Annotated in this window: 49 protein-coding genes (2 of these 49 running past the window's edge); 23 read left to right on the top strand and 26 right to left on the bottom strand. The window is 59.5% G+C overall.

From position 1 onward, the window contains the following. Positions 1-1,048 carry the 3' portion of an MFS transporter gene (locus tag ACOTXF_RS10445; protein WP_048963010.1) on the top strand. 368 nt of this gene lie to the left of the window's left edge, so 1,048 of the gene's 1,416 nt are visible here — the last part of the coding sequence; the start codon falls outside the window, past its left edge; the stop codon is at positions 1,046-1,048. A gap of 46 nt (positions 1,049-1,094) precedes the next feature. Here the strand turns inward: ACOTXF_RS10445 and ACOTXF_RS10440 are convergent, their stop codons facing one another. The 3 genes from ACOTXF_RS10440 to ACOTXF_RS10430 are packed head-to-tail and all read right to left on the bottom strand — an operon-like array spanning position 1,095 to position 3,805. After that, positions 1,095-2,090, bottom strand: coding sequence for a DUF2891 domain-containing protein (locus ACOTXF_RS10440; protein ID WP_047745678.1), 996 nt, complete (start codon positions 2,088-2,090; stop codon positions 1,095-1,097). Positions 2,091-2,099: 9 nt separating this feature from the next. Continuing rightward, positions 2,100-3,086: a DUF979 domain-containing protein gene (locus tag ACOTXF_RS10435; RefSeq protein ID WP_048963011.1), complete on the bottom strand. Its 987-nt coding sequence runs from the start codon at positions 3,084-3,086 to the stop codon at positions 2,100-2,102. Further along, complete coding sequence (locus ACOTXF_RS10430) at positions 3,083-3,805, bottom strand: DUF969 domain-containing protein (protein ID WP_021240145.1); 723 nt, start codon at positions 3,803-3,805, stop codon at positions 3,083-3,085. The genes ACOTXF_RS10435 and ACOTXF_RS10430 overlap by 4 nt, the downstream gene beginning before the upstream one ends. Positions 3,806-4,005: 200 nt before the next feature. Here ACOTXF_RS10430 and ACOTXF_RS10425 point away from each other — a divergent pair, with 200 nt between their 5' ends. Continuing rightward, the gene (locus tag ACOTXF_RS10425; protein ID WP_047745673.1) at positions 4,006-4,551 is read left to right on the top strand and encodes a winged helix DNA-binding protein; all 546 of its coding nucleotides are present in this window, start codon (positions 4,006-4,008) and stop codon (positions 4,549-4,551) included. On the opposite strand, the gene glgX is transcribed toward ACOTXF_RS10425, so the two are convergent. From glgX to treZ, 3 genes are read right to left on the bottom strand one after another with little or no spacing between them, the layout of a single operon-like run. Beyond that, the gene (gene glgX / locus ACOTXF_RS10420; protein ID WP_025911082.1) at positions 4,552-6,627 is read right to left on the bottom strand and encodes a glycogen debranching protein GlgX; all 2,076 of its coding nucleotides are present in this window, start codon (positions 6,625-6,627) and stop codon (positions 4,552-4,554) included. It lies immediately after the preceding gene. Between the two features lie 15 nt (positions 6,628-6,642). Then, positions 6,643-9,111 (bottom strand): malto-oligosyltrehalose synthase, encoded by a 2,469-nt coding sequence (gene treY / locus ACOTXF_RS10415; RefSeq protein WP_232926897.1) that lies wholly within the window; start codon positions 9,109-9,111, stop codon positions 6,643-6,645. Beyond that, positions 9,108-10,895, bottom strand: coding sequence for a malto-oligosyltrehalose trehalohydrolase (gene treZ, locus ACOTXF_RS10410; RefSeq protein ID WP_039025333.1), 1,788 nt, complete (start codon positions 10,893-10,895; stop codon positions 9,108-9,110). The genes treY and treZ overlap by 4 nt, the downstream gene beginning before the upstream one ends. A 132-nt stretch (positions 10,896-11,027) precedes the next feature. On the opposite strand from treZ, the gene ACOTXF_RS10405 reads away from it, so the two are divergent. The 4 genes from ACOTXF_RS10405 (at position 11,028) to ACOTXF_RS10390 (ending at position 14,446) form a co-directional block, all read left to right on the top strand. Further along, complete coding sequence (locus ACOTXF_RS10405; protein WP_021240150.1) at positions 11,028-11,555, top strand: GNAT family N-acetyltransferase; 528 nt, start codon at positions 11,028-11,030, stop codon at positions 11,553-11,555. A 99-nt stretch (positions 11,556-11,654) separates the two neighbouring features. Continuing rightward, entirely contained in the window at positions 11,655-12,404 is a 750-nt protein-coding gene (locus ACOTXF_RS10400; RefSeq protein WP_198921528.1) for a 5'-nucleotidase, lipoprotein e(P4) family, read from the top strand. Positions 12,405-12,546: 142 nt separating this feature from the next. Then, positions 12,547-13,533 carry an MBL fold metallo-hydrolase gene (locus tag ACOTXF_RS10395; RefSeq protein WP_008501663.1) on the top strand — a complete coding sequence of 329 codons (987 nt, stop codon included), beginning with the start codon at positions 12,547-12,549 and terminating at the stop codon, positions 13,531-13,533. A 1-nt stretch (position 13,534) separates the two neighbouring features. After that, complete coding sequence (locus ACOTXF_RS10390; protein WP_232926898.1) at positions 13,535-14,446, top strand: LysR family transcriptional regulator; 912 nt, start codon at positions 13,535-13,537, stop codon at positions 14,444-14,446. Here the strand turns inward: ACOTXF_RS10390 and ACOTXF_RS10385 are convergent. Then, on the bottom strand, positions 14,437-15,321 hold the full coding sequence (locus ACOTXF_RS10385) for a LysR substrate-binding domain-containing protein (RefSeq protein WP_048963013.1): 885 nt from the start codon (positions 15,319-15,321) through the stop codon (positions 14,437-14,439). The genes ACOTXF_RS10390 and ACOTXF_RS10385 overlap by 10 nt on opposite strands. Positions 15,322-15,434: 113 nt before the next feature. Here ACOTXF_RS10385 and ACOTXF_RS10380 point away from each other — a divergent pair, with 113 nt between their 5' ends. Next, complete coding sequence (locus tag ACOTXF_RS10380; protein ID WP_048963014.1) at positions 15,435-16,922, top strand: UbiD family decarboxylase; 1,488 nt, start codon at positions 15,435-15,437, stop codon at positions 16,920-16,922. Between the two features lie 24 nt (positions 16,923-16,946). Here ACOTXF_RS10380 and ACOTXF_RS10375 read toward each other — a convergent pair whose 3' ends face one another. Genes ACOTXF_RS10375 through opgC form a run of 5 tightly spaced genes read right to left on the bottom strand, consistent with a single transcriptional unit; the run spans position 16,947 to position 21,053 of the window. After that, positions 16,947-17,372 carry an ATP-binding protein gene (locus tag ACOTXF_RS10375; RefSeq protein WP_021240154.1) on the bottom strand — a complete coding sequence of 142 codons (426 nt, stop codon included), beginning with the start codon at positions 17,370-17,372 and terminating at the stop codon, positions 16,947-16,949. Then, the gene (locus tag ACOTXF_RS10370) at positions 17,373-17,711 is read right to left on the bottom strand and encodes an STAS domain-containing protein (RefSeq protein ID WP_232926900.1); all 339 of its coding nucleotides are present in this window, start codon (positions 17,709-17,711) and stop codon (positions 17,373-17,375) included. Further along, the gene (locus ACOTXF_RS10365; protein WP_048963016.1) at positions 17,701-18,915 is read right to left on the bottom strand and encodes a PP2C family protein-serine/threonine phosphatase; all 1,215 of its coding nucleotides are present in this window, start codon (positions 18,913-18,915) and stop codon (positions 17,701-17,703) included. Before ACOTXF_RS10365 ends, ACOTXF_RS10370 begins: the two co-directional genes overlap by 11 nt. A gap of 9 nt (positions 18,916-18,924) precedes the next feature. Next, on the bottom strand, positions 18,925-19,824 hold the full coding sequence (locus ACOTXF_RS10360; RefSeq protein ID WP_008501670.1) for a hypothetical protein: 900 nt from the start codon (positions 19,822-19,824) through the stop codon (positions 18,925-18,927). 11 nt (positions 19,825-19,835) lie between these two features. Further along, complete coding sequence (gene opgC, locus ACOTXF_RS10355) at positions 19,836-21,053, bottom strand: OpgC domain-containing protein (protein WP_232926902.1); 1,218 nt, start codon at positions 21,051-21,053, stop codon at positions 19,836-19,838. Positions 21,054-21,334: 281 nt separating this feature from the next. Between opgC and ACOTXF_RS10350 the strand changes: the two genes are divergently transcribed. The 9 genes from ACOTXF_RS10350 to ACOTXF_RS10310 all read left to right on the top strand — a co-directional run bounded on the left by ACOTXF_RS10350 (position 21,335) and on the right by ACOTXF_RS10310 (position 34,343). After that, positions 21,335-23,152, top strand: a complete 1,818-nt coding sequence (locus tag ACOTXF_RS10350; RefSeq protein ID WP_021240158.1) for a glycosyltransferase family 2 protein — start codon at positions 21,335-21,337, stop codon at positions 23,150-23,152. Further along, positions 23,149-24,468 (top strand): DUF3131 domain-containing protein, encoded by a 1,320-nt coding sequence (locus tag ACOTXF_RS10345; protein ID WP_234115243.1) that lies wholly within the window; start codon positions 23,149-23,151, stop codon positions 24,466-24,468. The genes ACOTXF_RS10350 and ACOTXF_RS10345 overlap by 4 nt, the downstream gene beginning before the upstream one ends. Next, positions 24,465-26,012, top strand: a complete 1,548-nt coding sequence (locus ACOTXF_RS10340) for a DUF3131 domain-containing protein (RefSeq protein WP_032651878.1) — start codon at positions 24,465-24,467, stop codon at positions 26,010-26,012. The genes ACOTXF_RS10345 and ACOTXF_RS10340 overlap by 4 nt, the downstream gene beginning before the upstream one ends. After that, complete coding sequence (locus ACOTXF_RS10335) at positions 25,997-27,391, top strand: DUF3131 domain-containing protein (protein WP_232926905.1); 1,395 nt, start codon at positions 25,997-25,999, stop codon at positions 27,389-27,391. Before ACOTXF_RS10340 ends, ACOTXF_RS10335 begins: the two co-directional genes overlap by 16 nt. After that, the gene (locus ACOTXF_RS10330; RefSeq protein ID WP_008501676.1) at positions 27,388-27,813 is read left to right on the top strand and encodes a globin; all 426 of its coding nucleotides are present in this window, start codon (positions 27,388-27,390) and stop codon (positions 27,811-27,813) included. The genes ACOTXF_RS10335 and ACOTXF_RS10330 overlap by 4 nt, the downstream gene beginning before the upstream one ends. A gap of 10 nt (positions 27,814-27,823) precedes the next feature. Next, on the top strand, positions 27,824-30,490 hold the full coding sequence (locus ACOTXF_RS10325; RefSeq protein WP_234115242.1) for a hybrid sensor histidine kinase/response regulator: 2,667 nt from the start codon (positions 27,824-27,826) through the stop codon (positions 30,488-30,490). Further along, entirely contained in the window at positions 30,487-32,661 is a 2,175-nt protein-coding gene (locus ACOTXF_RS10320; protein ID WP_150319486.1) for a glycoside hydrolase family 2 protein, read from the top strand. The genes ACOTXF_RS10325 and ACOTXF_RS10320 overlap by 4 nt, the downstream gene beginning before the upstream one ends. Before the next feature lie 94 nt (positions 32,662-32,755). Further along, a complete protein-coding gene (locus ACOTXF_RS10315; RefSeq protein WP_045415848.1) occupies positions 32,756-33,043 on the top strand; it encodes a VF530 family DNA-binding protein in 288 nt (95 codons plus the stop codon). A 7-nt stretch (positions 33,044-33,050) separates the two neighbouring features. Then, entirely contained in the window at positions 33,051-34,343 is a 1,293-nt protein-coding gene (locus tag ACOTXF_RS10310; protein ID WP_045415845.1) for a glycoside hydrolase family 10 protein, read from the top strand. Positions 34,344-34,381: 38 nt separating this feature from the next. On the opposite strand, the gene dsbG is transcribed toward ACOTXF_RS10310, so the two are convergent. The 14 genes from dsbG to ACOTXF_RS10240 form a co-directional block, all read right to left on the bottom strand. Continuing rightward, on the bottom strand, positions 34,382-35,140 hold the full coding sequence (gene dsbG / locus ACOTXF_RS10305) for a thiol:disulfide interchange protein DsbG (protein ID WP_150319484.1): 759 nt from the start codon (positions 35,138-35,140) through the stop codon (positions 34,382-34,384). A gap of 41 nt (positions 35,141-35,181) precedes the next feature. Then, a complete protein-coding gene (locus ACOTXF_RS10300; RefSeq protein WP_232926910.1) occupies positions 35,182-35,793 on the bottom strand; it encodes a DsbA family protein in 612 nt (203 codons plus the stop codon). A gap of 7 nt (positions 35,794-35,800) precedes the next feature. Continuing rightward, positions 35,801-37,825 carry a protein-disulfide reductase DsbD family protein gene (locus tag ACOTXF_RS10295; RefSeq protein ID WP_316937437.1) on the bottom strand — a complete coding sequence of 675 codons (2,025 nt, stop codon included), beginning with the start codon at positions 37,823-37,825 and terminating at the stop codon, positions 35,801-35,803. 48 nt (positions 37,826-37,873) lie between these two features. Then, complete coding sequence (locus ACOTXF_RS10290) at positions 37,874-38,245, bottom strand: hypothetical protein (RefSeq protein WP_048963023.1); 372 nt, start codon at positions 38,243-38,245, stop codon at positions 37,874-37,876. A gap of 87 nt (positions 38,246-38,332) precedes the next feature. Further along, on the bottom strand, positions 38,333-38,893 hold the full coding sequence (locus ACOTXF_RS10285) for an RNA polymerase sigma factor (protein ID WP_045354144.1): 561 nt from the start codon (positions 38,891-38,893) through the stop codon (positions 38,333-38,335). A gap of 5 nt (positions 38,894-38,898) precedes the next feature. Continuing rightward, entirely contained in the window at positions 38,899-39,318 is a 420-nt protein-coding gene (locus ACOTXF_RS10280; protein WP_032674830.1) for a hypothetical protein, read from the bottom strand. A gap of 720 nt (positions 39,319-40,038) precedes the next feature. Next, entirely contained in the window at positions 40,039-41,589 is a 1,551-nt protein-coding gene (locus ACOTXF_RS10275; RefSeq protein ID WP_021240172.1) for a methyl-accepting chemotaxis protein, read from the bottom strand. An 89-nt stretch (positions 41,590-41,678) separates the two neighbouring features. Continuing rightward, positions 41,679-42,695 carry a LacI family DNA-binding transcriptional regulator gene (locus ACOTXF_RS10270; protein ID WP_047745640.1) on the bottom strand — a complete coding sequence of 339 codons (1,017 nt, stop codon included), beginning with the start codon at positions 42,693-42,695 and terminating at the stop codon, positions 41,679-41,681. Between the two features lie 28 nt (positions 42,696-42,723). Beyond that, positions 42,724-44,130, bottom strand: a complete 1,407-nt coding sequence (locus tag ACOTXF_RS10265) for a sucrose-6-phosphate hydrolase (protein ID WP_047745638.1) — start codon at positions 44,128-44,130, stop codon at positions 42,724-42,726. After that, a complete protein-coding gene (locus tag ACOTXF_RS10260) occupies positions 44,130-45,500 on the bottom strand; it encodes a sucrose-specific PTS transporter subunit IIBC (RefSeq protein WP_047745636.1) in 1,371 nt (456 codons plus the stop codon). The genes ACOTXF_RS10265 and ACOTXF_RS10260 overlap by 1 nt, the downstream gene beginning before the upstream one ends. Positions 45,501-45,566: 66 nt before the next feature. Beyond that, on the bottom strand, positions 45,567-47,084 hold the full coding sequence (locus tag ACOTXF_RS10255; RefSeq protein ID WP_021240175.1) for a carbohydrate porin: 1,518 nt from the start codon (positions 47,082-47,084) through the stop codon (positions 45,567-45,569). 172 nt (positions 47,085-47,256) lie between these two features. Beyond that, the gene (locus tag ACOTXF_RS10250; RefSeq protein ID WP_032674834.1) at positions 47,257-48,147 is read right to left on the bottom strand and encodes an aminoimidazole riboside kinase; all 891 of its coding nucleotides are present in this window, start codon (positions 48,145-48,147) and stop codon (positions 47,257-47,259) included. Positions 48,148-48,235: 88 nt separating this feature from the next. After that, positions 48,236-49,447 (bottom strand): diguanylate phosphodiesterase, encoded by a 1,212-nt coding sequence (locus tag ACOTXF_RS10245; RefSeq protein ID WP_047745634.1) that lies wholly within the window; start codon positions 49,445-49,447, stop codon positions 48,236-48,238. Between the two features lie 95 nt (positions 49,448-49,542). After that, positions 49,543-51,024 carry an alpha/beta hydrolase gene (locus tag ACOTXF_RS10240; RefSeq protein ID WP_047745631.1) on the bottom strand — a complete coding sequence of 494 codons (1,482 nt, stop codon included), beginning with the start codon at positions 51,022-51,024 and terminating at the stop codon, positions 49,543-49,545. 266 nt (positions 51,025-51,290) lie between these two features. Between ACOTXF_RS10240 and ACOTXF_RS10235 the strand changes: the two genes are divergently transcribed. The 7 genes in view from ACOTXF_RS10235 to ACOTXF_RS10205 are tightly spaced (at most 22 nt apart) and all read left to right on the top strand, a layout consistent with a single transcriptional unit that may run on beyond the window. Then, positions 51,291-52,145 (top strand): MurR/RpiR family transcriptional regulator, encoded by an 855-nt coding sequence (locus ACOTXF_RS10235; protein WP_047745629.1) that lies wholly within the window; start codon positions 51,291-51,293, stop codon positions 52,143-52,145. A 12-nt stretch (positions 52,146-52,157) separates the two neighbouring features. Next, positions 52,158-52,733: a D-alanyl-D-alanine dipeptidase gene (gene ddpX, locus ACOTXF_RS10230; RefSeq protein ID WP_047745628.1), complete on the top strand. Its 576-nt coding sequence runs from the start codon at positions 52,158-52,160 to the stop codon at positions 52,731-52,733. A 15-nt stretch (positions 52,734-52,748) separates the two neighbouring features. Then, positions 52,749-54,281, top strand: a complete 1,533-nt coding sequence (locus ACOTXF_RS10225) for an ABC transporter substrate-binding protein (RefSeq protein ID WP_048963024.1) — start codon at positions 52,749-52,751, stop codon at positions 54,279-54,281. A 22-nt stretch (positions 54,282-54,303) separates the two neighbouring features. Then, on the top strand, positions 54,304-55,326 hold the full coding sequence (locus ACOTXF_RS10220) for an ABC transporter permease (protein ID WP_008501701.1): 1,023 nt from the start codon (positions 54,304-54,306) through the stop codon (positions 55,324-55,326). Continuing rightward, positions 55,323-56,216 carry a D,D-dipeptide ABC transporter permease gene (gene ddpC, locus ACOTXF_RS10215; protein WP_046092167.1) on the top strand — a complete coding sequence of 298 codons (894 nt, stop codon included), beginning with the start codon at positions 55,323-55,325 and terminating at the stop codon, positions 56,214-56,216. Before ACOTXF_RS10220 ends, ddpC begins: the two co-directional genes overlap by 4 nt. Beyond that, on the top strand, positions 56,216-57,202 hold the full coding sequence (locus ACOTXF_RS10210) for an ABC transporter ATP-binding protein (RefSeq protein WP_048963025.1): 987 nt from the start codon (positions 56,216-56,218) through the stop codon (positions 57,200-57,202). Before ddpC ends, ACOTXF_RS10210 begins: the two co-directional genes overlap by 1 nt. Continuing rightward, positions 57,195-57,671, top strand: the 5' portion of a protein-coding gene (locus ACOTXF_RS10205; protein WP_008501705.1) for an oligopeptide/dipeptide ABC transporter ATP-binding protein. 453 nt of this gene lie beyond the right edge of the window; the window shows 477 of its 930 coding nt (coding positions 1-477); the start codon lies at positions 57,195-57,197; the stop codon falls past the right edge of the window. The genes ACOTXF_RS10210 and ACOTXF_RS10205 overlap by 8 nt, the downstream gene beginning before the upstream one ends.

The following is a 57,671-nucleotide window of genomic DNA, read 5'->3' as shown; positions in this document are numbered from 1 at the left end:
GGCGACCCTGAGTATCGCTCCGGCGATCCTGCGGTCCGTTTTTCCGGGCCGACTGCTGGGCCGTATTCTGGGGCTGCACGCCCTGCTTATCGCCTCCAGCACGGCGATTGCTCCGGTACTCGGTGGAACAATACTGGACGCCCTGAGCTGGCAGTGGCTGTTCGCCATTAACCTCATTCCGGGCAGCATCGCCCTGCTGCTGGCATGGCGGGCCTTGCCGCGGGAATCGGTTGCTGACAGACCGCCCTTTGATGCGCCGGGCGCCGTGCTCTCCGCCGTCCTGTTAGGTTCCGCGATCATGCTGGCCGACAGCCTTCAGCACGTGGCGCAACACATTAGTCTTCAGGCCGTCTGCTGGAGCGTTCTCACGCTGGTTAGCGCCCTCGCCTTTACCTGGCGGATTCGGCGCGCGCAACATCCGTTACTGCCGCCGGTGATGTTCAGAAACGGGCGCTTCACCCTCGCCGCGCTGACCTCGCTGGCCTCGTTTGTCAGCCAGGGGATCACGTTTGTCGCGCTGCCGTTCCTGTTTCAGAGCGTGTATGGCTACAGCCCGGTGGTGTCGGCGCTGCTGTTTACCCCATGGCCGATTGGCATCGTGCTGATCGCGCCGCACGCGGGTCGCTGGGCGGATACGATCTCCGCGCCGCTCATCTCGACCCTCGGGCTTATCGTCTTTGTCGGTGGGCTGGTCCTGCTGGCCACGTTGCCGGTGAATCCTTCCGTGTGGAATATCTGTCTGCGCAGTCTGGTCTGCGGGATGGGGTTTGGCTGCTTCCAGAGTCCCAATAATCGGGAAATGCTCGCAAACGTGGCGCGGGAACATGCCAGCTATGCCTCCGGCGTGTTGTCGATCGTCAGAACATTCGGCCAGTGTCTCGGCGCCGCCGTGGTGGGGGTTCTGCTGGGAGCGGCGGCAGGATGGGACCATCAACATGCTATCCAGGTTGCACTGTGGTTAGCCGTCATCGCCTCGACGGGTTCGGTGGTATTTAGCCTGAGCAGGCTGCGCCCTGCGCGGTCTACAGGCAAGCGTTGCACAATGTAGGCCGGGTAAGCGCAGCGCCACCCGGCAAGAAAGACGGCGCGTTTGTTTACTCCAGCGCCAGCAGCGCAAAGCTCGCCAGCCAGTGTCCGCCGCTGTAGTGGCTGCCAACCACATGCCCGACGCTGGCGGCCAGATGTTTCGTCACCGCCTCGCGCAATGCCGGTTGCGCCGGGTGGCTGGCAGGAAGCGCTTTCGCTATGTGCTTCATACACCACGCGCGGCTAAGGTTTAACCCGTCCAGATGGGCAATTTTCGGGTCGGTACGATCGCTCACTTCCGCCGGGTTCATCAGTGCCGTAACGGCGCCCACCTCCGGCAGAAACGCGTCAAACCAGGCCGGGAAGCCCTCCGACACCTTGCTCATCAGCAGTGCCTCCGTCAGCGCGCCGGAAATATACTCGTCTCCGCCGGGCTCATAATGAGCCGGATAGCGCGTGTCGGCGAGATAAAACCGCTCAGCCGCCGCCAGAATTGCCTGCTCAAGCGCCTTGTCGCCCACTGCGCGACCATAATCCAGCGCCAGCGCGAGGGAAAACGCGGTGTTGTAGTGCGTCCCGACGCGGATCGGATAGGTGAGCTTGCCGAGGTAATCCACCAGCCGGTTGCGAATGTCCTGGGTTAACGGCTCCAGCGTCTGGTACCAGCCTGCGGCCTGCGGCAGCGACGACTGTTTCAGCTCCTGGGCCAGCGCCAGCAGCCAGCCGTAGCCATACGGCCGCTCAAACGAGGCGCGGAACGGCGCGGTAAAATAGGCCAGCTCCTTCGCCACGTTCTCTTCGGTCAGGTGCTCGTCAAAAAGCGCGACGATCGCGTCCCGGCACGGTAATTCTGGATAGAGGCGCACGCAGCGCAGCAGCAGCCAATAACCGTGAACCGCCGAGTGCCAGTCAAAACAGCCGTAGAAAATAGGATGCAGCTCGCGCGGCGGCAGCACGTCACCATCATCATTCAGCAGGTGCATGATGTGGTTCGGGTATTCCTGGCGCAAATAGGTCAAAGGCATGCGGGCAAACGCGTCGGCCTGATGTTGCGTTAATTCCATGACAGCTCCTTAGCGAAACACGAGGAAATACATTAAGAACACGTTCACCACCAGCAGGGTTAACGCGGTCGGGATCTGGATCTTGATCACCTGATATTTGTCTTTCAGCTCCAGCAGCGCGGCGGGAACGATATTGAAGTTCGCGGCCATCGGCGTCATCAGCGTGCCGCAGTAGCCTGCGTACATGCCAATCGCCAGCAGCGGCGCCGGGTTGCCGTGATGCACGTTGATCAGAAACGGCAAGGCGATCCCCGCGCTAAGCACCGGGAAGGCCGCAAACGCATTCCCCATAATCATGGTAAACAGCGCCATGCCCACGCAGTAAATCACCACCAGCATGAAGCGGTTATCCGGGTTCACAAACAGGCTCACCACCTTCTGCACCGAGTCACCCGTGTTGGCCACCACGAACACGCCGCCAAGCATGGCCAGCATCTGCGGCAGGATCACCGCCCAGCCGATGGTATCGACAAGACGACGGGACTGACGAACGGCATGGAGCGGCGTGCCTTTGGTTAGCCACCAGCCGGTGAGGATCGCCGCGACGCAGGCCACACACAGCGCCGCCAGGGTGAGCTGTTTCTGATCGAGCAGAAACACGCCGCCGATCGAAACGCCCTTCAGGAATAACGTGCCCAGCACCGTCACCACCGGGATCATCAGCGCGGGCAGGAACAGCCAGTTTTTAAGCCGGTTTGACGACGTGACGCGCTCCTCCTCGGTGGACATTTTATAGTGCCCTTTCCCGACGAGACCAAAACCCGCCAGCAGCGCGATAACGATAACGCCGCCGCCGATAATCCGGTAAGCCAGCGATTTACCCAGCTCCTGGACCATCAGATCGCCAAACAGGAAGATCCCGCCAAACAAGAACCAGAACAGCGCGGTGGTAAAACGCTTCGGGTTGGCGCGATCGCGCAGGGTCATCACAACCAGCAGCATCACGACAAAGCCAATCAGGTAATACACGCGGTTAATGGTGATAAGCGTCATCATTGCGCGGCCTCCTGCGTACCCTGCTCTGCCCGCCAGGCCATCACGTCGCGACGGATACTCGCATCGAGGCGCAGGAGGCGCGTCATATGAATAATCAATGCCGCAATGGCGGTCGGAATGGCCCACAGGCCGATATGCAGCGGTTCAATGCCCGGAATACCGTTCTCTTTCAGGAACGCGTCGATCAGCAGCACCGCCCCGAAGGCAATAAAGATATCTTCCCCAAAGAAGACCGCGATGTTGTCGCACGCGGCGGCGTGGGCTTTGATTTTGTCGCGGATGTGCTGCGGCAGTTCGCCGTATTCGTTCAGCGCCGCCCCTTCGGCCATCGGCGCCAGCAGCGGGCGCACCGTCTGGGCATGGCCGCCCAGCGACATCAGTCCCAGCGCGGCGGTGCCTTCACGGGCGACAAAGTAAAGCATCAGAATACGCGCCGAGGTGGCGCTGGCGATCTTCGCCACCCAGGCCTGGGCGCGCTCCTTAAGCCCGTAATATTCCAGTAGACCAATCACGGGCAGGATCAGGATGAAGGTGGCCAGCGATCGGCTATTGACGAACTTCTCGCCAAAGGTCTCCAGCAGCATCCCGAAATCCATGCCGACCAGCAGACCCGTCGCCAGCCCCGCCACCACGACCACCAGCAGCGGGTTGAAGCGCAGTGCAAAACCAATAACCACGATCGGTATCCCGATCAGCGGCAGCAGCGTAGTACCGTCCATAACGTTTACCCTATCGAAAGTGAGCGTTGCGCGCCGACGGCTATTTTTTTAATTTGCGGCGAGCGATGTTGTGTTTTGTTGGCAGGCTTCGCAAAACCTGCGCTAAAAAGCTATATCTGAACCTCAAAAACATGTAAACAAATTATCAATAAAATGTTCTTATTTTATCGATGAGTTTACATTTCTGGCTAAGGAACGTTATGACCTCAGAAAAGAGTGCTTCACCCGATCGCGACGATATCAACGAGGGCCGGATCGTCTCTTCCCGCCATCTGGTATCCGAGCGCTGCGCGGAGTTATCAGAGCTGGAATATGCGCTGATCATGACCGGCAACGCCTTTAACAAATGGATGGTGCGCTGCATGACGGCTGCCGGCGAGCCCGATATGGGCGCCTTTGACGTTTCGCTGCTGCATCACGTGAACCACCGCGACCGCAAGAAAAAGCTGGCCGATATCTGCTTCGTCCTCAACGTGGAAGACACCCACGTGGTGACCTATGCGCTGAAAAAGCTGGTCAAAGCAGGCTACGTGACGAGCGAGAAAGCGGGTAAAGAGCTCTTTTTCTCTACAACGGAGGAAGGGAAAGCGCTGTGCATGAAATACCGGGAGGTGCGGGAGGCGTGTCTGATTGCGATCCACGCGGAGAGCGGCATTGCCGGAAAGTCGATTGGCGAGACCGCGCAGCTGTTACGCACGATCTCCTCCCTGTATGACACCGCCGCCCGGGCGGCGGCGTCACTGTAACTAAGGACGGCGGAACAGCGTAATGCTCCGTCCGGCAAGCGCGTACTCAACGGTTTCGGTGATCGCTGTTCCGGTGGCGGCATCATCCGCCGTAGACAGCTCCAGCACCCATCCCCCTTCGCCAAACTGCGGGATCTGGAACGGCACGGTGCCTTCAAACGGATTGAACAGCATCAGCACGTCGTGCCAGATGCCGTCCTCCTGCTGAAGATCCGGCCTGCTGATGGAGACCCCGAGCGTTGAGCCTTCATCCCACTGCTCGGCCTGCTGCGGACCGCCTCCGGCATTGAACCAGCGGATCTCCAGCCCGTCACGCCAGCTTTCACGGCGCAGCAGCGGCTGTTGCGCGCGAAGGGCAATGAGACGACGGGTAAACTCGCGCAGCGCGGCGTCGTTTTCGGAGAGCCCCTTCCAGTCGATCCACGAGATCTCACTGTCCTGGCAGTAGCCGTTATTGTTCCCCTTCTGCGTGCGGCCAAACTCGTCCCCCGCCAGCAGCATCGGCGTGCCGTGGGAAAACAGCAGCGTGGTCAGGAAATTACGCTTTTGCCGCTCCCGGGTCGCGATGATGTCCGGGTTCTCGGTTGGCCCTTCCTCGCCGTAGTTGTACGAGCGGTTATCGTTATGCCCGTCGTTATTGTCCTCGCCGTTGTCGGCGTTGTGCTTCTCGTTGTACGACACCAGGTCATTCAGCGTAAAGCCGTCGTGGGCGGTGATAAAGTTGACGCTGGCCCACGGGCGACGCCCACGCAGATCGTACAGATCGCCGGAGCCCAGCAGCCGCGCGGCAAAGTCCGTGGAGACGTTGTCCCCCTTCCAGTACTCGCGAACGGTGTCGCGGTATTTGTCGTTCCACTCCCCCCAGCCCGGCGGGAATCCGCCCACCTGATAGCCGCCGGGGCCGATATCCCAGGGTTCACCAATCAGCTTTAGTCGGGATAAGACCGGATCCTGGGTCATGGCGTCGAAGAAACCGCCGCGCGGATCAAACCCTTCGGGCTCGCGGCCCAGGATTGTGCCGAGGTCGAAACGAAAACCGTCAATGTGCATTGATTCCGCCCAGTAGCGCAGGGAATCCATCACCATCTGCAACACGCGCGGGTGCGAGGTGTTGACCGTGTTTCCCGTCCCGGTGTCGTTGATGTAGTACCGGTGCTGGTCGGGCAGCGTGCGGTAATAGCTGTAGTTATCAATCCCCTTAAACGAGAGCGTCGGGCCAAGCTCGTTCCCTTCCGCCGTGTGGTTGTATACCACGTCCAGAATGACCTCGATGCCCGCGTCATGATAGGCGCGCACCATATCGCGAAAGCCCTGGATCCCCGCCGGGCCGTAGTAGCGCGACGCCGGAGCAAAAAAGCCCAGCGTGTTATAGCCCCAGAAGTTCTTCAGGCCGCGGTCGAGCAGGTGCTGGTCGTCCGGGAACCAGTGAACCGGCAGCAGCTCCACCGAGGTAATGCCCAGGCTTTTGATGTAGTCGACCGAGGCTTTGTGCCCCATCCCCTCAAACGTCCCGCGCAGCTCGGGCGGAATGGCCGGGTTCATCTGGGTAAAGCCCTTCACGTGGCTCTCATAGACAACGGTATGCGGCCAGGGGACGTTCGGCCGGTTGTTGTCCTGCCAGTCAAAGGCGTTCGGGTCGATAACCCTGCATTTCGGCGTAAACGGCGCGCTGTCGCGGGTATCAAAGCTCAAATCCAGCTCGTCATGCCCCAGCTCATAGCCGAAATGGGCGTCGTTCCAGTCGATGTCACCCACCAGTTCGCGAGCGTAAGGGTCGATGAGCAGCTTATGCGGGTTAAAGCGATGACCATTTTCCGGGTCGTAGGGGCCGTAGACGCGATAGCCGTACAGCGCGCCCGGCTTCAGGTCAGGCACATAGCCGTGCCAGATCTCATGGGTATACTCCGGCAGCTCCAGCCGGGCGATTTCCGTTTTCCCGGACGGGTCAAACAGACAGAGCTCCACTCGTTCAGCGTGCGCGGAGAACAGCGCGAAGTTAACGCCCTTCCCGTCATAATTCGCCCCCAACTGCTGGCCATGACCGGCCCGAATTTCAAACGTTGTATCCTTTGCCATTTTCGTTCTCCACGATTATTCGCAGGTAAGCAGAACCAGTACACATCCCTTTTCTGACGTTAAATCCAGCGTCTTTTGCAGAATGCGGCTCTCACCGCTGAACAGATCCCGATAGCGCTTCCCGGCCAGTTCGTCGGGTATCGCTACCATGGTATTGACCCACAGCTGATGATTATCGGTGATGCCAAAAACCAGACGCGGCACGGCGACAATCAGCGCCTCCTCGTCCTTAACGCGCGCATAAACAATCAGGTTCTCTTCCCGCTCGCCGGTGACCTTAAGCGGCAGCCAGTCGCCGTAGCGGAAAAGCGCGTCGTAGTGCGGTCGAAGCCGCAGCAGCGTGGCGGTAACAAACTGTTTGACCCGTCCGTCCCGCCAGCAGGCCGGGTTGTCAAACACCCCGGCATCCGCCGCGCTGAGGCTCTGCACCAGGGCCGGAAAGTCCGGCTCGCGTCGGTTATCCGGGTCGACCAGGCTGAAGTTAAGCGCCTCGCTGCCCTGATAGATATCCGGCACGCCGGGCGCCGTCAGCTTGATCGCCGTCTGGCTGAGGCTGTTCATCAGCCCGGCGCGAATAAAGGGCTGCATCGCCTCGCTGAAATCGTGCAGGAACAGGGTGTTGTCCGGCGAAAGCAGGTGCCGCGCGTAGCTCAACACCACGCTCTCATAGCTCTCGTTGCTGTCAATCCAGTCGGTGCGCTGTTTCGCCTCGCGCAGCGCTTTTTCGAGGAAGCCGAGGAACCGCGTTTCGAGTGCTTTAAGCCCTTCAGCGTCATCCGGTGACAGCGTGGCGGGCCAGACGCCCGCCAGCGCCTGGTAGATCATCCACGTATCGGCGGCGTTCGGCGCGGTACCGTCATTGAGAAAGCGCACCTGGGTCTGGTTCATCTGCCGCCAGCGGGTAAGGTTCTCGCCCCAGCGTTCCGGGGCTTCCGTGAGGGTGTAAAGGCGCGCCCGGGCATCTTCCCCGCGCTTGGTATCGTGCGTGGAGGTACCCAGCAGCGCGTCGGACTGACGGGCCAGACGAATGCGCATCTCCTGGTGGAAGCGGGATAAGGAAAACGCGCGCGGCGTCGGGTCGGCCCCCACTTCATTGAGCGCAAGCTCAAGGTTGTGGCGAAAGAACAGCGTGTCTTCAACGGACTTCGCCATCAGCGGCCCGGTGAGCTGCTGGAAGCGGGTCCTGAACAGCGCGGCGCTCTCGCGGCAATCTTCCGGCAGGTCGCCGGTAAGAATGCGCACGATCAGGCTGAGCGCGGCTTCAGACGTCTCCACGCTGGCAACCACGCGGTTGAGCAGCGCCACGTCCGGCGGGGTTAACCCCTCGCGAGTGCCGTAGGTGCGGTAGACCGGAAACGCAATAAGCAGCTCGCGCAGCGCGTGGCGGATTTCCTCGCGCGGCAGCGCAACCTCATTGCGGCGGGCCAGATCCTCAGCAAGGTTTAGCAGCGTGGTGAATTCACCCTCGAAATTGCGATCGGTCATCAGGCCTTTGGCATCGCGCAGCTCCGCGTGGCGATCGACCGTCACCCCCAGCGTCTCGTCGTGGATTGTCTCCAGGCGCGAGAGGTTATTGTCGTCGACCAGCACTTCCGCCAGCGAGGCGATAAACTCGTAGCCGGTGGTACCGGATACCGGCCAGTCAGCGGGGAGCTGTTCCCCTTTGGCGAGAATCTTTTCGACCGTGATGTAGCAGTCGGGCCCGGCGGCCTGCCGCAGGCGCTGCAGATAGCCCAGCGGATCCGCCAGGCCGTCGACATGGTCAATGCGCAGGCCGTCCAACACGCCCGCGTGGACCAGCTCAAGGATCAGCCGGTGCGTATCGTCGAAGACCGCATCATCTTCAACCCGGACGCCGACCAGCCCGGTGATCTCAAAGAAGCGCCGCCACGAGAGCTGCTTCGGCGCCTCCCGCCAGGACATCAGCCGCCAGCTTTGCGCGTTGTGCAGCTCGGCAATGCTCTTCTCCTCGCCGTACGTGCCCGGGTTGAGCGGATACTCGGCGTCGTAGTAAACCAGCGCGGCCTTTTCCGTGACAGGGTCACGTTTTAGCGTGATGGCTCCCTTCTCCAGCTCCGCCTCAAAGGTGTCGCCGAGAAACGGCAGCGTCAGCGGTCGCGACCCGTCGATATCAAAATAGCGGAAGTAGCGGCTCTGCTGGCCGTATTCAATCACGTCCCGCCACCAGAGGTTTTCCAGCGAGGTGGACATATGGTTCGGGACAATATCCAGAATCAGCCCCATACCGGCCTGCTTAAGCGCCGCGGCCATGCGGTCAAAGCCTTCTCGTCCGCCAATCGCGGGGTCGATTTCATTCGGGTTGGTCACGTCATAGCCGTGGGTAGACCCCGTCGTGGCAGTGAACACGGGCGACGCGTAAAGGTGGCTGATGCCGAGGTCCTTCATATACGGCACCAGCGCCACAACGCGGTCGAAGGTCATGCCGTTACGGAACTGAATACGGTACGTGGCGGAAGGGATCATAACGATGCTTCTCCATCAGCAAAGCGAACGACAATACCGTTCGGGGGTAAAACGTCGTTGACCTCCGGCCAGGCGAAGCGCGTCTCCCCCGCGAGCGCGGGCAGGTCGACGGGCTTCGTTCCAATATTCAGCGCCAGAGAAAGCGTGCCTGACGGGAAGCGCCAGCTCACCGCCACCATGCCGGGCGCGGTCTTGAGCACATGGCCCTCAACGGCACCGCCCGGATGCAGAAGCGGAACGATATAGCGATGGCGCAGCGTCAACAGATGGCGCGTATAGCGCAGCCACGTTTTGCCCTCGTCGGTGGCGATTTTGTTCCAGTCGAGCTTTGAGCGGATAAACGTGTTCACGTCGTTCGGGTCCGGGACGGTTTCATCGTGCCCGGCATGGCCGGTGAACTCTTTCGCGCGCCCTTCCCGCACCGCCTTTGCCAGTTCGCCGTGAAAGTCGGTGAAGAACAGGAACGGATGCGTTTCACCAAACTCCTCGCCCATAAACAGCAGCGGGATATGGGGGGAAAGCAGCAGCGCGGCGAGCAGCACCCTCGTTTTATCAGCCCCCGCGAGGGAGATAAGCCGCTCGCCCTGGGCGCGATTGCCGGTCTGATCGTGGTTTTGGATGAAATCGACGAAGAACTGCGGCGGCTGCGTGCGGCACTCCACGCCGCGGGATTCGCCGGTTTGCAGCGAAATCTCGCCCTGGTAGACAAAGCCTTCCGCCAGCGCCCGGGCGAACTTTTTCTCCGGCTCAAAGGCAAAGTCCTGGTAATAGGCGTGCGTCTCACCGGTAGCAAACACGTGGGCAGCGTTGTGAAAATCATCGTTCCACTCGCCGGTAAACAGCGGCGTGTGGCCCTGTTCATCGCGCGGATGCAGAAAAATCACGTTGCGGCTGTCTTCCGTGGTCAGGTGAACGTGCCGGTGCGGGATCGCCTCGCGAATTTTTGCGGCAATCTCCTCCAGAATGTGCGTCCCGGAGCTGTCTTTAATCTGGTCGATGGCATCAAAGCGCAGGCCGTCCAGACGGTACTCCGTCAGCCAGTAGAGCGGTGCGTCGGTGATGTACTGCCTCACCGGCTCGCGCTCGTAAGCGATGCCGTTGCCCCACGGCGTCATTCGATGCTCATCAAAAAACGCGGGCGACAGCAGAGGCAGATAGTTCCCCTCCGGGCCGAAGTGGTTGAGCACGATATCCAGCACCACGGAAAGCCCCAGCCCGTGCGCGGCGTCGATAAACGCGTGGAAATCCTCCGGCGTGCCGTACGCAGAGTGCGGGGCATACAGCAGCACACCGTCGTACCCCCAGCCGCGGGAACCGCCAAACTGGGAGACGGGCATGACTTCAAGCTGGGTAATCCCCAGCTCCGCCAGATACGGCAGCTTGTCGATCGCCGCCCGGAAGGTGCCCTCCGGGGTAAACGTGCCGATGTGCAGTTCGTAAATGATCGTCTCTTCCCACGGCCGCCCTGCCCAGTCGCGGTTGACCGGCTGGTAACGTCGGGGATCGATCACGACTGAGGGGCCGTTAACGTCGCCCTTTTGCGCCCGCGAGGCGGGATCGGGCACCGCCGTGCCGTCCTGAAGAACAAACTGATATTCTGCACCGTGCCTGACGCCGGGGACGTCCGCCTGAAACCATCCGTCGCCGGTTGCCGTCATCGGCACGTCGGTGGCGGCAAGACGTAGCGTAAGTTCTTTCTGTCCTTCTGCCCAGACGCGAAAACGTACAACGTCATCGGAAATAAACTCAGCACCCCACTGCTTTTGAAATGTCCTGAATTCCATTCATTGTCCTCGAATGACCCACATTTTACGCGGAACGAAGTACAAGCTTAGTTCAGGATTAAAAGTGCGTGAGCTCAGCGGATTTAACCGCTTCGTCTATTCTTTATGAAATAACTCACTAACGGGAACACTATGCAGATTCGAAAAGGACTCAATACCGACTTCGCACGCCTTGAATGCTGTGACTTTTCTTTCACCATTAGCCACATTGCCCGGGAGCCGTTTATCCACTGTGATTTGCATATTGAAGCCGTGGCAGAGCCGTGGATAAAAACCTACGAACTCGACATTCAAACGCTTGAAAATCACTGCGTTAATCCGGACGCCATATTTCTTGTCGCGGAAACGGACGACGGTGAAATAGCCGGATTTATTACCGCGTCAGTCGGCTGGAATAAATTTATTTCAGTGGATTATATTGCCGTTGAGCGCTCCAAACGCAGAACCGGCGCTGCGCATAAATTAATGGCCGCCGCGCACGTGTGGGCCCGCAGCGTAAACGCGCCGGGATTACGGCTTGAAACACAAAATGTGAACGTCTCTGCCTGCCTGTTTTATCGTCACTACGGATTTACCCTGGGCGGATACGATCGTTATCTCTACAACGCCCTACCGGAAAAAGACGAGGTCGCTCTGTTCTGGTATTACATGCTGGTCTAGCGGAAACACATTGCCACATCACGGTCATATTTCTGTCACTGAATTTCATTACGCTTTCGGGATTTTAACCACGGTGTTGAGGAAAGAAGTGTGAATTCAATGGCTAAGGCATTACTGCTGGCATTACCGGTTTTGAGTGCAGCGGCAGCGGCGACGGCCGCGGAGCACGACCTGTGTGAACCGAAAGCGTACGAAATGGCGCTGCGCTATCAGCAGAAATCGGCAGAGATTATGGCCCTTCAGCTGCAAACCTATCGGTTTGCCACCGAGCGTTTTAACGAAAAGTTAAAGGATCTGAAAACGCCCGAAAATTACGCCGTGGTAATGGACCTGGATGAAACGGTACTGGATAACACCCCTCTGCTGGTGCGCGACATGGAGCAGTGTCACGACTATACGAAATGGGACACCTGGAGCGACTGGGAAAAACAGGGAAAACCCGGCTTAATTCCGGGGGCGAAAGCGTTTCTTGACCACGTGAATCAAAGTAAGGTCCGCATCTACTATGTCTCGGATCGTATGCAGGAAAACAAAGCCGACACGCTGAAGACGTTAAACGCTCTCGGCCTGCCGCAGGTATCTGACGAAAGCGTGCTGCTGGATACGGTCAGCAAGGAAGAGCGCCGTCAGAGCATCCTCAAAAAGCAGCAGATCGTGATGCTGTTCGGCGACAGCCTGCCGGATTTCGCCGTGCAGTTTAAAAACAAAAAGCCGAGCGAGCAGCAGCGTGAACTGGTTGAGGCCAGCGCGGAACACTTCGGCAACGACTGGATTGTGCTGCCTAATGCCGCTTATGGCTCATGGTCCAAAGCCACGCCGGACAGCTGGAACGCGCCGCTGAAAAAATAATGTCTTACGGGCCGGGAAAGCTATCGCGCGCCTTCCCGGCCCTTCGGTTTCCTATCCATCCCGTTTATAGGTCCTATCATTTCTGGGCAGGTTCTTATAATTTTACGGAGCAGTAAGATGAGCACTTTCAAAGGAGACTCGTATGCTTACCGTGAAAAAACTTGCTCTTTCCACGCTGATTTCCAGCTCTCTGCTTTTCTACCCTGCGCTCCAGGCCTCTGCAGAAACGCCGCAGCACGTCGTTAAACAACCGGCGGGCGGTTACAGCGTGCAGGTCGGCGACGTGCTTGTCACCTCGTTTACCGACGGGACCGTCGCGCAGGATCTGCACAAGCTGCTGCGCCGGACAACGCCGCAAAACATTGATGCGCTGCTCGCGAAAAACTTTCAGACCAACCCGGCTGAGGTCTCCATCAACGCTTTTCTGATTGCGATACCCGGACATAAAATCCTGGTGGATACCGGCTCGGGCCAGCTCTTTGGTCCTGATACCGGCGGACGTCTGGTTGAGAGCCTCGCCACGCAGGGAATAAAACCCGAGGACATCACTGAAGTCCTGCTGACCCACGCCCACTCCGATCATGCGGGCGGCCTGGTGAAAGACGGCAAGGTAGTGTTCAGCAACGCGCGCGTTTTCGTTGGCAAACCGGACATCGACTTTTTCTTTAACGACGACAATCAGAAGAAAACCGGCTACGGCAAGAACTACTTCGACGTCGCGCAGAAGACCTTAAAACCCTATCTTGACGCGGGGAAAGTGGTGCCGTTTAGCGGCACATCGGAGATTCTTCCGGGGCTTACCGGCACGGTTCATCCCGGACACACGCCGGGTTCAGCCTTCTACACCCTGACAAGCAAAGGCGAGAAGATCACCTTTGTCGGCGACATCATTCACGCCGCGGCGGTCCAGTTCCCGCAGCCTGCGGTGACCATCACCTACGATGAAGATGAGAACAAAGCGGCAAGCGTACGCGAGCATGCGTTCGCTGACTTTGTGAAAAATAAAGACCTCATTGCCGCGCCCCATCTGCCTTTCCCGGGCATCGGCTATGTGACGAAAGGCGAGAAAGGCGGCTATGCCTGGGTCCCTGTGACCTATACCAACCGGGACGCCAGCAGCGCGAAATAAGATGACGCGGATATCTGACATGGACATAGACCTGCTCCTGACGCTGGACGCCCTGCTTCAGGACAGGAACATCACCCATGCGGCCGCGCGGCTGGGCATCAGCCAGCCCGCGTTGTCCGCACGTCTCGCGCGTCTGCGCACGCTGTTTGGCGAACCGCTATTTATTCCCTCCCCGCATGGACGCGGGGTGTTACCCACGCCGCGCGCGGAAGCGCTCAGGCCGCAGGTGACAGGCGTGCTGCGCGGCATCAGCGCGATGTTTGCGCCCACCGCGTTTGATGCGCAAACCAGCAGCCGGACCTTTGTTATCGCGCTGCATGAAAACCCGGCGCTGATGCTCGGCACCGCGCTGCTTAACCAGGTGGGTGCCGATGCTCCCGGTATTCGCCTGCGCTTCGCCCTGCCCGAGATGGCCGAACTGCCGCAGCAGCTGGAGAACGGCGATGTGGATCTCTACATCGGCGTAAGCGCGGGCGCCCATGACGGGTGGGTAAGGCGCAAACTCCTCGACGACGCGTTTGCCACCGCCCAGCGAAAAGGCCATCCGCGCGGAACGGGTGCGTTAGATCTGGAGGTCTACTGCGCGCTTTCCCATCTGGTGGTGTCGTCGGCGGGCGATCCGTTTACCGGATTTGTCGACCAAACCCTCGCCGGGCTGGGCTGTCAGCGACACGTTGCCATGTCCACCCAGAGCTACGCTATGGCGCCTGCGCTGGTTGCCGGTACCGACCTGGTGTACACCCTGCCGGAACGGATGCTGAAGCAGTTCGCCAGCACGCTGGATCTCTTTGCACCACCGCTGCCGCTCCAGCCCATTACCATCAACATGTACTGGCACCCGAAAAACAGCCAGGATCCGGCGAACGCCTGGCTGCGCGAGCAGCTCCTGCGGGCAGCAGGACGTCAGGTGTGATCGAGCGTAACCAGAAACTTTTTTAGCACTTCTGAACGAATAATCCGGTGGCAAACCAGGGTGAGTTCGCTCTCCCGCAGCCGGTCAAGGATGTCCACGTAGACGACGTTCTCAACGCTCACCGCCGTTGCCGACGCGGGAAGCAGCGCCAGCCCAAACCCTGCCGAAACCAGGCTGATGACCGTGGGCACGTCGGTCGCGTTTTGCACCACGTCCGGCTGAAAGCCCGCCCCGCTGCAGGCGTCATAGAAGTACTGCTCCAGCCCCATTCCCTCCGGGTCGCGCAGGGAGATCCATTTTTCGTCTTTCACCGACGAAAGCGTCAGCGCGGCGGACCCGGCCAGCGGATGCTGACGATACAGCGCCAGCACCGTTTTCTCCGAGGCGAACGGGCGGCTTTGCAGATCGTCCGGCAGCGACGGCAGCGGCGCGCGGATGATGGCCACATCCAGCTGGTTGCTCTGCACGGCGGCGTAGAGCGTCTGCACGTTTCCCGTCATCAGCGACATGGTAATGGCGGGCCAGCGGCTGTGCATCTGGCGCAGCGCGGCGGGCAGCCTGCCGTCAAACATCGCGCTCGACACGCACCCGAGGTTTAACACACCCTGCTCGCCCCGTGCCGTTTGTCTGGCGTCCAGCACCGCCTGTTCGGTCAGCGAGATGGCAAGCCGGGCTTTCACGAGAAATGCTTCGCCCGCGGGCGTCAGGGTCAAGCGGCGGTTCGCCCGGCTGAAAAGCGTGACGCCTAAACGTTCTTCCAGGGCCTTTATCTGCTGACTCAGCGCCGGCTGCGCCATGTTCAGACGCTCCGCGGCCCGGTGCATATGGAGCTCTTCGGCCACGACGATGAAGTGGCGCATCTGGCGAAACTGCACGAGACGACCTCCCAAATTGATATTAATTTACTTATCAATTTAACAGTAATGATGCAATTGATGCTATTGGTCATTGCCATAAAAATGGAGGTATTCAACCGAGGGAGGAAAATATGGAAAACCAGATTAACGATCTCCGCAGCGCCATCGCCTTACTGCAGCGCCACGAAGGGCAGTACATTGAAACCGATCGTCCGGTCGACCCCAACGCGGAACTGGCGGGCGTCTACCGCCATATTGGCGCGGGTGGCACGGTCAAACGTCCAACCCGCACGGGCCCGGCCATGATGTTCAACAGCATTAAGGGCTATCCGCACTCCCGCATCTTGGTGGGCATGCACGCCAGCCGCGAGCGCGCGGCGCTCCTTCTGGGCTGCGAGCCCTCTGAACTGGCAAAACACGTCGGCCAGGCAGTCAAAAAGCCGGTTGCGCCGGTTGTCGTCCCGGCCTCGCAGGCTCCCTGTCAGGAGCAGGTCTTCTACGCTGACGATCCTGACTTCGACCTGCGCAAGCTGCTTCCGGCCCCAACCAACACGCCGATTGATGCGGGTCCGTTCTTCTGTCTGGGGCTGGTGCTGGCAAGCGATCCGGAAGACAGCTCGCTGACGGATGTCACCATCCACCGCCTCTGCGTTCAGGAGCGCGACGAGCTTTCCATGTTCCTTGCCGCCGGGCGCCATATCGAAGTCTTCCGCAAAAAGGCGGAGGATGCCGGAAAACCGCTGCCGGTGACGATCAACATGGGTCTCGACCCCGCCATCTACATCGGCGCGTGCTTTGAGGCCCCCACCACGCCGTTTGGCTACAACGAGCTGGGCGTCGCCGGGGCGCTGCGCCAGCAGCCGGTTGAGCTGGTACAGGGCGTGGCGGTCAAAGAGAAAGCCATCGCGCGGGCGGAGATCATCATCGAAGGTGAACTGCTGCCGGGCGTGCGCGTGAGAGAGGATCAGCACACCAACACCGGCCACGCGATGCCGGAGTTCCCGGGCTACTGCGGCGAGGCGAACCCCTCCCTGCCGGTGATCAAAGTGAAAGCCGTGACCATGCGAAACCACGCGATCCTGCAAACGCTGGTGGGACCGGGGGAAGAACATACCACGCTGGCCGGACTGCCGACCGAGGCCAGCATCCGCAATGCCGTTGAGGAGGCTATTCCGGGCTTCCTGCAAAACGTCTATGCCCATACCGCAGGCGGCGGCAAGTTCCTCGGGATACTGCAGGTGAAAAAACGCCAGCCGTCAGACGAAGGACGTCAGGGCCAGGCGGCGCTTATCGCCTTAGCCACCTATTCGGAGCTGAAGAACATTATTCTGGTCGACGAAGACGTGGATATTTTCGACAGCGACGACATCCTGTGGGCGATGACCACCCGCATGCAGGGCGATGTCAGCATCACCAATATTCCTGGGATCCGCGGCCACCAGCTGGATCCGTCCCAGTCGCCGGATTACAGCACCTCGATTCGCGGCAACGGCATTTCCTGCAAGACGATCTTCGACTGCACGGTGCCGTGGGCGCTGAAGGATCGCTTCGAACGCGCGCCGTTTATGGAAGTGGATCCACGTCCGTGGGCACCGGAGTTGTTTGCCGATAAGAAATAAAATCACGCGCGTATGGCCCGCAGGTCATACGCTGATTTTCTTTTCAAGCGTGGCAATATTTTCACCCGCCGCTCGCTCCACCGAGAAACGATCGACGCTCAGCAAAATGAGCATCAGCCCCCTACCGCTCTCCAGCAGCGGCGAGATTTCACAAAAACGGTCTCGCCTGGCGGCCTCAAGCCGCGCCAGCGGGAACGCGTCGCCCGCGTCGGTAAAAACAATGCAGACGTCGCTGTCGCGGATATCGAAGCGTACGCTGAATGTGCGTGAGGCATCCTCATGCAGCGCGTGCCGGATGATATTCGTCGCCACCTCACAGACGGCGAGATCGAGCGCGAAACGCCACTCATCATCTACGGGAAGCGCGCTCAGCCGCGCTTCCAGCCAGCCGGCCAGCGGCGTCAGGGAACCGAGCACCGCCGGAAATTCTGCCTGCACCGGCGTCTGCATCTACTGCCCCAGATGCGCAAGCGCGCTGCTTTTGTCCGGATAGATGCGGAATATGCGGTCCATGCGGGTCAGGGTGAACATGTTCATGATCCCGGGGTTCAGGGAGCACAGCGCCATGTCGCCTTTCCCGTTCATCAGCTTAAACAACGACACCAGCATTCCCAGCCCGCTGCTGTCGATAAAATCCACTTTGCTGAAGTCGACAATCAAAGCCTTGCGATCGTCGCCAATTTCTTCCGTCACGGACGCTTTAAACGTCGCGGCAACGGAGGCATCCAGCCGCCGGACTGCGGGCGTGAGAATGTTGGCATGCGGTAGTCGTTCAGTGTTAATAATCATTCTGTTCTCCCTGACGCTCGATCACGAGCAGTGAAACGTCATCGGTTAAGGCGGTCGGTTCATCACGATTTGCATTGCGCCAGCCGGTCAGGTGGTCACCGAACCGCGCCAGGAGCTGGTCAACCGGAAGTCGCGCATGGTCATGAAGCCAGCGTTCGAGACGCTGCGGGCCAAACTGCTCGCCGCTGACGTTCTCACACTCCGTAATACCGTCACTGAATAAGCATAAGCGATCCCCCGGATTGAGGGTAAACGCGACGTCCTCCCAGCTGAGGTCAGGCATCAGCCCGACCGGCGGGCCGCCATTGCCCACGGACGTGACGGCGCTGTCTGCGTTCACAATGACGGGAGTAGGATGCCCGGCCTGACACAACACCCCTCGTCCGCTCTCGGGATCGATCACCCCGTAGATAATGGTGAAATAGCTGGTAATGTCGCTCTCTTCACTGCAAAAGCGGCTGTTCAGGATTCCGATCACCTCCGCAGGCGACTGAATGCCGCCCCGATCGGTAAACAAAAAACGGTCTACCACCCGGCCATGTAAGAACTGACGCGCCACCGCGAGGGACATCATCGCGGCCCCCACGCCGTGACCGGACACATCCACGCAATAGAACCCAATGTGAGAATCGAGTGGAAAAATATTGAACACATCGCCTGAGACCCACGCAGACGGCATGAAAAGCCAGTCGGAAAAGTAGTTCCCAAAGCGTAAGCGGTGCGAAGGCAGCACGGAGTGCTGAACGCGCGCCGCGAGTTCAAGATCCTGTTCAATCTGGTGCAACGCTTCACTCAGGCGCTTGTTGTGCGCCGCGAGGGTCGCTTCCAGCGTTAAAATACGGACCCCGGCGTGCAGACGTGCCCGCAGTTCATCCTGCTCGACCGGCTTGCTTAAAAAATCATCGGCTCCGGCATCAAAGCCCTGCGTTAAATCCCCGGCATTTTCGCGTGCCGTGAGCAGAATGACATAGACGTAGTGGCCAAACTGACGGTTGCGGATGGTCTGACAGAGCGTGAGTCCGTCCATTTCCGGCATGTCCCAGTCGCTTATCACCATGCTGATCGGCTGGCTGGACAGTATTTCCAGCGCGGCGACGCCATTTTCAGCCTCGCTCACGATATACCCCCACTGGGTGAGCATTCGGGAGAGTAACCGACGATAAATCAGCGAATCTTCAACGATTAACACGTGCAGCGCCGACATACATCCCTCCTAAAGCGGTAAGAACCAGATGAGGCTCACGGTCCCTTCCCTGAATTTTGCATTCCCGTTGCCGTGCCCCGGATAGCGCGTTCCCGCATAGTTCGCGTACTGGATGGAGAACGAACCCGGCGTATAGCCGGCATAACCGAAGCTGTAGCTGTAATCGCCGTTCCAGGGCTGCTGCTGGCTGCTGTCCGGGAACCAGAATGCCGTCGCGCGAACGAAGAAATGTTGTTTGAAGGTGTAGCCGCAGCCGCCGAGCATGACGTTTTTATTTTTGCGGATGTCATCGCTGCTGAGGTCGTAGTAGCGCGGCACCCAGCTGTACCCGACCTGGCAAATGATGGAATCCCCTTTATTAATCAGGAGCGTGTTTTCGACCGGTTTCGGTAGCGAAAACTTGTAGGCCAGCGTGAAGGCGCCCTGTTCGAAATAGGTGTGTCGTCGGCTGCCCGATGTCCAGAAATGGTTATCGCCGTAGTTGCTGTAAACCAGACTGACGGTGTTGGCGTGCCAGTCATCGTAGCCGAAGCTGTAGCGAAAATCGGCGGTGTAGCGGCTGGTGTCTCTGACCGGCAGTCGGGACGTAATGTTGGCAAACCAGAAGCTGTAGGGGGAATACTGAAGGCTGAGATTCAGCGTCTGGTTAATCTTTTTCTTTTCCGTGGCGGTGTCTGAACTGTTAGGAATGCTCATCCACTGCTCTTTCAGTCCCGAGCTAAAGCTCAGCGCACCTGAGAATTTCTTGTCGTTACCCGAGAACAGGCGCCCCCAGCGGCTGGTAAAGACGCCAGCCTGAACAGGTTCACCGTTCTTATCGCGCAGGGATTCATTTTCACTGCTTTTCGCCGCCTCTGCGGCGGGGATCGCGGCGAGCAGCACGCCCGCCAGAAGCCATTTTTCGCGCATAACCGCCATCCTTAGTTAGGTATCCAGCGTGCGCCGACGTCGTATTTTGCCATCAGCCACAAAATACCCAGTGCCGCCGCATGCACTAACGTGTTCTCTATCCAGGCATGTCGCCATAAGTCGAAGGTGATGAACTGGCTCACCAGCAGCACCACGTACACATGCAAAATAAAGGTATAAAGCGAGTGCTGGCCGAGCGGGATCAGGAACCATCCCAGCAGGCGATTGAGCGGCGTCCAGCAATACGTCAGCACCAGGTAGACGGTGACCATCAGGGCGATATCGTTTAACACCCTCACCGGGCCCAGCCCGTTCTTCGCCGCCCAGGTGTGATAAAACGAATTGAAGCTGTCAAGCGGGATGACGTGCATCAGCAGCGCGGGCGGCATAAACGGGTTGGTATGGTTCTGGGCGACAAATCCCAGCACCAGCGACACCATGACCAGCGCCACTACCACCCCTTTCCCCGGAGGCGTCCGGGCGAAAGAGAGCAGTTCGGCTTTATACCAGCCGCTGGCCATGCCCAGCACAAAGATGAACTGCCAGGCGAGCAGCGGGAAGGCAAATTCGAATTCCGACGGCGTCAGCCGAAGCGGCCAGCGCTGCCACAGGCTGTACACCAGCAGCGACAGCCCCAGCAGCCACCAGACTTTTCCTTTCTGCAGCATCCCCAAAAATAGCGGGCTGAGTAGCAGTAAAAAGATATACAGCCCCAGAATTTGCGTCTGATGAGGGCCAATCTGCAAATAGAGGATAATGTTGAACCAGGTCTCTTTTATTTGCGGCGTAACCGGATAAAGCGACCAGCTTTCACCCGAAAAACGGTCGGTAAAATGGGTGACCTCGAAAATGTTAATATGTGGGATATAGGCCAGAAGAATAAACGACACTATGATAATGATATTTACACGATATATTTTCCATGCCCTAAGATAAAGCCCCCAGGAAACCGTGAGCAAAACCACTTTTTGCAGACGCGCGCGGTTCAGCATGCCAAGCATAAACCCCGAGAGAATAACAAAACCTTCTGCACCGGTTGTTAACCCAAAACGCTCCCAGGAGAATATATTAAATACCGACATCACCTCCGTATGCGCCACGACCATCATGACGAGGGCAATGCCGCGCATAAAGTCGATTCTCAGGTCCCTGGCACCTGCAACGGCATACCGCCATGCTGTTGATTTAGCGTCATCTTCTTGCGCTACCGACGGCGCAACATGGCTCATAGGGTGTCCTTTGCCTGAAAACGAAATTTAAGGTCTAAATAAAGTAGATAGCCTAAAGGAATAGTAACCGCAATTTATCGAAGGCCGATGAAACATCATTAAGCAGAATTTAAGCTGAATTAACCACCGCTAAATATTAATAAAAACGTGGCTGGACACTTTTATTCGGCGTTCTACACTTATCTTAAATCTTGTTTAATCGCTATTTTCTTTCGCTTTTGGGCAACTGTCTGCGCAGCAGAATGGGTCTGCATTTTCACGGAATCAGGAACGCCGGAACTATGGATTTTTATTTTTCCCGTTTTGAACATCGTCGTCCTCCGGAACCGTTAACAACACCGCGCTGGGTCATGTTCACCTGGCAGGTGTTAGCGGTCGCGGCGCTTATTCTGGGTGCCAATTATATTTACTGGCGCTGGACCGCCTCCCTGAATACTGACGCATTGTGGTACGCCATTCCGCTGGTCCTCGCCGAAACCCTGGCGTGGATTGGCACCGTGCTGTTTACCATCAATTTGTGGAAAGAACAGGATCCTCCTCAGAGTCCGCCGCCCGGCGAAATTAACGAATGCCTGTCGCCTGAGGAGGCCGTAGAGCCCCGTCCCGTCAAGGTGGATCTGTTCATTGCCACCTACTCGGAAGACACCGAGCTGGTCAGGCTGTCCATTCGCGACGCCCTGAAGATGGCGTACCCGTTCCCGATTGACTACCGCATCCACGTGCTTGATGACGGCCGCCGCCCGGAGATGAAAGCCGTTTGCGAAGAGGAAGGAGTTAACTATATCACTCGCCAGACCAACATCGGCTTTAAGGCCGGCAACCTGCGCAACGGCCTTGAGCAAACCGACGGCGATTTTATTGTTATCTGCGACGCCGACACCCGGGTATTTCCCACCCTGCTCAGCCATACGCTGGGCTATTTTCGCGATCCAGACGTGGCCTGGGTACAGACGCCGCAGTGGTTCTTCGATCTTCCGGAAGGAGAAAACCTGTCGCGCTGGGGCCAGCGAAAAGCCGGAAAAGTGGGCTACGGTCTGGGCTGGCTGATTCAAAAGTGTGTTGGCCCGATCACGATTGGCCGCGACCCGTTTTTTAACGATCCGCGCATGTTCTATGACGTGATCCTGCGGCGGCGCAACTGGGCGAACGCGGCTTTCTGCTGCGGTGCAGCGTCCATTCACCGTCGCGAGGCGGTCATGCAGGCCGCGCTAAGAAGCTATGTCTGGTCCGTCGAAGAGGAGATCCATCGTCATACGCGCGACATTCGCGATGAGGAGACCCGGGACGCGCTGCAGAATGCAATGCGTCCGCACGTGGCGTTTGACACCGAGCTTACCCCCTACAAATTCCACGTCTCGGAAGATATTTACACCTCGGTGCTGCTGCACGGTGACGCCGCACGGCGCTGGCGCTCGGTTATGCATCCGCGGGTTGAGTCGAAGATGCTCTCTCCGCAGGATATGCTCACCTGGATGATCCAGCGCTTTAAGTACGCCGCCGGTTCGCTGGATATTTTGTTTCATGACAACATCTTCAGCCGTCGCCGCTTCAGGCTCTCTCTGCCCCAGACGCTGATGTATGCCACCACCTTCTGGTCATACATGGCCTGCGTGTGGAACACGGTGTTTTTGATTTCGCCCATTATCTATCTGTTTACCGGCATTCCGCCGGTGTCCGCCTGGTCGACGCCGTTCTATCTCCACTTTCTCCCCTTTTTTATCTTCTCTGAACTGGCGTTTATGTTCGGCACCTGGGGGATCTCGGCCTGGGACGGCAGGGCCTCATACCTTTCCTTCTTTTCCATGAACCTGCGCGCGCTCAATACGGTGCTGCGGGGCGAGCAGATCAAATTTCACGTCACGCCAAAAGAGCGGCAGACGGGCCGTTTTCTCTACCTGGTGAAGCCGCAGATTGCCATCGTGGTGCTGACCCTCGCAGGGCTTATCTGGGGCGGTATTCAGGTGGCGCGTGGGCAGGTGGACGATCCCTCCGGCTACGTCATCAATATTTTCTGGGGAGGGGTGAACATCGCCGCCATGCTGCCGCTTATTTTCGCGGCCATGTGGACGCCCGCTGAAGAGGACGAGGTCACTCAATGAGGATACGTGATGCCCTGCTGCCCGCGCGCAGCTACCTCACCATTTTGCTCGGCTTCCTGATCGGCTTTGCCATTGTGGTCTGGGTGGAGAAACAGATGCCCACGCGCGTGGAAAGCAGCGGCGGCATCGCGCTCAGTAAAGACTTCCCGCCGCTGCCCACAAAACGGGCGCTGACCTATGACGAAGCCATCTGGGCGCGGGTCGCCTGGCAATACTACGTGAATAATACCCAGCCAAACGGCCTGGCGAACGCCAGCGACGGTGAACCCTGGCTGAGCCTCTGGAGCGTGGGAAGCTACCTCTTTGCGACCGCTGCCGCAGATCAGCTCAATATCATTTCCACCGATGAGTTTGACGAGAGGGTCAGCACCGCCGTGTTCACGCTGGGGCAACTGCCGCTCAATGACAAAGGTCTCCCCGCCGCCTATTACCATGCGGACACGCTCAAGATCCTGGGCAAACCTGACGCCTCCGCAATCGGTCTGAGCCGGCTGCTGACGGCATTACAGACCCTGCTGTGGCGCTATCCCCAGCACGCGGCGGCCATCCGCGATTTGTTGAGCGTGTGGCGCACCGCGGCGCTGATTGAAAATAACACCCAAAGCCAGGCTGCTGTGCCGCTCCACCACTGGACGCTGACTGATGACGAACAGCGGGACAGCTTTGGCTACCGTCTCTATGCCAGCCATACGCTGCGCCTGATTGACAGCGCGGCAGGCCTCGCGGTGACCAACCCGCCTGAAGGGCAAAAGATGATCGATCTGGATGGCGTGATGGTGCCGGATGAAGGGCTACGCACGCCATGGGGCAAGCAAACCTCCCTGATCAGTCTCCCCTATCTGTTAACCGGTCTTGAGCTGGGCTTTGATACGCAGAGCGCTGAAATCGCGTGGCGGATTATGCAGATCCAGCAGCGGCGCCATAGCCTGCGCAGCCCAAAACCGCCGGTCAGCACGGATTATGCCGAACCGGCGCCGGATTACGTCAACGATCTGCCGGACAGGCAGCCGGTTCAGGCGCGCAACCTGCGCGACGAGGTGCCAGAGAAAGTGGCGATGACCTCCACCCGCACCGCGTTTGCCTGGTATGCCCTGTTCCGCAACAGCTGGAGCGAAGCGCTGCGCCAGCAGGTTCTGCCGCTTCAGGTGCCGGGTAAAGGCTGGCAGCGCGGGTTAAATCTCAACAACAGCGTCAATACCGTCGTGGACGCCGATACCAATGCCATTGTGCTGGAAAGTCTGTCTTACATCGCGCATGGCCAGATGCTCTGTCTGGCCTGCCTCTACACATCCCCCTCAGCAGGAGCAACGCCATGAAGCCACGATCCCCGATCCTTTTCCACCTGCTCACGGGAATAACGATCTGCTGGCTGGCGCTATCGACCGTGCGTGCGGACACCGAGCTGCCTGCATCAGGTTACTCCCCGCGCAGCGGCGAGCTGACGGCCCGGGAGATGACCATCGCCAAAAACGCCTGGCAGTATTTCGTCACCAACTATCAGCCCACGACGGGCCTGGTGAATGCGGTCAACAAATATCCCTCCACCACCATGTGGGACAGCGCCTCCTATCTGGCCGCCCTGACGGCGGCGCGCGAGCTGGGGATCATTGATAAAGCGGAATTTGACCGCCGGATGCTGAAGTTTCTCGCCACGTTAAACACCCTGGTACTGTTCCGCAACGAGCTGCCCAACAAGGCCTATAACACCATCAGCGGTCAGAAGGTGGACTACACCAACAAGCCCGGCGAAATTGGCTTCTCGGCGCTGGATATCGGGCGAATGCTGGTCTGGCTGAAAATCATCAAGGAGCGTTACCCGGAATACGGCAACAGCATTGATAACGTGGTGCTCGGCTGGGATTTCAGCCACGCGATCGACCCCTGCGGCACGCTGTACGGGGCCTATCTGGAGAACGGCCAGCCGAAGTACGTTCAGGAAGGTCGACTGGGCTATGAAGAGTACGGCGCGGCCGGTTTCCAGCTGTGGGGGTTTAATACCTGCAAAGCCAGCCGTCCGCAGCCTTACGAGCTGGCCGAGATCTACTGCGTGCTGGTCCCGTACGATACGCGCGACCCGCGCAACACGTCGCAGCATAACTACGTGGTGACGGAATCCTACCTGCTCTACGGGCTGGAGTTCGGCTTTGATAAACCGACCGACCGGGATAACGCCCCGCGCGACTACTCTCTGACGTGGATGAAAAACTTTGCCGACCGCGTTTATCAGGCTCAGGAGAACCGCTATACCATTACCGGCGTCCTGACCGCGCGCTCCGAGCACCAGCTCGATAAGGCCCCTTACTTCGTCTATGACACCGTCTTCAGCGACGGGTACAACTGGAACACCATTACCGATAAAGGCCAGTTCGTCCCTAACGCTGCCGCGATTTCGCTGAAGGCGGCGCTGGGCATGTGGGTGCTGTGGAACTCCCCCTATACCGACCGCCTGCTGAACACCATTGAGAATGCCAACGAAGAGGGAAAAGGCTACTACGAAGGGCTGTATGAAAACGGCGACGGCCCGATCAAAGAGTTCACCGCGAACAATAACGGCATCATGCTGGAGGCCCTGTTGTTCAAAAAAGAGGGAAAACTGCTGGCCTTCAACACCGACAACCCGAAGAGCAAGGATTTTGCCCCGTCGCTGTGGGATCAAAAGCTGCTCGATCAGTTTGAAGAGAACAACGCGCTGCGCAGCCGCCCGTTCCTTGCCAGCACCCCGGCCGTAAAAAGCTGGTGCGACCGGACCGGCGTCACGCAGCGCACCAAACCCGCCTGCCAGGCCTGTCAGTGCGCGTCATGCAGCGTGGACGAGCCCGTTAAACTGCCTCCGGTGACTGCGCAATGCTTAAAACCATAGCCAGAGGTCTTGCGGGATTACTCCTTGCAGGCGCGATCGTCTTTGCGCTGTTTGCCCATCAGGGCGCAGGCTGGCGCTGGCTCATCAGTGGCGGCTGGCACTCCAGCGCGCGTATTGCCGCCCTGACGCCGGAAGAGCAGACGTGGGCGGCGATCGCCTGGCGCTATTTCGTCAATAATACCCAGCCGCAAACCGGGCTGGTCAACGGCAGCGACAAACAGCCCCGCGTCACGCTCTGGCAAATGGGCGATACGCTTATCGCCCTGCTGGCGGCCAAAGAGCTGGGGCTGATTGAGGAGGCCGAGTATGACGCTCGCCTGACGCGGCTGATGGGCACCCTCAACCGCCTGATGCTGACCGAGGCCCGGACGCCCGGTCGACTCTATTCCAGCCAGACGGCGACGCCGATCGACTTTAGCGGCAAGCCGGTTAAAAATGGCTGGTCCGTGCGCGATATAGCGCGTCTGATGCTCGCCCTGCGCCTCACTGCAGAGCGGGAACCGCAGTACAGCGAATACCTCGATAAAATCATCCTGCGCTGGAATTTCTGTCCGGTCATCGACGGCGAAGGCGAACTGTGGTCATCTTCCCTGCAAAACGGCCAGCCGGTGGTACGCGAGGAGCTGCGCCTGGGCGAGAGCGAATATGCCGCAACGGCGTTTCAGCTGTGGGGATTTTCCCCGGAGAAAGCGTTTACGCCCCCGGCGCACCACGTCATCATCGCCCAGCGGCGCCTGGCCGTCGATGCCCGGGATCCGCGCACCACGTGGCAGCCCTCCCTGATCACCACCCTTCCCTATATGCTGCCGGGCCTGGAGTTTGGCTGGGAGCCCGAAGGCGTTGCGGCCGATCGGCAAAAGCACCTGCGCAAGCAGGCCGAAAACGTCTGGCTGAGCCAAAAGACCCGCTGGGAGACCGATAAGATCCTGACGGCCAGGGCAGATTTCTCGCTCCCGCAGGCACCCTGGCATATCCAGGATACGGTCTGGGGAAATGGCTATGCCTGGAACTCTGTCGGCGACGATGGCCGGGACTACACCCGTTTCGCGCAGGTGTCGACCAAGGCGGTCTTTGCCCTGTGGGCCCTGTGGGACACCCCGTACACCGACGTGCTGATGGCGGTGACAAAGCATCTTAACGATCCGCAAAAAGGCTGGTACGAAGGCCGCCAGGAAGCCACGGGCGATACTAACGCTGCGCTCACCCTTTCCACCAATGCCACGGTGCTGGAAGCCCTGTTCTTCAAACACAACGCGGGCCCCCTGTTTGACGCCCGCCGGGCTAAAAAAGAGAGCTACTTTACGCGCCGTGTGGCAGATGACTATACGCCCGTCGGGCACTGTCTACCGGGCGAAAACGCCGTAAGGAGGACGCCGTGAAATTTTACCGCGATCTGTTTGAATCCAGTCTGAACCGCGTCTTTCCGGATAATGATAAAACGGCGTTTTTTCAGACGTTTTATGACGCCTTCGTCCATATGTCACCCGAGACGGAGCAGCATTTTTCTCGCCTGCCGGATAGCGAGGGTCAGCAGACTCTGTTTAAGAGTTTCTTCGCCATGCTTGCGGTAGACGGCGCGTTAATCGTGCCTGATTTTCTCGAGCGCCTGGCGCGGGAGCAAAGTGACGACGGTCTCCACCTGCCCCCGCGTTTTTTCGCCCTGTGGCGCGAAGCGATGTTGAACACCGTGAGCCTGCGCGATCCGCAGTGCGACGATGAGATCCTGACGGCCTGGGCCATGGCGATCGCGCCCGGGCTGGAATACCTGCGCCGACAGGCAGAACTGCACTACCGCGCGTAGGAGGATCACGATGAGCGCATTCACGTACGATCTTAACGCGCTGCCGGCCGCCGTCATGATTTATGACGCCGAGGAACGCCTGCAGGCCTGGAATCACAACGTGGCCCTTTTTTATCCGGTCATTACCCCATGGCTGAAGGTGGGCACAACGCTGGAGTCGCTGGCGGAACGCTTTATCGACGCCGTTTACAACGTCGACCCAGGCCTTCGCCAGACGCTGCGCGAGTCGATCGTGCGCAACTGTCGGCAGGATAAACACTGCGAAGTGCGGCAGGCAGGCCAGCGGCGGATCTTCGTCCAGCACCAGCGCCTTGCGGACGGCGGCATTGTCAGCCTGCACAGCGATGTCACGGAGCTGGATGAAGCGCAGCGGGCGCGTCATCAGCTGCATGACGATTTTCTGCTGACGGCAGAATCCATCCATATCGGGATCTGGGACTGGCAGGTGTCTGGCGACACGCTCCAGGTCAACGATACCCTGCTTGCCATGCTGGGCCAGTCGCGCACCCAGTGGCGATATCCGGTGCGTTTTCTGCTCAATCAGGTCCACGAGAACGACCGCGCTGCGCTGCGCAAGGCGCTGCACGCGTCGAAGCAGGATCATCGTCCGGTCTTTGAATGCGAAATTCGCGTGCATCACCCTACCGAAGGTCTGCGCTGGATGCTGCTCTCCGGCCAGGTGGTCACGCTCTCCATTGAGGGAAACGCCGAGCGCGTGATTGGCACGCTGCAGGATATTACGCGCCGCAAGGAGGCTGAAATTCAGGCGTTCGCCTCGGCCATTGAGGCACAAAAAGCCAATGAGGCAAAAAGCGCGTTCCTGGCGAATATGAGCCATGAAATTCGCACCCCCATGAACGGGATTATCGGCATGACCCAGCTGTGCCTCGATACCTCTCTCAGTGCCGATCAGCGCGATTACCTGACGCTGGTGATGAGTTCTGCCCAGTCTCTGCTGCATATCATCAACGACATTCTCGACTTTTCCCGGATTGAAGCCGGCAAAGTGGAGCTGGAGGCGGAGCCCGTCCCGGTCCGCCCCTTCATTCAGTCGCTTATTCGCCCCCACATGCCGGGGGCGAGCGAAAAAGGCATTGAGCTGCTGGTCGATATTGCGCCCGACGTTCCCGACGTGCTGCTGGTCGACGGCGCGCGGCTACGCCAGATCCTGACCAATCTGCTGGGTAACGCGCTGAAGTTTACCCATCAGGGGGAAGTTATCCTGATTGTTGAGCCCGCGGATAGCGCGGATCGATGGCGTTTCCGGGTGTGCGACAGCGGCATTGGCATACCGGCAGATAAGCAGAAAGCCATCTTTGAAGCCTTCAGCCAGGCGGATAACTCAACCACCCGACGCTATGGTGGTACGGGGCTCGGGCTAACCATCTCTGCGCGACTGGTCGCGGCGATGGGCGGCGAATTAACGGTCTCCAGCGAGCCGGGGAAAGGCAGCGAATTTTCCTTCGTGCTACCGCTTGCGACCCAGGCGCCTGGCCCGGAGGAACGCCGGCATAGCCATCGCTTTAACGGGGAACCCGTGCTGGTGGTTGACGATAACGCGACCAACCTGCGGCTATTGGCCGCCATGCTTAGCCAGATGGGGCTGAAACCCACCTGCGTTAATAACGCCAGCGAGGCCATCAACCGGGTTAAAACCGGAACGGCATGGCCCCTGATCCTGCTGGACGCGCAGATGCCGGATATGGACGGCGTGTCGCTGGCTCTCGAACTTTCGGTGCTGCCGCAGGTTGCTGAGAGCCATATCATCATGCTGAGCTCCATGAGCCGACATTTTGATATCAATATGCTGAAGCGGATCGGTATCCAGAACTACCTGCATAAACCTATCGCCCAGAATGAATTGCATCAGGCGATTGCCGCGGCGTTTGAACGTGCGCCAAAGACGGTGAGTGAAAGCGCGCCCGCGCCCACCGTCGTGCCGGACACAGCCGGGCTCAGGGTCCTGCTTGCGGAAGATAATCTGGTCAACCAGAAGGTCGCCGCGCGCCTGCTTGAGCGGCTCGGACACACCTGTCAGATCGTCGATAATGGCGTCGCACTGCTGGAACGCTGGCGCGCGGGCGTGTGGGACGTTTTGCTGATCGATCTTCAGATGCCAGAGATGGACGGTGAAACCGCCATTCGCCTGCTGCGTGAAGAAGAACGCGCCCGGCCCGGACCGGCGCAGCCCACCGTCGCCATGACGGCACACGCCATGCAGGGGGATAAAGAGCGCTGTCTTCAGATGGGGTTCGACGGCTACATTGCCAAACCCATCAGCCAGGAGCGTCTCGCTGAGGAGATGGCTCGCGTGCTCCCGCGCCACGATGACCCTTCCGCCTTCCCTGATGAAGCACGTCTGCTGAAGCAGTGTGCTGACGACCCTGCTCTGGTTCAGGAGCTGCTGGCCCTGTTTGGCGAAGGGCTGGAGGAGGCCATGAAGGCCATTACCCTGGCTATCGACATCGACGATCGTGAAGCGCTGCGCCGCGCGGCCCACAAGCTGCGAGGAGAAGCCGTCACGCTGGATTTCGGGCGACTCGCCCGTCAGCTGCAGGCGCTGGAGAGCGAGGCGCACACGCTGGAGGGGCAACAGCTTGCGGCGCTAAACCAGCAGCTTCAAAAGGAATCGCTGCGCCTGATGGCGTGGCTCAACGCGCGCGGGGTAAACGCATGATGACTCGCAACTGCGCGCTGCTCGTTGCCCTGTTGACCACCCATACGGTGGCGAACGCTGCGCCGGTCAGCTGGTCTCTGGCCGGAGAATGGCAGGTTCAGGACGCCAATGATAGCGCGCATCCTGCCGCATCAGGCTGGCGCCCGCTTCAGGTCCCCGCCAACTGGTACAGCGCCGGGTACGATCACCAGGGCGCGCTGTGGTACAAGCACGCGTTTTCCCTGCCCGTGCAGCCGCCCGACGTAATGAGCACTCTGGTGTTTGACGGCGTCGACTACCTGGCCGAGGTCACCCTGAACGGCCAGCCGCTCGGCCAGCATGAGGGCTATTTTCAGCGCTTTTCGCTGGATGCCGGTCAAGCGTTACAACGTCACAACCGACTGGTGGTCAGGGTGGACAGCCCTTACGAAGATCCCAATAAGATCTGGCCGCTGCATAAAACGGTCATGAAGGGGATCCTTAACCAGCATGACACGCGTCCCGGCGGGGCCTGGTCGCCGCAAGGACAGGACGCCAACTCGGGCGGCATCTGGGCGCCGGTGAGGCTGCATCTTAGCCGGGGCGCCACCCTTGATGAGACCATCCTGCGGCCAGACTGGTCACAGGGGCTGATGCACCCCGCGCTGAAAGCAGACATTCGCTATCGCGCGCTCGGTCAGGGCACGGCGACCGTGCGGCTCACCGCCACGCCCGCTAACTTCAGCGGCAGGCGCTATCAGGCTGACTTTCCGGTTACCCTCGAAAGCGGCGCCCATTCCGTGCAGCTGACGCTGCCCATGCCGAAGGCAAAACTGTGGTGGCCCGTCGGTACCGGAAAACCCCACCTGTATACCATTCGCGTGACATTGCGGGATGAAAACGGCCTGATGGATACGGCGGTCACCCGAACAGGGCTGCGCAAGATCGTCGAGCAGCCCGACAATAAGGGCTGGCTCATTAACGACAAACGCCTTTTCATTAAGGGCAGTAATTACATCGGTTCCCCCTGGCTCAGCACCATGACGCGAGAAAAATACCGTCGCGATCTTCGTCTGGTGGAAGCCATGAACGCCAACGCCATACGCGTGCACGGACACGTTGCCGGACGTGCGTTGTATGACGTGGCCGATGAGATGGGCATGATGATCTGGCAGGATGTTCCGCTGCAGTGGGGCTACAACAACAGTGCGGCTTTCACGGAAAATGCGGTTCGACAGACGCGGGAGATGATCGAACAGTTCGGCAATTCCCCCGCCATCATCGTCTGGGGCGGGCATAACGAACCGCCGTGGAACTCGCCGTGGATGGAAAAACGCTTCCCGGACTGGAATAAAGATCTGAATCGCGAGCTCACGCAAAAGGTGGCGGATACGCTTGCCGAAGATACCTCGCGCATCGTGCACCGCTTTTCCGCCGTTGAGGAGCATTACTGGGCGGGCTGGTACTTTGGTACCGTACGCGACCTGCTTGCTCCGGCCAAAACGGGGATCATCACCGAGTTCGGCGCGCAGGCGCTTCCCCGCTTATCGACGCTAAAAACCATCATCCCGGCGGCGTCACTCTGGCCCAAAACGACCGCCGCTGACGATCCCGGCTGGACCGTCTGGAAATACCATAATTTTCAGCCGTTCCAGACCTTTAAGTTTGCCGGTATTTCGCGTGGGGACAACATTCAGGCGATGATCCGCAATACTCAGGCGTACCAGTCGCAGCTGGTGGCCACGGCGGCAGAGAGCTACCGTCGACAGCGCTACCAGCCGGTGACGGCCCTGTTCCACTTCATGTTTGTGGAAACCTGGCCCTCCATCAACTGGGGCGTGGTGGACTACCTGCGTAAGCCTAAAGCCGGGTTTTACGCCTTAAAACGCGCCTACCAGCCTGTTTTGCCGTCCATTGAACCCGTCACGGCGCAGTGGCAATCCGGGGCGGCGGCGACCGTGCGTCTGTGGGCCATCAACGACACCTGGAAACCGTGCCGCGAATGCCTTCTGAGCTGGCGCATCACCCAGCGCGATAAGGTGCTGGCAAATGGCACGACGACGATGACGATCGCAGCAGACTCGGGAACGATGGTAAAAGCGGTCACGGCCACGCCCGTGGGCCAGGACGACGTGTCGATTCGGTTTACGATTGAAAACAGCGCGGGAAAAATTGTCGGCGAAAATCAGCGCACGGAGTCCGTCATAAAGTAAGCGAGGGGAAAAGGAAAATTGCCGCTTCCCCTGCTTTCTTGTACCCTTTCAGCGTTTACCCCAATCCCCTAAAAATCGAGACATCCGGACGCCTATGACTGCACATATTTCCAAAGATCCTTTGCATGGCGTAACGCTGGAGATGATGGTCAACGCGCTGGTGGCGAAATATGGCTGGAGCGAGTTGGGTGACCGCATCAAAATTAACTGTTTCAGAAAAGACCCCAGCGTTAAATCGAGCCTGAAATTTCTGCGCCGCACCCCGTGGGCGCGCGCGGAGGTTGAAGCCCTGTATCTGGACTCTCTCAACGATGAGGGAAATACAGCGCAGGCGGCGCCCGCCTTTAATCCCTGGGCCAACAGCAGGATTATCAAGAGCTAATACGCAAATGACGCGACACGTAAAACGGATTGGTGCGCTGGCTGCCTGCGCGCTTTTACTTGTAAGCTGCTCCTCAAAACCATCCAAATCACTGGTTACCCCTCTTCCCACCGTCAGTAAACCGACGCCGCAGGCAAACGCCCCGATGCGCGGCATCTGGCTGGCGACCGTCTCGCGTCTCGACTGGCCGCCGGTGGCCTCGGTGAATGGCCGCAGCGCGGACCAGCGCATCGCGATGCAAAAGCAGGCGCTGATCGCAAAGCTCGACAACCTTAAGCAACTCGGCATCAACACGGTATTTTTCCAGGTGAAGCCGGACAGCACGGCGCTCTGGTCATCCAAAATTTTACCGTGGTCAGATATGCTGACCGGCAACATCGGTGAGTATCCGGGGTACGATCCGCTGCAGTTTATGCTCGATGAAGCGCACAAGCGCGGCATGAAGGTCCATGCCTGGTTTAACCCCTATCGCGTATCGACCAACACCAAACCGTCCACCATCGCCGCCCTGAACCGGACGTCATACCAGACGCCGTCCAGCGTTTATGTCCAGCATCCGGAATGGGTCCGCATCTCGGGTGACCGCTTTGTGCTCGACCCGGGCATTCCGGAGGTGCGCGACTGGATAACCAAAGTGGTCACCGAAGTGGTGGCGAACTACCCGGTAGACGGCGTGCAGTTTGATGATTACTTCTATGCCGAATCGCCGGGATCCGCGCTCAATGACGCGCAGAGCTGGCGGCAGTACGGCCAGGGGTTTGCCTCAAAAGCCGACTGGCGAAGACACAACACGCAGCAGCTGATTGTCCAGGTCTCCCGCGCGATCAAGCAGACAAAACCCAACGTGGAGTTTGGCGTCAGCCCGGCGGGCGTGTGGCGCAACCGCTCCTTTGACCCGGCAGGCTCCGACACCCGCGGCGCCGCGGCCTATGATGAATCCTACGCCGATACGCGTCAGTGGGTGCAGCAGGGCCTGCTGGACTACATCGCGCCGCAGATTTACTGGCCCTTCTCCCGGGATGCCGCACGCTACGACGTGCTGACCAGATGGTGGGCCGACGTGGTGAAGCCGACCCACACTCGCCTGTATATCGGCATTGCGTTCTACAAGGTTGGCGAGCCGTCGAAAAAAGAGCCGGACTGGACGGTTCAGGGCGGCGTGCCGGAGCTGAAAAAGCAGCTCGATCTCAACGATTCGCTGCCCAACGTCAACGGCACCATCCTGTTCCGGGAAGATTATCTGAACCAGCCGCAGACCCAGCAGGCGGTAAACTATCTCCGTGGACGCTGGGGTAGCTAAGTAACGATCAGGCAGAAACGCCCGTTTCTGCCTGTTTTTTACGGCTTCGGCCCGAACATCGCCTCGAGCTGCTGCGCATCCGGCATCCCCACCACCTGCTGCAGCTCATTTTCCGCATTCAGATAGTAAATTGCCGGCGTGGCGTTTGCGCCCAGACTGTCCATCAGCGCCTGATGTTTTTGCAGGATCGCTACCGTTTCGCTGGAAGCCTCGCCTTCAGGCTTGGGTAATTTTTTACCGCCGGAGAGCTCATACTCGCGCCAGGCCGAAACCGGATCTTTCGCATTCAGGATCGCAGAGGCGTTACGCCCGCTGTTGGGGTTAAGAAACGCCACCAGCAGCGTGTTGATCTGAACCTTGCCCGCCTTCACCCACGGCTGCGCTTCGGCCCAGAACTGCTTGCAGTATGGGCAGAACGGATCGGCGAAGACAAAGACCTTGCGCGGGGCGTTATCCGCCCCTTCCTTCAGGGGATGCGCCGCGTTGAGGTTTTTCCACATCTCGCGTCCCATCGGGGCATAGATCTCTTTCTGGAAGTAGCCCTCGCTGAGGTTCTTCCCTTTGTCATCATAAAGATAACCTGAGATCACGTGCTTGCCGTCCGGCGTAAGAAAGAGCGTCACGCCCATATCCTGATACTGCCCCAGCCAGGCTGGCGCCCCGCCCGGCGCATCCAGCTTCTTGATGATTTTAATGTTCTGCTGCTCGCTGAAGTGCTTCACCACATCCGGTATGGCTTCAGCCGCCTGTACCAGCCCTGACGTCGCCAGCGCCGAAAGTAACAGTAATTTTCTCATTTCCCTCTCCGGTTTATCGGGGGCATTTCGCCCCCTTCAGGTTAGCGGTTTTTCAGTGCTTCACTGACCATTTCGTCGAATTGTTCGAACGGCACCCAGCCGGGAAGCAGCCCCTCGCCGATAAGCGTGGCGGGCGTGCCCTGGATCCCCATTTTTTCCGCCACAATGAGGCTGCGCCTGATCGTCAGAGAACTCTCCTCGTCCGGCGTCGTCACGCTCACGCCCGCCCGCTTTTGCGCCTCCTGAATGCTGGCGTCATCGTGGTACCCCTTTTTCGCCATCAGGGTGTGGTTCAGCTTCATAAACTTCTCAGGATGCGCACGCCAGACGGTTAACGCGTCTCGTGCGGCGGTCAGCGAACTTTCCGAGCGGAAAGGTAAAAACTTAAAGACCACCGCCACGTCCGGGTGTTTTTCGACAATCTTCTCCAGGTACGGATCGAATTTTTTACAGTACGGGCAGTTGTAGTCGGTAAACACCACCAGGGTGAGCTTTGGGTTTTTCGCGCCGATGCGCGGGGAGTTTGGATCGTTAAACAGGAAATCAGCTATCGTCTTCTGCACGCGCTGCTCCTGGTCCGGCGTCAGCGGCTGCGCGGCGAATACCTGAAGCGGGGCCAGCAGGAGCAGAAGCGTAATAAAGAATTTTTTCATGACACAGTTAGCCTTTTGCGTTGTTCAGGGTGGTGACCAGGGTGCGCTTGTCCAGCAGCGGCGAGAGGATTTCGCCATCAGGCAGGCCGGGGCCATACACCGCGTTAAACGGAATGGCGTAGCGGTTTCGCTTCGCCAGAAAATCCGCGATAAACGCGGACGGCTGGCTCCAGTCCCCGCGCAGGGCCACCACGTCCGGCTGGCGCAGCGCGGCAATCACGTCCGGCTGACTGAGTACGCGGTGCTCGTTAACTTTGCACGTCACGCACCAGTCCGCGGAGATATCCACAAACACCCGTTTCCCCTGCGCCAGCGCGTTCTCGATAGCCTCTTCACTGAGCGGCTGCCACGGGATAGTCTGCGCAACGCTTTGTGCCGGAGCGTCAGGCGGCGCGTTAAGCAGACCGCGCACCTGATACCCGCCGAACGCCGACAGCGCGATGACCACCACCCAGAAAAGCGGCGAAGATTTTTGCCCCTTTAGCGCAAACAGCACCAGCGCGACGACAGTCAGCCACAGAATCACGATCTGGCTGACCGCCTCGCCCAGATGCACGCTCAACAGCGTCGCCAGCCAGAGGCTGGAGGCCAGCATCATCATGCCGAGGATGACCCTGAGCGTGTTCATCCAGCGGCCGGGTTTCGGCAGCAGCATGGCCGCTTTCGGCACCATGGCGACAAACAGCCACGGCAGGCTCATGCCCACGCCGAGCATCAGGAAGATCAGCCACAGGGCGTGCAGCGGCGCGCCAAGGGCAAAGGCGACCGCGGTACCGAGGAACGGCGCGGAGCACGGCGTTGCCAGCAGCGTGGCGAACATCCCTTCGCAGAAGCTGCCGCCAATCCCCGATCCCCCTGCCGTCGCCAGCCGTCCTGCGGCGGCAGAAGGCAGCAGCATTTCAAACGCCCCAAACAGGTTCAGCGCAAACAGGAAGGTCACGGCAACCATCAGGCCGATAAACCACGGGTTCTGGAACTGAATGCCCCCCCCCAGCGACGCTCCGGCCAGCTTCAGCGCGGTGACCATCCCGGCCAGCAGCATGAAGGAGGTGAGGATCCCGGCGCTGGTGGCCAGAAAGCGCAGCCGGATGGCACGCCTGTCCGATCCCGCCTGCAGGATGCTGTTAAGCTTCATGCCCATTACCGGCAGCAGGCAGGGCATCAGGTTGAGGATCAGCCCGCCTAATAGCGCAAAGAGCACCATTTTTCCCGTCCCGTCCGGCACGGAGGTCTCTTCGGGCGTTGTCCCAACGCGCATGGTGGTTTGCTGCGCCCGATCGCCGTTGGTCAGCACAAACGACAGCCTCTTGCCTGCCAGCGAGGCGGGTTTGTCTCCCCATTCGTCGGTCACGGGCACCGTCACCCGAAGCGCAGTGCCGTCGTGTTTAATGACCGGCTCGCCGGGCAGAATATCGCCCTCCAGCGGGTCAAAGTAGATCCCCGGATTGTCCCATTTCCCGTCCGTGGTGCCGGTAATCACCAGATTGCCGTCGGAAAGCCAGGCGGACAGATGGGAAGACACGCCCGACGTGCCGGGCACGGCGCGCATCGCTTGCTCGAAGGCGCTGCGGAAGCCCTCATCCACCGGCTGGGTAAAATCGAGGTGCAGAGGGTAGTCCATCAGCAGACACACGTTGCTGCACGTGGAGAGCGTGAGCGTCCCGTCGAGCGTGTCGCCCTTCACCCCGTCGAGAACGATCGGGATAGTGACCTTATCGTGATAGCCCTGCGTCGTCATGCCGGAGATATCGAAACGCGACGGTACCGGCCAGGACCAGCTGTCCGTTACGCCTTCCGGCCAGCTGATTTTCGGGGCCACGCCGCCCTCGCCCGGCGATCGCCAGTAGGTTTTCCAGCCGGGCTTTAGCTCAACGGTGAGCAGACCCTTAATGTGCGTTTGCTCCCTCTCCGCCTGAAAGCGGATGCGGGCGTGATCGTTTTGTGGGGAGACCAGCCAGCCGGTGTCCGCCGCATGGACAATGCCGATGCAGGACAGCCACAGGAAGACGAATCCCCTGAAGAGGTTAACCATGTTGTACTCCGTGAACAGTGAAAAATTATCGTGTGAGGACGATGTTTTTCATTCACGGAAAACGCAGTTTTTCAGGTGTATTCGGGGAGGCGGTGCCTGAACGGGCTGTTCCGCGGGAGCCAGTGCCCGCCCTTGCGTCAACAGCTGCAGCAGCGCGAAGAAGATAATAATGGCCGGTAATGCACCGTCGAAGAACAGCGGCTGGGCGCAAAGCAGCGAGTGCGCGCCGAGCTGACACGGCGACGGGCCGGGTTGTTCAGTGTTGCTGGATTGAGTCGGGGCATCTGCACTCAGCGAAATCTGCGGATCCAGTCCCTGTAAAAAATGGTTGAGCATCACCGCCCGCTGCACGAGGCAAAGCGCCATCGCGAGACAGGTGATAATCAAAAGCCATTTTCCGAGGAGCTGACGGTTGCGCATAAGATTCCAGAGTGACAAGACGCCCCGATCATAAACGATAGTGATGAATCTACAAGTGCCGGAAGTGTAAGGTTTTGTCTGTCGCCGCTATTCGCCCGTCAGCGCGTCATAGACGTCCCGCAGCCGCGTGCGCAGAAACAGCACCGCCTTGTGCTTGCGGGATAACAGCGCCTGTTCGCTGGCGCCGGTCTCCTCTGCCAGCATTTTAATGCTGTAGCCGTGGAGCTCGGTCTTTTCAAATACCTCCCGCTGCGGCGGCGGGAGTTCTGACAGCGCCTGCCCCAGCTCTTCCCACAGCAGCGTTTTGAGGTACTCCTCCTCCGGCGTGTGCGGTACGCCAAACAGGGTTTCGGCCAGCTCGTCTTCCGGAAAACCGTCGTCGTCTTCGCCCGTAAAATAGCCGGAGAGCGACACCTCGCGCTTTTTACGCGCCCGGTCGGTCATCTCGTTACGCGCCGCGCGGAACAGCCAGGCGGCGACGTTTTCGACCGGCTGCTCCACTTTCATCAGCTGATACGTCACTTCCTGCAAAATGTCGTCGGCATCATCGCGAACGGACGTCCGTCCGCGAATGAAGGCTTTCAGCCGGGCGCGGCAGGCATTGAGCGCCGACATCAGCATGGATCCGCCCGCCTCCCCGGCTTTCATCTCGCTCACTCCGCGTCCGGCGCTTTTGGCGTAGCGTCATCGCGCTTATCGTCACGATGACCGTGCCAGCCGCAGTGACCGCGTCCGTGGCGACCGAACCCTTCGCGGCGCTGCTGAATAAACGCCTCACGCTGTTCGGGCGTCATGTTCATCCAGCGCTCGTGCATCCGGCGGTGCGCGCCAAACATCCCGGGGCGGAACCCCAGCCCGCCAAACAGAATGCGGCTCAGCACCAGAATGCCCAGCGCCTGCCAGAAGCCGATGGCCTTCACGCCCAGGATCGCCGGGAGCAAGGCGTTCCACAGGGACATCACCAGCAGGCCGAGCACGATGAAAATCACCGCACCGATGATTAAACCTTTGCCCATACGGTGGCGACCGAATCCGCGCCCGTGACCTCTGCCGTGCATTTCAAAATCTCTCATGGTGTTTACCTCGTTTACCGTAACTGATTATGGCGTGTGATGAGGTAGACGGATGAGGGAGGGAAATATTGCTGGGGGGAATGAAAATTTTTGTGCTGACGGTTTTGGACTCATAGCGGTAACGGCTGGCGGGTGCTATGAGTCGCTCGAAAGCAAATCATCTCGTACGAAGAATTCGCTTAACCAATGCAATAGCAATGACGGCCAGTATGATTGATAACAATGCCAGGAAGATGAGTTTGTAAATGGCGCAACGCTTTACTCAAAGGCTCAGGTAGCAACATCTGCGGCTAATCGACTCAAATTTCAGGATCCGCAGTACTACCAGGCACTTTATAAAGAAAATATCGAGATGTTATACTTCTTAATCGAACCACAAATGTCTGAAATCATTTATCAGGTAAACTCTGGGGATAATAACGAGCAAGTGATAGGCGACGCCTTGTACGAGATACTGCGGAAATGAAACAAGCAATTTTATGGCTTTTGAAGTCGTTTTTTTATCTGGTTCCTGCGTTGCTTATTGTAATTGGAATATATCTGTTTGTACGGTTTATACCGGGGCATGCTGCTTTACTCAGCGTCGTTTGGGTGATTGTTATTTCTGTTATATATGTGAAATACAATAAGTGGTACTGAAACAAATTCAAAGAGTAAGCAGGCAAGACTTTATGTATGACAGTAATATAAAAGGCTCCCTGAGGAGCCTCCTTAATACCATCAAGCCTGCACCGGCAAACTAAAACTCGAAATACTCCGCGAAAGCTGCTGCGCCTGCTCTTCCAGCGAGGCCGCTGCCGCAGCGGACTGCTGCACCAGTGCGGCGTTCTGCTGCGTCACGCCGTCCATCTCGGTCACCGCCTGCCCGACCTGGCCGATCCCGCGGCTCTGCTCTTCGGAGGCGACGGAGATCTGCTCCATCAGCGTATTCACTTTATTCACCGACGAAATAATTGAGTCAATCACTTCGCCCGAGCGGCTCACCAGCTCCGCACCGTTTTTCACGCTGGAAACCGACTGGGCAATCAGGCTTTCGATGTCTTTCGCCGCCACCGCGCTTTTCTGCGCCAGAGTGCGCACTTCGCTGGCCACGACCGCAAAGCCGCGTCCCTGGGTACCGGCGCGCGCCGCTTCAACCGCCGCGTTCAGCGCCAGGATGTTGGTCTGGAAGGCAATGCTGTTAATCACGCTGGTGATGTCTTCAATACGCTTCGAGTTCGCCGCGATGGTATTCATCGTGTCGATAACTTCACGGGTTACCGCTTCACCGGTGTGGGCATTTTTCACCGCGTCCTGCACCAGCTTCCCGGCCTGATACACATTGTCGGTATTGTTCGCCACCGTCGCGCTCAGCTCTTCCATGCTCGCTGCCGTCTGGGTCAACGCGGAAGCCTGCTGCTCGGTGCGAGACGCCAGGTCGATATTCCCGGAGGCAATCTCCTGGGCGGCGTGCGTCACGGTATGACTCGCATCGCGCACCTGGGCGATGGTCGCCAGCAGCGCCTGACGCATCTGCTCCATCGAGCCCATCAGATGGTCGATTTCGTTGCCTGTACTCCCCTTCACCGGCACCGGAATGTCCAGCTTACCTGCCGCAATCTGGCTGCAGTGCTCGCGCGCCAGGTTGATCGGCGCAAAGACAAAGCGCTTCATCAGCAGGCTAACGGCGATAATCACCACCACAAACAGGCTGGCGATAGCAGCAACGATCGCCAGGCCGGAGACGAAGCTACTGCTCGCATCTTCGTTCAGGCTTTTGGCGTATTTCTGGTGGACGGAAAGCACCTGGTCGAGAACAATCTCGTACTGGCGGTCGAGGCGGGAGACTTCCGGGATCAGCGCGTTAAATTTGGCGACATCGTGCGCCTCGGCGGCGTCGATGAGCGGCGCCAGCCCCTGGTTGCGGTAGTTTTGCCAGGCGTCCTGATAGGCAGTCACCAGCGGCGCTTCATCGCTCAGACGCGGCGACGCCATAAAGGCCGCAAAGGCGTGGTCCGCTTTGGTCAGCGCCTCTTTCACGGCGGTCAGCTTTGCAGCGCCGTCCGCCGCGTTGCCCGCTTCCACCATCTTCACATACTCCATCACCCGCACGCGCAGCGTACGGCTGTGGTTGATGGGGTCAATAATGGACAGCACAACCTGGATCTCTTTGTTGACGTTATCCAGGGAATTATTACTTTTAATGATGATGCCAACGCTGGTTACGGTGCTGATAACAAAGAAGAAAAGCAGCGAGAACAGGACAATCAGGGACGACTTTTTCAACGACATAAACCAATACCTCAAGGAGAATTATTCCTTATGGTTATCGGCCATTCCAAAACTTAAATTAATTAAAGTTATTGAAGTATCGAACCGGGCTATTTCGCTGACTTATAGCGTCGCTGCAGGGTGGCATTGAGCTTGCGCTGCAACGGCTGCGGCGTCTCGCCCTCGATTAATTTGCTAATCAAATCAAAGCAGTGCCACGCCAGTTGGCGGTTATCCTGACGAATGGTATCCACCGGGATCGTCAGCGAATCGTAGAGATAGTGATCGTCAAAACTGGCTAACCTGATATCGCTTTGCAGCAGGTTATGCTGGCCCATATAGCGCAGCACCCCTTCCAGCAGCCCGCAGGCGGCGGCGAAGAGCGCTTTCGGCGGACGCCCCAGGCGGGCGCAGAGTTCAGCAAACATCTCGTAACCGGAGCTCGGGTGATAGTTGCCGTGAATGATCCACTCGGGGCGCAGCGCCACGTCGGCCTCTCGCAGACCTTGCTTAAAGCCTTCAAGACGATCGCGCGTCGGGGATAAACGGGGCTGGCCGCCGAGGAAGTAGAACTCATCAGGATGCTGGCGCGCAATGTCCGCCACCAGTTCGGTCGTCGGGGTGATGGAATCGGTGATCACCAGCGGCAGCGCGCTGTCGTTGATGTGACGGTCAAACAGAACCACCGGCAGCTGCTCGCTCAGCTTATGGTAGTCCGCGTCGTTGAGCATGCTGGAGGCCACAATCAGCCCGTCCACCTGACGCGCCACCATGTTGTTCACCACCACCGTCTCCTGCCCCGGGTTTTCATCGCTGCAGGAAATCAGCAGCTGCACGCCCGCCTCGCGGCACAGCGTTTCCAGCTCGTGCGAAAAGACGGCAAAACCGTAGTTGGTGATCTCCGGGACCACCAGACCAATGGTGTGGCTGCGGTTATCGCGCAGCGACCGGGCGTGAATGCTGGGCTGATAGTGGTGCTCTTTTGCAATTGCCAGCACGCGCTCGCGCGTCTCCTCCGCCACGCGAAGCTCTTTGCTGCGGCCGTTCAGGACCAGGCTGGCGGTGGCTTTTGACACACCCGCCAGCTCCGCGATGTCTTTAATGGTGACGCGTTTTGTTTTTCTCACAACGACTTAGATCCGGCTGCCAAAACCCTCATTCTATCATGCAGGCGCGCAGCGACCAGTAGCGTAATGTGATATCGGACGCACCTTCGAATCGCACCCGGGCCGGATGGTCAGGAAAATAGCGGCTGCTCATCACCCCTTCGCCATGGTTAATGAAGATTTCGACGCTGGAGCGGTCGCACAGAACGCGTAAGTGACGGACGTCGCCTAGCCAGTAGCGGGTCAGCGTTTCACCGGTTTTCATGCTCGCGCGCTCCAGACACACGCCCTGCTCATTGACCGTGAGGCGCAGCGCACCGGCAAAATCGACGTTCACCTGCGATGCGCCCAGCTCAAACTCCAGGCGCGTCGCGTCCAGTTCGGGCGCGTCGCTGGCGCGCCCCTGCCAGTGCTGCTCATCTTCACGCAGCGTCGCCAACTCGCGCGCCGGGGTCTGCCAGAGCCTGCCGTCGCGATAGCGCAATTCTCGCGGACAGGTCATCTGGTGCATCCAGCCGTGCGCCCGGGTGGGCTGAAGCATCTCTTCCCCGTCCGGTACGCCCATCCAGCCAATCAGAATGCGGCGTCCATCTTCCGCCAGCGTGGTTTGTGGGGCGTAGAATTCAAAGCCCGCGTCCAGCTCGTGAAGCTCGCCGTGATCGAATGCAGCGCTGGCGTAATCAAACGCCCCGCTCATCCAGGTGGCCGGATAGGTATTGAGGTAGCGATGCGGCTCGCGCGCCAGCCCCTGCGGGCAGCAGATCAGGACGTGCGTCCCGTCGAGGGCAAACAGGTCCGGACACTCCCACATATAGCCCGCGTCCGTCAGGCCGTTAACCCCGTGACCGGCGATCTCCCCGCAGGATGTCCAGGCGTGCAAATCGGCTGATTTAAACAGCAGCACCTTGCCGCGCTTCTGCACATCCTGCGCGCCGAGCACCATGTACCACATCCCCTCGTGCTGCCACACCTTCGGGTCGCGCACGTGGCCGGTGTAGCCTTCCGGCAGCGCCAGCACCGGCCCCAGCTTCGTAAAGGTCCCGTCCGGCTGCTCCACGGCCAGGCACTGCCAGGCGGTGCGGCTACCGTCATCGAACTTGACGTTACCGGTGTAGCACAGGGTCAGTACGCCCTCGTTATTCACGGCGCTACCGGAGTAGCAGCCGTTGCGGTCATACGCCTCGTCGGGCATCAGCGCCAGCGGCTCATGCTGCCAGTGCACCAGGTCCGCAGAACTCCAGTGCCCCCAGCACTTAAAGCGGTGCTCGCAGTCCAGCGGGTTCCACTGATAGAACAGGTGATAGCGGCCAGCAAACCAGATAAACCCGTTCGGGTCGTTCATCAGCCCCGTCACCGGCGCGGCGTGCCATTGCGGATAGTGGCTGTCCGCCAGCGCCCGCGGCTGACCTGTCATAACGGCCTGCAGGATCGCAGGCCAGCGGGAAGGTAACGTCATTATTCAGAGTCCGTTTTATATTTCAGCAGCAGTGAGACGGTAAACGCCACGCCGAAGGCAATCACCATGCCGATAATATAGTTCAGCAGCGAGCTGGCCTGCACGATGGCCATGCCAGGAATGGCGGTCAGCCCGACGGCGGTCATGTACACGTGCACGGAGACCACCCAGGCCCCGCCCACCGCACCGCCAATCAGCGCGGCGATAAACGGCTTAACGAAGCGCAGGTTGATACCAAAAATGGCCGCTTCGGTGATGCCCAGCATTGCAGAGAACGCCGACGGCAGGGTAATGGCTTTGATTTTGGCATCTTTGGTTTTGAACCACACCGCCAGACAGGCGCCACCCTGCGCCACGTTCGCCATGGCCCAGATCGGCAGCAGGAAGTTAACGCCAATCGACGGATTCCCCAGCAGCCCGGCTTCAATCGCGTGGAAGCTGTGGTGAATACCGGTGATCACAATTACCGAGTAAAGTCCGCCGAACAGCAGCCCGGCGAGCCAGCCCGCGTGGGCGATCAGCGTGCTCAGAATAAAGGAGATACCGTCCCCCAGAGCGCGCCCCGCCGGGCCGATAATCAGCAAGGCGATAAAGCCGGAGATGACGACGGTGAGGAACGGCGTCAGGATCAGGTCTAACGCATCCGGGATCGCGCGGCGCAGGTTTTTCTCGACGATGCTCATGAACCAGACGGCCAGCAGCACCGGGAATACCGTGCCCTGATAGCCAATCATCGCAATCTCAAGGCCGAAGAAGTTCATGGTGTGGAAGCCCGACGCCACGCCCCAGGCGTTGGTCAGCGCCGGGTGGGTCAGAATCCCGCCCAGCGTCGCGCCGAGGTACGGGTTACCGCCAAATTCGCGCGCGGCGGTGAAGCCAATCAGAATAGGCAGAATGATAAACGCCGCCGAGCTGCACATGTCCAGCATGATGTAGATGGCGTTATCCGCATTGACCCAGCCGTAGGTTTTCACCATGCCGAGCAGGCCCATCAGCAGACCGGACGCCACAATCGCGGGAATGATCGGCACAAAGATGTTGGAGAGTAAGCGGGCAATGCGCTGGAACGGATTCAGCTTCCGTGCCGCCAGATCCGCGGCTTCCGATTTGCTGGATTCGCTAATCCCCGCCGCCTGAATAAATGCGGCGTACACCTTGTTGACCACGCCCGTACCAAAAATCACCTGCATCTGCCCGGCGTTACGGAAGCAGCCTTTCACGCCGTCAACCTTGCCGATGGCCTGCTGATCGGCAAGCGAGTCATCAACCAGCACCAGACGAAGACGCGTTGCGCAGTGCGCCGCGCTGGCGATATTTTCCTTGCCACCGAGCAGCGGAATAAGCTCGCGGGCGATTTGATTAAAATCCATAGATACCTCTGCCTGACTTCTTTTTATGATGTGCGAAACGCTCCCGCCAGGCGGGAGCGTGATGGGTTAAAACCAGGTTTCCATCTGGACCCCAAAGTTCCATTCCCCGCCGGCGTTGAAGCCGCTGCTGCCAAAGGCATCATCGCTGGCGTAATTATCCAGTTTGCTGCTCCAGTCCATCCAGGTGGCAAACAGGCGCAGTTCAGGACGGCTGAAGAAATCGCCGATTTTGCTCGCTTTTAACGTCGGCGCAAAGGTCAGCTTGTAGAAACTGCCGTTCACGGCGTTGCGGTCCTTATAGCCCTCCGGGTTTAAATCCATGTACTGGTAGCTTCCCTCAAACGCCAGCGCGAAATTCTGGGTGACCTCTTTGATCAGGCGGGTATTGAGCGTTACCCACTCATAGCTATCGCCCTTGACGTAGCGATCTTTACTGCTCTGTGCCAGAACGGCGGGCGCAACGCTCCAGCCACCGCCGATAGGCGTGACACCGTAACTTGCGAAGCGCCAGGTATCCGCCTCAGACAGCAGCGCGCCGTCGGAGCCGATGCTTTTTACCTCCGCACCCAGCCCGTGACCATAAAGCAGCGCCGTTTTGGCGGTCCCTTCACGCAGGCCGTAGAAGCTCTCATTATGCAAGCCTACCAGGGCATGAACGCCGTGATTGGCGGCATCCGTTTTAATCAGATCGCCGTTAGTGTCTTTACGATCGTCGTTATCTTTCGCCCGCAGGCCGCTCACCATCAGCTGGAACGGGCCGGCGAAGTGGTTCATGCTGAGGATATAGTTCTGAACGTTGTTGTCGGTCTGCTCCACGCTGCCGAAGTTGCGGCCGTAAATGGAGAAGTTGCTGCGCAGCGAATCGTTCCACTTCACGTCGTAAACGCCGCCGCCGGTACCGGCCAGGAACACCACGTCGGAATCCAGCCAGTGGATGTCAAAGTTGTCGCGGTCGAAGCGTTTACCCGCCCAGAAGGTGCTGCCCTTCAGCGCGCCGGTAAAATCAGGCAGGTTGCCCAGCTCCGCGAAGGCCTGACGAATATTGAGGTCGCTGGTATCGGCAGACCAGTCGTTATAGGTTCTCTGACCGTCGGCCAGCATCGCCTTGAAGCGCGTGGTCGCCCCGTTATCCAGGGTTTGCTTGTGCTCCAGGTTCAGCTCGACGTAGGTGTCGGCTTCGTTACCCAGACGCCCTACCGCACCGCCGGTTTCACCGGCTGGGGTCAGGTAAGGGCCGCTTTTGCTGCTGGAGGCGGCATCGTTCATCAGCAGGCCAGAGCGGGCATAGCCGTGGAACTCAAACCCGCCGGTCTGATCCGCCTTCTTCTCCAGCGCGGTGGTGCGCTGCGCCACCTCCTGGGTTGTCGTTTGCGCCTGCTGCTGAGCGGCAACCAGCTGCTGCGTTTTTTGTTCTGCTGCCGCAGCGCGCTTCTCAGCCACCTGCGCGCGCGTTTCCGCGTCCTGAAGGCGCTGCTCCATCGCGGCAAGACGCGCTTCAATACTGGACATATCCGTCTGGGCAAAAACAGAGGTACTTCCGGCCAGCATGCCTATCATCACGGCAAGTCTGCGTTTTTTATACATTTTGTCGCATCCCTAAAAGAAGTCATTAAACGTGCTAAATTGCTAAACCGGTTTAGGTTGCTGATACTAAACCTGTGAATTTTGGATCGGCAATCTTTTTTGCTAAACCGATTTAGTAAGTGTGATCGAGGCGACAATTCAGGCCGCCGGATGGCGGCCAGGAGAGGAGAAATTACAGGTCGTGCTGCCAGGGCAACGCGGTCATCGCCCCTTTGGCGGTGGTGGCCAGCGCGCCGCAGCGCTGGGCGAGCGCGATAACCGGCGTCAGGTCCTGTCCGGCGGCCAGCCCGTAGAGCAGCCCCGCCACAAAGGCATCGCCCGCACCGGTCGTATCGACGCACTGCACAGGCGTTGCCGGGTAGTGTTTTACGCTACCTTCATGCCACGCGGTTACGCCCGCTTTTCCCTGGGTAACCAGCACCAGACGTGCCGGGCAGCGCTGCATCAGCACCTCCAGACCAACGTTGACCTCCGCGCTGCCGGTGAAAAAGGCCAGCTCTTCTACCGAAAGTTTCACCACGTCGGCGCTTTGCAGGGCCTGCTCCAGGCAGCCATGCAGTGCGTTCTCATCCGGCCAGAGGTCCGGGCGAATATTGGGGTCGAAGCTGACGTAACCGCCCGCCTCACGAATGGCGGCCATCGCCTGAAACGTCGCAGTCCGGCTCGGCTCGGCGCTTAAGGCGATGGAGCAGACGTGCAGCCACTCCCCGGCGCTGAACGTCGGCAGGTCGTCGGGTTCGAGAAACAGATCGGCGCTCGGGCGCACCATGAAGGTAAACGAGCGCTCGCCGTGGTCGTCGAGATCGACCACCACCGTTGAGGTGCGGTGCGCCGGGTCAAGGCGCATCCACGTCACGTCAACCCGCTCGTCAGCGAGCGTTTTCGCCATAAAGCGCCCGAAAGGATCGTCGCCAACCCTGCCGATAAAGGCGCTCTGGCCGCCCAGCCGGGCAATACCGACCGCGACGTTCGCCGGCGCGCCGCCGGGACACTGCAATAATCGACCTTCTCCATCGGGCAGCAAATCCACTACCGCATCGCCAAGTACCCAGATTTTCTTCATGTGATCCTCGTAGCTAAACCATGTTAAACCGTTTTAGCTATTTAAGCACAGGCCGGGCAAAGGGGAAATAACGGGAGGGAAAATTGGCTTACCGCACCAGATGCGGCCAGTGGATATCGCCGACGCCATTAAGCTGCGGCCGGGCAAACAGGAATCCCTGAAAGCGGCGGATCCCGGCCGATTCGAGCCAGCACCACTCCTCAATTTTCTCGATGCCTTCGGCCACCAGGGTGATTTCAAGATCGGAGCAGCAGCAGCTGATGGAGCGCACAATCGCCTGTTTTGGGCCGCTCAGGTGGATGTTGCTGACAATCTCACGGTCGATTTTAATTTTGTCCGGCTGGAAGCGGGTAAGCAGCGAAAGCCCGGCATAGCCCGAGCCAAAATCATCGATCGCCAGGCCAATCCCCTCGCCGCGAAGCTGCTTGATGGCGCTGTTAAACTGGTTGAGCCCGGAGATCATCTCGTTTTCAGTGACTTCAATGACCACCTGCTCCGGCTGAAGACCATGTTTTTTAATCTGATCGACCAGAAATTCCACCGCGCCAGGGACATTCACCAGCGACATGGGCAGCAGGTTGACGGCGATTTTATGGCTACCAATGCCCAGCTTTTCCGCCAGCGCAAAGGCATAGGCTTTTGTCTGGAGATCGACTTCGTAGACGTTGTCCGGGTCGACGGTGCTGAAGAAATGCTCCGGGCTGCCGCCGTCGTTGCCGCGGATAAGCGCCTCAAGGGAGCTGATTTTCCCTTCAGAGGGCTCGACAATAGGCTGCAGCGCAAACTGACAGGTTTGCCCGGCAATCAGGCCCAGATGTTCGCCAAAGGGAAGCGCTTCGGTCGAGAGCGTCCATTTGTCCGCCGTGTAGCGTGCCCCCGACGGGGCCGGACGTTTACCGGTTATAAAGGTCTGAATAAATTTGAACACCCGATCGTCGGAGGTCAGATAGCTGTCCAGCTTGCTGTAGCGCAGCACCGACTGCAGCACCTCTTTCGGCAACTGCGTTTGCAGGTCGAACAGCAGCATACCGACGTTTTCGAAGCGTCTGCGCGGACCATAGTCCCGCAGCAGTTCTACTACCCCGCTGTGCCGCTTGTCCTCGCGGATTTTATGGAACAGTTTGACCACACTCTCTTCCGACCCTTCGAGGATCTGCAGAACGTCATTCCCTTTTGCCAGGAGGACGCCGGTAATGTTCAGTTTTACGTTGCGGCCCCTGGCGCGCTCCACCAGCTCCCGCAGTTCGGTGGACGGGCGGGATAAATTCAAGTGGCTTCGGTAGATCAGCGTCGTCAGCACAAAAAGGGGTTCCAGTGATAAAGAGAGGTGCCTTGAAGCTACTATGTAACATACTTAATCAATGCGACCTAACATATTCACGCCACAAGGGAACATTACTTTTTCTGGTCCCCGATCCGGCTGTTAATCCTCTCCTGCATATAGTCGTAGAACGGGTTCGAGGTGACCCGCATAAGCGCCTCTTTCCCGACGCTCAACACGGACGTCTCTCCCCACAGCGCAATCGTCCCCAGGCTGATGCCGTAGCGGTTTTTCACGCGTGGTTCACGACCATAGAGATCGTCATCCGGCGGGAACGGCACCGCAACGTGCGACAGGGAATAAACATCCTGCGGCCAGGACTGGGCAAGCGGCACGACCGTCTCCTGCGTGCTGCCTGCCGGCGTGATTTTCGCCACCGTCGAGAAACTGTGCTCGCCGGCATTGGTGATAATCGTGACACCGTAACGCCTCTGCGCGACCGGCAGCAGCGCCGTGGTGGCCGTCCAGGACGACGGTTTAAAGAGCGGACGGAAGCTCGCCGCCTGGTTGATATCAAACACTACCAGCTCGCTGCCGTTTGCCGGAAGCTGGTCAAACAGGCCGCTGACCACCGCGCGGGTACTGACCGTAGAGTCCATCACCGACTGGAACGCCAGCACCGGCGGCAAATTCGCCAGCCTGTTTTCCCGCGCCTCACGGCCAATCTGCTCCTGCAGGGCCTTCGTCAGCAGCCACGACTGGCGGGCGGCGTTCACCGGGAATGAATTGTATTTATACGGATTATATTCCGGGGAGATATTCAGCCAGGCCGCTTTGGCAAACGGCGGCAGCAGCGCCGGTAGCCCGGCGAATCCGGCGAACCGCGCAAAGGACGTCACGCCGATCATCGGTGAGAGCAGGATCATCTGCTGAGGCTTACGCAGCGCAGGGTCTTCCAGCGCATCGAGGGCATACTTCATCGCCAGCGCCCCGCCGTTGGAGTAGCCCACCAGATGCAGCGGCACGTTATTCCCCGTCAGGCGCGTGGCTTCCCGCACGGCAAGCCGCGTCGCTGCCAGCCACATTTCCCAGTCCACGTCCGTCAGCGCGCCGGGCGCGGTGCCGTGTCCGGGAAGACGCAGGACCACGGCCACGAAGCCGTGCTGCTGATAGTTCACGGCAAGGTGCCTGACGCTGTAAGGCGAATCGGTCAGGCCGTGCAGCAGCACCACCGCGCCGCGCGGCTTCCCGGCTGGCATCAGCACAAAGGAGCGGTTGGCATCGGGGGCAAACTGGCCGGGCCACACCAGGCTCTGGCGGTAGTAGCGGTTTAACGGAGTTTGATCCTCGCCCGCTGTTTTCGCCGTCACCGCGTTATCCAGATCGGTGAAAATCGCCTTTTCACGGGCGAGGTACCCGGCGAAATCGGCGTTATCCAGCTCGCGCACGGACATCTCATCTGCCCGCCAGGTGTGCCACGGGTGCAGTTCCGGCCCCTGCTGCGAGAGATAGACCCGCACCGCCAGCAGGACGACCAGGACGATCCCCACGACCATCCCTGTTTTCTTTGCAAGCGCCAGCAGGCGCACGCTGACTCGCCAGGGCCAATTCGCCATGCCGGGATCCCTTTTATGTTCACTGTCTTTCTATCTTATCAAAAATGTGAACGGGCTGACGTATTCACCAAATTCATCCCTGCCAGGTCAGCCAGTGCACCAAAAGTGAACTACGCTGCACAAATGTTGATCATTGGTTAACGAAATATTGCATGAAGTTTACTGCGCAGCGGGTTTTCGCCCTTCTGTGAAGTTGGCACGCGTCATGCATTGTTAACCCGGTAACACATATTCAGCTTTTGACAGCCTGTTAACAGCGAGGCGGTATGACGACGAAACCTGAGATGTTAAGCCGTATCGAGGCGACCTTCAGCCAGCTCACGCCCAGCGAAAAGCGGGTCGGAAGCTGGCTGCTGGCGCACGCCGCGCAAATCCCGTTTGAAACGGCGGAGAGCGTCGGGCTGGCAAGCGGGACCAGCGGGATCACCGTCGGACGCTTCCTGCGCAAGCTGGGATATCGCAACCTGGAGGATGCCAAAAAGAGCCTGCGCGATCCGTACCAGCCCTGGGGCATGAACGAGCGCCTCGACTCCTGGCAGCAGCAGCGCCCCCTGCCCAACCGTCTCCAGCACGCCCTGTCGCTGGAAGTAGACGCCATCACGCAGGTGTATCAGCTGGCGCAAACGGACGCTTTTCGTCAGGTGGTACACCATCTGGCCCACGCGGACGCGGTCTTTGTGCTGGGGATCCAGTCCACGCGCGGGATCGCCAACGCCTTCTTCAGCCACCTTGAATACCTCCGCCCGCGGGTGAGCTATGCCGAAGGCGCTTCCGGCAGCTGGGTGGAATCCCTTAACTCCGGGTTTGCGCACCCTTATGTCGTGCTGACCGATACGCGCACCTACTCCACGATGGCGCGCCAGTACTGCCGCGTCGCGAGCGAGAAAGGCATTCCGCTGGCCTTAATCACCGACATCTGGTGCCCGTGGGCGCGGGATTACCAGATGGATTTACTGCAGGTGAAAACCGATACCGGTCATTTCTGGGATTCACTTGCCCCCGTGAGCTGTCTGTTCAACCTGCTGCTGTCGGGCGTGGTGGAAGCGCTGGGTGATGCGCTCCCGGCGCGCCTGGCAGTAAACCGACAATTACAACAAGAGTTTGGTCAATTCGAACGCTAAAGGAGCGGAGCTATGCCCGTAGAGAGTGAACTGATTGATGTGGCGAAGACGTTCCCCACGCTGCATATCGATCTGAAGTACGCCACCGCCGACAATATTACCGGCCGCCCAATTTACCAGGAGGCGCTGTGCCTGCTGCATACCGACGCGGCCACCGCGCTGGCAAAAGCCATCAGCATTGCCACGCTGGCCGGGCTGAAGCTGGTGGTCTACGACGCCTATCGCCCGCAGCAGGCGCAGGCCCAGCTGTGGGAGGCCTGCCCGAACCCGGAATATGTGGTCGACGTGGCAATTGGCTCTAACCACAGCCGCGGCACGGCCATCGACGTCACGCTGATGGACGAGCATAACGTCGTGCTGGATATGGGCGCCGGTTTTGACGAAATGCATGACCGCTCGCATCCGTATCACCCTTCCGTGCCGCCTCACGCCCAGCGCAACCGTCTGCTGTTGAACGCCATCATGTTCGGCGGCGGTTTTGTCGGGATCGGCAGCGAATGGTGGCACTTCGAACTGCCGAATGCCGCCAGCTACCCGCTGCTTGAGGACCGTTTTGCCTGTTTTCCCCTGACGCACACCTCTCTTTGAACCTGGAGCACTGCCATGAAAACATCGCTTCTCTCGACCTTCATTGCCGCCACGCTGGCCCTGAGCGCCCCGCTGGCGCTGGCTGCCGTCCCGAAAGACATGCTGGTCATCGGTAAAGCCGCCGACCCGCAAACGCTCGATCCGGCCATTACTATTGATAACAACGACTGGACCGTCACCTATCCGTCCTACCAGCGTCTGGTCAAGTACAAGCCAGGCTCTACCGAGGTGGAAGGCGATCTGTCGACGGGCTGGAAAGCTTCCGACGACCAGAAAGAGTGGACCTTCACCCTGGCGGATAACGCCAAATTCTCCGACGGCACGCCGGTCACCGCCGAGGCGGTCAAACTCTCCTTTGAGCGCCTGCTGAAGCTCGGCCAGGGGCCGTCTGAAGCCTTCCCGAAAGATCTGAAAGTGGAGGCCGTTGATGAGCACACGGTGAAATTCACCCTCAGCCAGCCGTTCGCGCCTTTCCTCTACACCCTGGCGAACGACGGCGCCTCCATCATTAACCCGACGGTGCTGAAGGCCAATGCCGCGGACGACGCGCGCGGCTTTCTGGCGCAAAACACCGCCGGCTCCGGGCCGTTTATGTTGAAGAGCTGGCAGAAAGGCCAGCAGCTGGTGCTGGTGCCTAACCCGCACTGGTCGGGCGACAAGCCGCACTTCAAGCGCGTCTCGGTGAAAATTATCGGTGAGAGCGCGTCGCGCCGTCTGCAGCTTTCCCGAGGCGATCTGGACATTGCCGACTCCCTGCCGGTCGATCAGCTGGCGGCCCTGAAGCAGGAAGGGAAAGTCGCCGTCGCCGAATACCCGTCTCTGCGCGTGACCTACCTCTACCTCAACAACAGCAAAGCGCCGCTCAATCAGGTGGATTTACGCCGCGCGGTCTCCTGGGCGACGGACTATGAGGGGATGGTGAAAGGCATTCTGAGCGGCAACGGCAAGCAGATGCGCGGCCCGATCCCGGAAGGCATGTGGGGCTTTGACGCCACGGCCATGCAGTACAGCTTCGACGAAGCCAAAGCTAAAGCAGCCCTGGAGAAGGTCAAAGACAAGCCCGCCAGCCTGACCTTCCTCTACTCGGACAACGATCCAAACTGGGAGCCTATCGCCCTTTCGACTCAGGCCAGCCTCGGCAAGATCGGTATTAACGTCAAGCTGGAAAAACTGGCCAACGCCACCATGCGCGACCGCGTCGGCAAAGGCGATTACGACATCGCTATCGGCAACTGGAGCCCGGACTTTGCCGACCCGTACATGTTCATGAACTACTGGTTCGAATCGGACAAGAAAGGGCTGCCGGGCAACCGCTCGTTCTATGAGAACAAAGAGGTCGATTCCCTGCTGCAGGCCGCGCTGAAAACCACGGACCAGGCGGAACGCACCAAAGATTACCAGCAGGCGCAAAAGGTGGTCATCGACGAGGCGGCCTACGTTTATCTGTTCCAGAAGAACTACCAGCTGGCGATGAACAAAGAGGTCAAAGGCTTCACCTTTAATCCGATGCTCGAGCAGGTGTTTAACATCGCCACCATGAGCAAGTAACCGTTTCGCCGGGGGAAAGTGTATGACGTTCTGGAGCATCGTGCGCCAGCGCTGCTGGGGGTTACTCCTGGTGGTGGCCGGTGTCTGTATTATCACTTTTATTATTTCGCACCTGATCCCCGGCGATCCGGCCCGTCTGCTGGCCGGCGACCGCGCCAGCGACGACATCGTGCAGAACATTCGCCAGCAGCTGGGGCTGGATCAGCCGCTCTACGTTCAGTTTGGCCGCTACGTGGACGCCCTGGCCCACGGTGATTTAGGCACCTCCATCCGGACCGGACGCCCGGTTGCGGAAGACCTGAAGGCCTTTTTCCCCGCCACGCTGGAGCTGGCCTTTTGTTCCCTCCTGCTGGCGCTGGTCATCGGCGTGCCGCTGGGGATTTTATCGGCGGTGTACCGCAACCGCTGGCTGGATCACCTGGTGCGTTTAATGGCGATGACCGGGATCTCCACCCCGGCCTTCTGGCTTGGGCTGGGCGTCATTGTGCTGTTCTACGGGCACCTGCAAATCCTGCCGGGCGGCGGCAGGCTGGACGACTGGCTCGATCCGCCGACGCACGTCACCGGCTTTTATCTGCTGGACGCGCTGCTGGAAGGCAACGGCGAGGTCTTTTTCAATGCGCTGCAGCACCTGATTTTACCCTCGCTGACGCTGGCATTTGTGCATCTCGGCATCGTGGCGCGTCAGGTCCGTTCCGCGATGCTGGAGCAGCTTAGCGAAGACTACATCCGCACGGCCCGCGCCAGCGGCCTGCCCGGCTGGTATATCGTCCTGCGCTACGCCCTGCCGAATGCGATGATCCCGTCGATTACCGTGCTCGGGCTGGCGCTGGGGGATCTGCTGTACGGCGCCGTGCTGACCGAAACCGTCTTTGCCTGGCCGGGCATGGGCGCCTGGGTGGTGACGTCCATTCAGGCGCTCGATTTCCCTGCCGTGATGGGCTTTGCCGTCGTTGTTTCGCTGGCCTACGTGCTGGTTAATCTGGTGGTCGATCTGCTTTACCTGTGGATTGACCCGCGAATCGGGCGCGGAGGTGCCGAATGATGTTAACGCAGGAAACGCCCGTCCCGGTGAAAACCGCCAGACAACGCGTCAACTGGGCAAAGCTGTTCTGGATGCTGCGCCAAAGCCCGCTCACAATCGTTGGCGGCGTCATAATGCTGGTGATGCTTTTCATTATGCTGGCCGCACCGTGGATCGTGCCGCACGACCCGAACGCGCTGGATCTGACCGCGCGCCTGCAGGCGCCGTCCGCGCAGCACTGGTTTGGTACCGACGAGGTGGGCCGCGATCTGTTCAGCCGCGTGCTGGCGGGCAGCCAGCAGTCCATTACCGCCGGGCTGGCGGTGGTGGTAATTGCGGGCGGCATCGGTTCGCTGCTGGGCTGTCTGTCCGGCGTGCTGGGCGGGCGCGGCGACGCCGTCATCATGCGGGTGATGGACATTATGCTCTCGATACCTTCCCTGGTGCTGACCATGGCGCTGGCCGCCGCGCTCGGGCCAAGCCTGTTTAACGCCATGCTGGCGATTGCGATTGTCCGCATTCCGTTTTACGTCCGCCTGGCGCGCGGCCAAACCCTGGTGGTGCGCCAGTTTACCTACGTGCAGGCCGCCCGCACCTTTGGCGCATCCCGCTGGCATGTGATCAGCTGGCACATCCTGCGCAACGCCCTGCCGCCGCTGATTGTGCAGGCGTCGCTGGACATCGGCAGCGCCATCCTGATGGCCGCCACGCTGGGGTTTATTGGCCTGGGCGCGCAGCAGCCGACCGCCGAATGGGGCGCGATGGTGGCCGTCGGCCGTAACTACGTTCTGGACCAGTGGTGGTACTGCGCGTTTCCCGGAGCGGCGATTTTGATTACCGCCGTGGGCTTTAACCTGTTTGGGGATGGCATCCGCGATCTGCTGGATCCGAAGTCAGGAGGTAAACAGTGATGACCGACCCGGTTCTCAAGATTGAAGACCTGCATCTGAGCTTCCCGATTTTCCGCGGCGAGGTCCACGCGCTGAACCACGTCTCGCTGGAGATCGGCAGGGGTGAAATTGTCGGCGTGGTGGGCGAATCCGGTTCGGGTAAATCCGTGACCGCCATGCTCGCCATGCGTCTGCTGCCGGAAGGCAGCTACCGCATTCATCATGGTCAGGTGAAATTACTCGGCGAAAATGTCCTGACGGCGTCCGAGAAACAGCTTCGCCAGTGGCGCGGTGGAAAGGTCGCTATGATTTTTCAGGAGCCCATGACCGCCCTCAACCCGACGCGGCGGATTGGCAAACAGATGGTCGAGGTGATCCGCCAGCATCAACCGCTTTCCCGTAGTGAGGCGCAGCAGAAGGCGATTACCCTGCTGGAAGAGATGCAAATCCCGGACGCGAAAGCGGTCATGGCGCGCTATCCGTTTGAACTCTCCGGCGGCATGCGCCAGCGGGTGATGATTGCCCTTGCCTTCTCCTGCGAGCCGGAGCTGATCGTCGCCGACGAACCAACCACGGCGCTGGACGTCACCGTTCAGCTGCAGGTGCTGCGCCTGCTGAAGCACAAGGCGCGGGCCAGCGGCACCTCGGTGCTGTTTATCAGCCACGATATGGCCGTGGTGTCACAGCTCTGCGACAGAATGTACGTGATGTATGCGGGCAGCGTGATCGAGAGCGGCACCACGCAAACGCTGATCCACCAGCCCGTGCATCCCTACTCTATTGGTCTGCTGCAGTGCGCGCCGGAAAACGGCCAGCCGCGCGCCCCGCTTCCCGCCATCCCCGGCACGGTGCCCAACCTCAGCCAGCTTCCGCAGGGATGCGCATTCCGCGAGCGCTGCTTTGCCGCCGGGGCGAAATGCAGCGAAACGCCGCGCTTAGCGCCCACTGGCGCAGAGGGCCAACAGGCCGCCTGCTGGTATCCACAACGGGAGAAAGCCCATGTCTGATGTACTGCTGGAACTGGATAGCGTGCACGTGAACTTTGCGGCGCGCAAAAACTGGCTGGGTCGCGTGACGGAACGGGTCCATGCGCTCAACGGGCTCGACCTTGAGATCCGTCGGGGAGAAACGCTTGGCATTGTCGGGGAATCCGGCTGTGGGAAAAGCACGCTCGCCCAGCTGCTGATGGGCATGCTCAAGCCCAGCACCGGCGCCTGCCAGCGGGCGCATCACGCGGGCGGCATGCAGATGGTGTTTCAGGATCCGCTCTCCTCGCTTGACCCGCGCCTGCCGGTCTGGCGAATCATCACCGAGCCGGTGTGGGTGCAAAAGCGCAGCAGCGAGCGCGACCGCCGCCAGCTGGCTGAAAACCTGGCGCTGCAGGTGGGCATTCGCCCGGAATATCTCGACCGGCTTCCGCACGCCTTCTCCGGCGGGCAGCGCCAGCGCATTGCCATCGCCCGGGCGCTCTCGTCC

The sequence above is a fragment of the Enterobacter cloacae complex sp. IR53041 genome (genome assembly GCF_049238285.1).
Lineage (GTDB): Bacteria > Pseudomonadota > Gammaproteobacteria > Enterobacterales > Enterobacteriaceae > Enterobacter > Enterobacter roggenkampii.
Note: the sequence above shows the minus strand (reverse complement) of the source record. Positions and strands in the feature narration are given on the sequence as shown.

Coding starts and splice junctions, on each gene's coding strand:
- ACOTXF_RS10350 (WP_021240158.1), top strand. CDS start 21,335: ATGGATTTTTATTTTTCCCGTTTTGAACATCGTCGTCCTCCGGAACCG.
- glgX (WP_025911082.1), bottom strand. CDS start 6,627: ATGGCAAAGGATACAACGTTTGAAATTCGGGCCGGTCATGGCCAGCAG.
- ACOTXF_RS10345 (WP_234115243.1), top strand. CDS start 23,149: ATGAGGATACGTGATGCCCTGCTGCCCGCGCGCAGCTACCTCACCATT.
- ACOTXF_RS10300 (WP_232926910.1), bottom strand. CDS start 35,793: ATGAAAAAATTCTTTATTACGCTTCTGCTCCTGCTGGCCCCGCTTCAG.
- ACOTXF_RS10395 (WP_008501663.1), top strand. CDS start 12,547: ATGCTTACCGTGAAAAAACTTGCTCTTTCCACGCTGATTTCCAGCTCT.
- ACOTXF_RS10430 (WP_021240145.1), bottom strand. CDS start 3,805: ATGGACGGTACTACGCTGCTGCCGCTGATCGGGATACCGATCGTGGTT.
- ACOTXF_RS10225 (WP_048963024.1), top strand. CDS start 52,749: ATGAAAACATCGCTTCTCTCGACCTTCATTGCCGCCACGCTGGCCCTG.
- ACOTXF_RS10440 (WP_047745678.1), bottom strand. CDS start 2,090: ATGGAATTAACGCAACATCAGGCCGACGCGTTTGCCCGCATGCCTTTG.
- ACOTXF_RS10290 (WP_048963023.1), bottom strand. CDS start 38,245: ATGCGCAACCGTCAGCTCCTCGGAAAATGGCTTTTGATTATCACCTGT.
- opgC (WP_232926902.1), bottom strand. CDS start 21,053: ATGAGCCATGTTGCGCCGTCGGTAGCGCAAGAAGATGACGCTAAATCA.
- ACOTXF_RS10340 (WP_032651878.1), top strand. CDS start 24,465: ATGAAGCCACGATCCCCGATCCTTTTCCACCTGCTCACGGGAATAACG.
- ACOTXF_RS10360 (WP_008501670.1), bottom strand. CDS start 19,824: ATGCGCGAAAAATGGCTTCTGGCGGGCGTGCTGCTCGCCGCGATCCCC.
- ACOTXF_RS10285 (WP_045354144.1), bottom strand. CDS start 38,893: ATGAAAGCCGGGGAGGCGGGCGGATCCATGCTGATGTCGGCGCTCAAT.
- dsbG (WP_150319484.1), bottom strand. CDS start 35,140: ATGAGAAAATTACTGTTACTTTCGGCGCTGGCGACGTCAGGGCTGGTA.
- ACOTXF_RS10390 (WP_232926898.1), top strand. CDS start 13,535: ATGACGCGGATATCTGACATGGACATAGACCTGCTCCTGACGCTGGAC.
- ACOTXF_RS10325 (WP_234115242.1), top strand. CDS start 27,824: ATGAGCGCATTCACGTACGATCTTAACGCGCTGCCGGCCGCCGTCATG.
- ACOTXF_RS10365 (WP_048963016.1), bottom strand. CDS start 18,915: ATGTCGGCGCTGCACGTGTTAATCGTTGAAGATTCGCTGATTTATCGT.
- ACOTXF_RS10260 (WP_047745636.1), bottom strand. CDS start 45,500: ATGGATTTTAATCAAATCGCCCGCGAGCTTATTCCGCTGCTCGGTGGC.
- ACOTXF_RS10265 (WP_047745638.1), bottom strand. CDS start 44,130: ATGACGTTACCTTCCCGCTGGCCTGCGATCCTGCAGGCCGTTATGACA.
- ACOTXF_RS10435 (WP_048963011.1), bottom strand. CDS start 3,086: ATGATGACGCTTATCACCATTAACCGCGTGTATTACCTGATTGGCTTT.
- ACOTXF_RS10250 (WP_032674834.1), bottom strand. CDS start 48,147: ATGAAGAAAATCTGGGTACTTGGCGATGCGGTAGTGGATTTGCTGCCC.
- ACOTXF_RS10380 (WP_048963014.1), top strand. CDS start 15,435: ATGGAAAACCAGATTAACGATCTCCGCAGCGCCATCGCCTTACTGCAG.
- ACOTXF_RS10335 (WP_232926905.1), top strand. CDS start 25,997: ATGCTTAAAACCATAGCCAGAGGTCTTGCGGGATTACTCCTTGCAGGC.
- ACOTXF_RS10235 (WP_047745629.1), top strand. CDS start 51,291: ATGACGACGAAACCTGAGATGTTAAGCCGTATCGAGGCGACCTTCAGC.
- treZ (WP_039025333.1), bottom strand. CDS start 10,895: ATGGAATTCAGGACATTTCAAAAGCAGTGGGGTGCTGAGTTTATTTCC.
- ACOTXF_RS10240 (WP_047745631.1), bottom strand. CDS start 51,024: ATGGCGAATTGGCCCTGGCGAGTCAGCGTGCGCCTGCTGGCGCTTGCA.
- ACOTXF_RS10375 (WP_021240154.1), bottom strand. CDS start 17,372: ATGCAGACGCCGGTGCAGGCAGAATTTCCGGCGGTGCTCGGTTCCCTG.
- ddpC (WP_046092167.1), top strand. CDS start 55,323: ATGATGTTAACGCAGGAAACGCCCGTCCCGGTGAAAACCGCCAGACAA.
- ACOTXF_RS10210 (WP_048963025.1), top strand. CDS start 56,216: ATGACCGACCCGGTTCTCAAGATTGAAGACCTGCATCTGAGCTTCCCG.
- ACOTXF_RS10320 (WP_150319486.1), top strand. CDS start 30,487: ATGATGACTCGCAACTGCGCGCTGCTCGTTGCCCTGTTGACCACCCAT.
- ddpX (WP_047745628.1), top strand. CDS start 52,158: ATGCCCGTAGAGAGTGAACTGATTGATGTGGCGAAGACGTTCCCCACG.
- ACOTXF_RS10220 (WP_008501701.1), top strand. CDS start 54,304: ATGACGTTCTGGAGCATCGTGCGCCAGCGCTGCTGGGGGTTACTCCTG.
- ACOTXF_RS10370 (WP_232926900.1), bottom strand. CDS start 17,711: ATGATTATTAACACTGAACGACTACCGCATGCCAACATTCTCACGCCC.
- ACOTXF_RS10400 (WP_198921528.1), top strand. CDS start 11,655: ATGGCTAAGGCATTACTGCTGGCATTACCGGTTTTGAGTGCAGCGGCA.
- treY (WP_232926897.1), bottom strand. CDS start 9,111: ATGATCCCTTCCGCCACGTACCGTATTCAGTTCCGTAACGGCATGACC.
- ACOTXF_RS10280 (WP_032674830.1), bottom strand. CDS start 39,318: ATGAGAGATTTTGAAATGCACGGCAGAGGTCACGGGCGCGGATTCGGT.
- ACOTXF_RS10315 (WP_045415848.1), top strand. CDS start 32,756: ATGACTGCACATATTTCCAAAGATCCTTTGCATGGCGTAACGCTGGAG.
- ACOTXF_RS10275 (WP_021240172.1), bottom strand. CDS start 41,589: ATGTCGTTGAAAAAGTCGTCCCTGATTGTCCTGTTCTCGCTGCTTTTC.
- ACOTXF_RS10295 (WP_316937437.1), bottom strand. CDS start 37,825: ATGGTTAACCTCTTCAGGGGATTCGTCTTCCTGTGGCTGTCCTGCATC.
- ACOTXF_RS10425 (WP_047745673.1), top strand. CDS start 4,006: ATGACCTCAGAAAAGAGTGCTTCACCCGATCGCGACGATATCAACGAG.
- ACOTXF_RS10405 (WP_021240150.1), top strand. CDS start 11,028: ATGCAGATTCGAAAAGGACTCAATACCGACTTCGCACGCCTTGAATGC.
- ACOTXF_RS10310 (WP_045415845.1), top strand. CDS start 33,051: ATGACGCGACACGTAAAACGGATTGGTGCGCTGGCTGCCTGCGCGCTT.
- ACOTXF_RS10255 (WP_021240175.1), bottom strand. CDS start 47,084: ATGTATAAAAAACGCAGACTTGCCGTGATGATAGGCATGCTGGCCGGA.